58 protein-coding genes and 1 pseudogene (1 of these 59 only partly in view) are annotated in these 55,353 nt (G+C 66.2%); 33 read left to right on the forward strand and 26 right to left on the reverse strand.

All coding sequences use genetic code 11. The annotated features are described in order from the left end of the window. The coding region (locus tag QSJ19_RS15125) for an HNH endonuclease signature motif containing protein (protein ID WP_286321557.1) at window positions 1-651 on the forward strand (651 nt) is incomplete at its 5' end. 173 nt (window positions 652-824) lie between these two features. Here the strand turns inward: QSJ19_RS15125 and QSJ19_RS15130 are convergent. Further along, the gene (locus QSJ19_RS15130) at window positions 825-1,364 is read right to left on the reverse strand and encodes an LppP/LprE family lipoprotein (RefSeq protein ID WP_286321559.1); all 540 of its coding nucleotides are present in this window, start codon (window positions 1,362-1,364) and stop codon (window positions 825-827) included. A gap of 300 nt (window positions 1,365-1,664) precedes the next feature. Between QSJ19_RS15130 and QSJ19_RS15135 the strand changes: the two genes are divergently transcribed. From QSJ19_RS15135 to QSJ19_RS15160, 6 genes are all read left to right on the forward strand, one after another. Continuing rightward, window positions 1,665-2,087 carry a hypothetical protein gene (locus QSJ19_RS15135; protein WP_286321560.1) on the forward strand — a complete coding sequence of 141 codons (423 nt, stop codon included), beginning with the start codon at window positions 1,665-1,667 and terminating at the stop codon, window positions 2,085-2,087. A 34-nt stretch (window positions 2,088-2,121) separates the two neighbouring features. Further along, window positions 2,122-2,541, forward strand: a complete 420-nt coding sequence (locus tag QSJ19_RS15140; RefSeq protein WP_286321562.1) for a hypothetical protein — start codon at window positions 2,122-2,124, stop codon at window positions 2,539-2,541. A 53-nt stretch (window positions 2,542-2,594) separates the two neighbouring features. Beyond that, window positions 2,595-3,203: an LppP/LprE family lipoprotein gene (locus QSJ19_RS15145; protein ID WP_286321564.1), complete on the forward strand. Its 609-nt coding sequence runs from the start codon at window positions 2,595-2,597 to the stop codon at window positions 3,201-3,203. Between the two features lie 82 nt (window positions 3,204-3,285). Beyond that, the gene (locus QSJ19_RS15150) at window positions 3,286-3,771 is read left to right on the forward strand and encodes a hypothetical protein (RefSeq protein ID WP_286321566.1); all 486 of its coding nucleotides are present in this window, start codon (window positions 3,286-3,288) and stop codon (window positions 3,769-3,771) included. Window positions 3,772-3,879: 108 nt separating this feature from the next. Beyond that, window positions 3,880-4,290 (forward strand): hypothetical protein, encoded by a 411-nt coding sequence (locus tag QSJ19_RS15155; protein ID WP_286321567.1) that lies wholly within the window; start codon window positions 3,880-3,882, stop codon window positions 4,288-4,290. A 92-nt stretch (window positions 4,291-4,382) separates the two neighbouring features. Continuing rightward, on the forward strand, window positions 4,383-4,733 hold the full coding sequence (locus QSJ19_RS15160) for a DUF2200 domain-containing protein (RefSeq protein ID WP_286321568.1): 351 nt from the start codon (window positions 4,383-4,385) through the stop codon (window positions 4,731-4,733). Between the two features lie 13 nt (window positions 4,734-4,746). Here QSJ19_RS15160 and QSJ19_RS15165 read toward each other — a convergent pair whose 3' ends face one another. Then, window positions 4,747-6,267 carry an alpha/beta hydrolase gene (locus tag QSJ19_RS15165; RefSeq protein WP_286321570.1) on the reverse strand — a complete coding sequence of 507 codons (1,521 nt, stop codon included), beginning with the start codon at window positions 6,265-6,267 and terminating at the stop codon, window positions 4,747-4,749. Window positions 6,268-6,305: 38 nt separating this feature from the next. Beyond that, window positions 6,306-6,959, reverse strand: a complete 654-nt coding sequence (locus tag QSJ19_RS15170; protein ID WP_286321572.1) for a hypothetical protein — start codon at window positions 6,957-6,959, stop codon at window positions 6,306-6,308. 107 nt (window positions 6,960-7,066) lie between these two features. Between QSJ19_RS15170 and QSJ19_RS15175 the strand changes: the two genes are divergently transcribed. Beyond that, window positions 7,067-7,675, forward strand: a complete 609-nt coding sequence (locus tag QSJ19_RS15175; protein WP_286321574.1) for a TetR/AcrR family transcriptional regulator — start codon at window positions 7,067-7,069, stop codon at window positions 7,673-7,675. A 22-nt stretch (window positions 7,676-7,697) separates the two neighbouring features. On the opposite strand, the gene QSJ19_RS15180 is transcribed toward QSJ19_RS15175, so the two are convergent. The 6 genes from QSJ19_RS15180 to QSJ19_RS15200 form a co-directional block, all read right to left on the reverse strand. Beyond that, window positions 7,698-8,303 (reverse strand): HD domain-containing protein, encoded by a 606-nt coding sequence (locus tag QSJ19_RS15180; protein WP_286321575.1) that lies wholly within the window; start codon window positions 8,301-8,303, stop codon window positions 7,698-7,700. 290 nt (window positions 8,304-8,593) lie between these two features. Further along, window positions 8,594-9,130, reverse strand: coding sequence for an LpqN/LpqT family lipoprotein (locus tag QSJ19_RS15185; protein WP_286321577.1), 537 nt, complete (start codon window positions 9,128-9,130; stop codon window positions 8,594-8,596). After that, window positions 9,127-10,176, reverse strand: a complete 1,050-nt coding sequence (locus tag QSJ19_RS15190) for a phage head morphogenesis protein (protein ID WP_286321578.1) — start codon at window positions 10,174-10,176, stop codon at window positions 9,127-9,129. Before QSJ19_RS15190 ends, QSJ19_RS15185 begins: the two co-directional genes overlap by 4 nt. Window positions 10,177-10,418: 242 nt before the next feature. Further along, window positions 10,419-10,754, reverse strand: a complete 336-nt coding sequence (locus QSJ19_RS26800) for a WXG100 family type VII secretion target (RefSeq protein ID WP_353507147.1) — start codon at window positions 10,752-10,754, stop codon at window positions 10,419-10,421. Window positions 10,755-10,921: 167 nt separating this feature from the next. Then, entirely contained in the window at window positions 10,922-12,397 is a 1,476-nt protein-coding gene (locus QSJ19_RS15195) for an ADP-ribosylglycohydrolase family protein (protein WP_286321579.1), read from the reverse strand. Between the two features lie 89 nt (window positions 12,398-12,486). Further along, complete coding sequence (locus QSJ19_RS15200) at window positions 12,487-13,764, reverse strand: vWA domain-containing protein (protein ID WP_286321580.1); 1,278 nt, start codon at window positions 13,762-13,764, stop codon at window positions 12,487-12,489. A 97-nt stretch (window positions 13,765-13,861) separates the two neighbouring features. Between QSJ19_RS15200 and QSJ19_RS15205 the strand changes: the two genes are divergently transcribed. From QSJ19_RS15205 to QSJ19_RS15240, 8 genes are all read left to right on the forward strand, one after another. Continuing rightward, on the forward strand, window positions 13,862-14,581 hold the full coding sequence (locus QSJ19_RS15205; protein ID WP_286321581.1) for an NUDIX hydrolase: 720 nt from the start codon (window positions 13,862-13,864) through the stop codon (window positions 14,579-14,581). Between the two features lie 422 nt (window positions 14,582-15,003). Continuing rightward, window positions 15,004-16,089: an ATP-binding protein gene (locus tag QSJ19_RS15210; protein WP_286321582.1), complete on the forward strand. Its 1,086-nt coding sequence runs from the start codon at window positions 15,004-15,006 to the stop codon at window positions 16,087-16,089. A 101-nt stretch (window positions 16,090-16,190) separates the two neighbouring features. Further along, on the forward strand, window positions 16,191-17,039 hold the full coding sequence (locus QSJ19_RS15215; RefSeq protein WP_286321583.1) for a nucleotidyl cyclase domain-containing protein: 849 nt from the start codon (window positions 16,191-16,193) through the stop codon (window positions 17,037-17,039). Then, window positions 17,036-18,373: a poly-gamma-glutamate synthase PgsB gene (pgsB, locus tag QSJ19_RS15220; RefSeq protein WP_286321584.1), complete on the forward strand. Its 1,338-nt coding sequence runs from the start codon at window positions 17,036-17,038 to the stop codon at window positions 18,371-18,373. Before QSJ19_RS15215 ends, pgsB begins: the two co-directional genes overlap by 4 nt. Before the next feature lie 4 nt (window positions 18,374-18,377). Beyond that, on the forward strand, window positions 18,378-19,391 hold the full coding sequence (locus QSJ19_RS15225) for a poly-gamma-glutamate biosynthesis protein PgsC/CapC (RefSeq protein ID WP_286321585.1): 1,014 nt from the start codon (window positions 18,378-18,380) through the stop codon (window positions 19,389-19,391). Window positions 19,392-19,413: 22 nt separating this feature from the next. Further along, window positions 19,414-21,552 (forward strand): CapA family protein, encoded by a 2,139-nt coding sequence (locus QSJ19_RS15230; RefSeq protein WP_286321587.1) that lies wholly within the window; start codon window positions 19,414-19,416, stop codon window positions 21,550-21,552. Next, on the forward strand, window positions 21,549-22,478 hold the full coding sequence (locus tag QSJ19_RS15235) for a hypothetical protein (protein WP_286321589.1): 930 nt from the start codon (window positions 21,549-21,551) through the stop codon (window positions 22,476-22,478). The genes QSJ19_RS15230 and QSJ19_RS15235 overlap by 4 nt, the downstream gene beginning before the upstream one ends. Before the next feature lie 22 nt (window positions 22,479-22,500). Beyond that, window positions 22,501-22,926: a hypothetical protein gene (locus tag QSJ19_RS15240; protein ID WP_286321590.1), complete on the forward strand. Its 426-nt coding sequence runs from the start codon at window positions 22,501-22,503 to the stop codon at window positions 22,924-22,926. On the opposite strand, the gene QSJ19_RS15245 is transcribed toward QSJ19_RS15240, so the two are convergent. The 3 genes from QSJ19_RS15245 to QSJ19_RS15255 all read right to left on the reverse strand — a co-directional run bounded on the left by QSJ19_RS15245 (window position 22,919) and on the right by QSJ19_RS15255 (window position 25,360). Next, window positions 22,919-23,449, reverse strand: coding sequence for a hypothetical protein (locus QSJ19_RS15245; protein ID WP_286321591.1), 531 nt, complete (start codon window positions 23,447-23,449; stop codon window positions 22,919-22,921). The genes QSJ19_RS15240 and QSJ19_RS15245 overlap by 8 nt on opposite strands. A 76-nt stretch (window positions 23,450-23,525) precedes the next feature. Beyond that, window positions 23,526-24,713, reverse strand: a complete 1,188-nt coding sequence (locus QSJ19_RS15250) for a Fic family protein (RefSeq protein ID WP_286321592.1) — start codon at window positions 24,711-24,713, stop codon at window positions 23,526-23,528. A gap of 176 nt (window positions 24,714-24,889) precedes the next feature. Further along, the gene (locus QSJ19_RS15255; protein ID WP_286321594.1) at window positions 24,890-25,360 is read right to left on the reverse strand and encodes a hypothetical protein; all 471 of its coding nucleotides are present in this window, start codon (window positions 25,358-25,360) and stop codon (window positions 24,890-24,892) included. A gap of 332 nt (window positions 25,361-25,692) precedes the next feature. Between QSJ19_RS15255 and QSJ19_RS15260 the strand changes: the two genes are divergently transcribed. Further along, window positions 25,693-26,436, forward strand: coding sequence for a dienelactone hydrolase family protein (locus QSJ19_RS15260; protein WP_286321595.1), 744 nt, complete (start codon window positions 25,693-25,695; stop codon window positions 26,434-26,436). A 9-nt stretch (window positions 26,437-26,445) separates the two neighbouring features. Here QSJ19_RS15260 and QSJ19_RS15265 read toward each other — a convergent pair whose 3' ends face one another. Both QSJ19_RS15265 and QSJ19_RS15270 read right to left on the reverse strand, forming a co-directional pair. Next, window positions 26,446-26,832 (reverse strand): hypothetical protein, encoded by a 387-nt coding sequence (locus QSJ19_RS15265; protein ID WP_286321596.1) that lies wholly within the window; start codon window positions 26,830-26,832, stop codon window positions 26,446-26,448. Next, entirely contained in the window at window positions 26,819-27,715 is an 897-nt protein-coding gene (locus QSJ19_RS15270) for a MerR family transcriptional regulator (RefSeq protein WP_286321597.1), read from the reverse strand. Before QSJ19_RS15270 ends, QSJ19_RS15265 begins: the two co-directional genes overlap by 14 nt. A 110-nt stretch (window positions 27,716-27,825) precedes the next feature. On the opposite strand from QSJ19_RS15270, the gene QSJ19_RS15275 reads away from it, so the two are divergent. The 4 genes from QSJ19_RS15275 to QSJ19_RS15290 are packed head-to-tail and all read left to right on the forward strand — an operon-like array spanning window position 27,826 to window position 32,138. Further along, entirely contained in the window at window positions 27,826-28,806 is a 981-nt protein-coding gene (locus QSJ19_RS15275) for an alpha/beta hydrolase (protein ID WP_286321598.1), read from the forward strand. Continuing rightward, window positions 28,803-29,711, forward strand: coding sequence for an SDR family NAD(P)-dependent oxidoreductase (locus QSJ19_RS15280; protein ID WP_286321599.1), 909 nt, complete (start codon window positions 28,803-28,805; stop codon window positions 29,709-29,711). Before QSJ19_RS15275 ends, QSJ19_RS15280 begins: the two co-directional genes overlap by 4 nt. 1 nt (window position 29,712) lies before the next feature. Continuing rightward, entirely contained in the window at window positions 29,713-30,630 is a 918-nt protein-coding gene (locus QSJ19_RS15285) for a ferritin family protein (RefSeq protein ID WP_286321600.1), read from the forward strand. Continuing rightward, on the forward strand, window positions 30,627-32,138 hold the full coding sequence (locus QSJ19_RS15290) for a flavin-containing monooxygenase (protein WP_286321602.1): 1,512 nt from the start codon (window positions 30,627-30,629) through the stop codon (window positions 32,136-32,138). The genes QSJ19_RS15285 and QSJ19_RS15290 overlap by 4 nt, the downstream gene beginning before the upstream one ends. On the opposite strand, the gene QSJ19_RS15295 is transcribed toward QSJ19_RS15290, so the two are convergent. Then, the gene (locus QSJ19_RS15295; RefSeq protein ID WP_286321604.1) at window positions 32,121-32,960 is read right to left on the reverse strand and encodes a DNA-3-methyladenine glycosylase family protein; all 840 of its coding nucleotides are present in this window, start codon (window positions 32,958-32,960) and stop codon (window positions 32,121-32,123) included. The two genes, QSJ19_RS15290 and QSJ19_RS15295, sit on opposite strands and share 18 nt — an antisense overlap. A 139-nt stretch (window positions 32,961-33,099) precedes the next feature. On the opposite strand from QSJ19_RS15295, the gene QSJ19_RS15300 reads away from it, so the two are divergent. From QSJ19_RS15300 to QSJ19_RS15315, 4 genes are all read left to right on the forward strand, one after another. Next, on the forward strand, window positions 33,100-33,624 hold the full coding sequence (locus tag QSJ19_RS15300; RefSeq protein ID WP_286321606.1) for a DUF4234 domain-containing protein: 525 nt from the start codon (window positions 33,100-33,102) through the stop codon (window positions 33,622-33,624). Between the two features lie 87 nt (window positions 33,625-33,711). After that, window positions 33,712-34,125 carry a hypothetical protein gene (locus QSJ19_RS15305; RefSeq protein WP_286321622.1) on the forward strand — a complete coding sequence of 138 codons (414 nt, stop codon included), beginning with the start codon at window positions 33,712-33,714 and terminating at the stop codon, window positions 34,123-34,125. Between the two features lie 197 nt (window positions 34,126-34,322). After that, window positions 34,323-34,718 (forward strand): DUF4189 domain-containing protein, encoded by a 396-nt coding sequence (locus QSJ19_RS15310; RefSeq protein ID WP_286321624.1) that lies wholly within the window; start codon window positions 34,323-34,325, stop codon window positions 34,716-34,718. A gap of 15 nt (window positions 34,719-34,733) precedes the next feature. After that, window positions 34,734-35,255, forward strand: a complete 522-nt coding sequence (locus QSJ19_RS15315; RefSeq protein ID WP_286321625.1) for a nuclear transport factor 2 family protein — start codon at window positions 34,734-34,736, stop codon at window positions 35,253-35,255. Here QSJ19_RS15315 and QSJ19_RS15320 read toward each other — a convergent pair. Continuing rightward, window positions 35,252-36,268 carry a ketopantoate reductase family protein gene (locus QSJ19_RS15320; RefSeq protein ID WP_286321626.1) on the reverse strand — a complete coding sequence of 339 codons (1,017 nt, stop codon included), beginning with the start codon at window positions 36,266-36,268 and terminating at the stop codon, window positions 35,252-35,254. The genes QSJ19_RS15315 and QSJ19_RS15320 overlap by 4 nt on opposite strands. 70 nt (window positions 36,269-36,338) lie before the next feature. Here QSJ19_RS15320 and QSJ19_RS15325 point away from each other — a divergent pair, with 70 nt between their 5' ends. The 3 genes from QSJ19_RS15325 (at window position 36,339) to QSJ19_RS15335 (ending at window position 38,215) form a co-directional block, all read left to right on the forward strand. Further along, window positions 36,339-36,782, forward strand: coding sequence for a MarR family winged helix-turn-helix transcriptional regulator (locus QSJ19_RS15325; RefSeq protein WP_286321628.1), 444 nt, complete (start codon window positions 36,339-36,341; stop codon window positions 36,780-36,782). A 48-nt stretch (window positions 36,783-36,830) separates the two neighbouring features. Beyond that, a complete protein-coding gene (locus QSJ19_RS15330) occupies window positions 36,831-37,136 on the forward strand; it encodes a hypothetical protein (RefSeq protein WP_286321630.1) in 306 nt (101 codons plus the stop codon). 104 nt (window positions 37,137-37,240) lie between these two features. Beyond that, window positions 37,241-38,215, forward strand: coding sequence for a TIGR03564 family F420-dependent LLM class oxidoreductase (locus QSJ19_RS15335; protein WP_286321632.1), 975 nt, complete (start codon window positions 37,241-37,243; stop codon window positions 38,213-38,215). 2 nt (window positions 38,216-38,217) lie between these two features. On the opposite strand, the gene QSJ19_RS15340 is transcribed toward QSJ19_RS15335, so the two are convergent. The 4 genes from QSJ19_RS15340 to QSJ19_RS15355 all read right to left on the reverse strand — a co-directional run bounded on the left by QSJ19_RS15340 (window position 38,218) and on the right by QSJ19_RS15355 (window position 44,801). Then, entirely contained in the window at window positions 38,218-39,774 is a 1,557-nt protein-coding gene (locus QSJ19_RS15340) for an HNH endonuclease signature motif containing protein (RefSeq protein WP_502876192.1), read from the reverse strand. 152 nt (window positions 39,775-39,926) lie between these two features. After that, window positions 39,927-43,211, reverse strand: a complete 3,285-nt coding sequence (locus QSJ19_RS15345; protein ID WP_286321634.1) for an ATP-binding protein — start codon at window positions 43,209-43,211, stop codon at window positions 39,927-39,929. 89 nt (window positions 43,212-43,300) lie between these two features. Further along, complete coding sequence (locus QSJ19_RS15350; RefSeq protein ID WP_286321635.1) at window positions 43,301-43,870, reverse strand: hypothetical protein; 570 nt, start codon at window positions 43,868-43,870, stop codon at window positions 43,301-43,303. 118 nt (window positions 43,871-43,988) lie between these two features. Then, window positions 43,989-44,801 carry a class I SAM-dependent methyltransferase gene (locus tag QSJ19_RS15355; RefSeq protein WP_286321636.1) on the reverse strand — a complete coding sequence of 271 codons (813 nt, stop codon included), beginning with the start codon at window positions 44,799-44,801 and terminating at the stop codon, window positions 43,989-43,991. A 375-nt stretch (window positions 44,802-45,176) separates the two neighbouring features. Here QSJ19_RS15355 and QSJ19_RS15360 point away from each other — a divergent pair, with 375 nt between their 5' ends. After that, window positions 45,177-45,494 carry an NAD(P)-dependent oxidoreductase gene (locus QSJ19_RS15360; protein ID WP_286321637.1) on the forward strand — a complete coding sequence of 106 codons (318 nt, stop codon included), beginning with the start codon at window positions 45,177-45,179 and terminating at the stop codon, window positions 45,492-45,494. Window positions 45,495-45,517: 23 nt separating this feature from the next. On the opposite strand, the gene QSJ19_RS15365 is transcribed toward QSJ19_RS15360, so the two are convergent. Beyond that, window positions 45,518-46,495 (reverse strand): alpha/beta hydrolase family protein, encoded by a 978-nt coding sequence (locus QSJ19_RS15365; RefSeq protein WP_286321638.1) that lies wholly within the window; start codon window positions 46,493-46,495, stop codon window positions 45,518-45,520. A gap of 55 nt (window positions 46,496-46,550) precedes the next feature. Further along, window positions 46,551-47,447, reverse strand: a complete 897-nt coding sequence (locus QSJ19_RS15370) for a phosphatase PAP2 family protein (RefSeq protein WP_286321640.1) — start codon at window positions 47,445-47,447, stop codon at window positions 46,551-46,553. A gap of 152 nt (window positions 47,448-47,599) precedes the next feature. On the opposite strand from QSJ19_RS15370, the gene QSJ19_RS15375 reads away from it, so the two are divergent. Both QSJ19_RS15375 and QSJ19_RS15380 read left to right on the forward strand, forming a co-directional pair. Next, window positions 47,600-48,712 (forward strand): ferredoxin reductase, encoded by a 1,113-nt coding sequence (locus QSJ19_RS15375; protein WP_286321641.1) that lies wholly within the window; start codon window positions 47,600-47,602, stop codon window positions 48,710-48,712. A gap of 8 nt (window positions 48,713-48,720) precedes the next feature. Beyond that, window positions 48,721-49,962 carry a fatty acid desaturase family protein gene (locus tag QSJ19_RS15380; RefSeq protein WP_286321643.1) on the forward strand — a complete coding sequence of 414 codons (1,242 nt, stop codon included), beginning with the start codon at window positions 48,721-48,723 and terminating at the stop codon, window positions 49,960-49,962. A 156-nt stretch (window positions 49,963-50,118) separates the two neighbouring features. Here QSJ19_RS15380 and QSJ19_RS15385 read toward each other — a convergent pair whose 3' ends face one another. The 3 genes and pseudogenes from QSJ19_RS15385 to fmdA all read right to left on the reverse strand — a co-directional run bounded on the left by QSJ19_RS15385 (window position 50,119) and on the right by fmdA (window position 53,846). Beyond that, the gene (locus tag QSJ19_RS15385; protein ID WP_286321644.1) at window positions 50,119-51,369 is read right to left on the reverse strand and encodes an HNH endonuclease; all 1,251 of its coding nucleotides are present in this window, start codon (window positions 51,367-51,369) and stop codon (window positions 50,119-50,121) included. 195 nt (window positions 51,370-51,564) lie between these two features. Beyond that, window positions 51,565-52,499, reverse strand: a pseudogene (locus tag QSJ19_RS26980) (transposase family protein). 93 nt (window positions 52,500-52,592) lie between these two features. Further along, entirely contained in the window at window positions 52,593-53,846 is a 1,254-nt protein-coding gene (fmdA, locus tag QSJ19_RS15395) for a formamidase (protein ID WP_286321645.1), read from the reverse strand. Between the two features lie 132 nt (window positions 53,847-53,978). On the opposite strand from fmdA, the gene QSJ19_RS15400 reads away from it, so the two are divergent. After that, window positions 53,979-54,266, forward strand: a complete 288-nt coding sequence (locus tag QSJ19_RS15400) for an FmdB family zinc ribbon protein (RefSeq protein WP_286321646.1) — start codon at window positions 53,979-53,981, stop codon at window positions 54,264-54,266. On the opposite strand, the gene QSJ19_RS15405 is transcribed toward QSJ19_RS15400, so the two are convergent. Then, window positions 54,267-54,710 carry a hypothetical protein gene (locus QSJ19_RS15405; protein ID WP_286321647.1) on the reverse strand — a complete coding sequence of 148 codons (444 nt, stop codon included), beginning with the start codon at window positions 54,708-54,710 and terminating at the stop codon, window positions 54,267-54,269. 213 nt (window positions 54,711-54,923) lie between these two features. Between QSJ19_RS15405 and QSJ19_RS15410 the strand changes: the two genes are divergently transcribed. Continuing rightward, window positions 54,924-55,353, forward strand: the start of a protein-coding gene (locus tag QSJ19_RS15410) for a hypothetical protein (RefSeq protein ID WP_286321650.1). The gene runs 791 nt beyond the window's last position; only the first 430 of its 1,221 coding nucleotides appear in the window; the start codon lies at window positions 54,924-54,926; its stop codon lies off the right edge, out of view.

The raw sequence follows: 55,353 nt of genomic DNA on the forward strand, positions 1-55,353 counted from the left end.
GATGATCTGAAACGCGAAGCTGGTGTGGCGACCACCGCCACCGGGTCGCTGCTGCCGATCGGCGACGTCATTCGACTGGCTGCCGACGCCCAGCAGTATTTGGCGGTCTTCGCCGAGCACACCGCGGTGCCGTTGTATCTGGGGCGGGCCAAACGGTTGGCCTCCGAAGGGCAACGGTTGGCCTCGTTCGCCCGACCCGACGGCGAGGTGTGCTCAGCGCCTGGCTGTGATCAGCCGGCCACCCAGGTCGAGATGCATCACGCCGCGCTGGACTTCGCCGAGGGCGGCGCGACTGACATCGTCGACCTCACGCCGGCCTGCCCGAAACACAACCGGATGGTCGGGCACCGGGTCGGACAGTTCACCACCGGCGTCTACCGCGACGGCCCCCACACCGGGCGTACCTGGTGGCGGCGCAACAGTTCTCCCGACGCCCCGGCCAATCCCGAACAGATGAATCGACGCCCCGACATCGCCGGGCTCTACGACCACCATCTCGAGCAGACACGCGCCCGCATCCACCCACCACCACAAGCCACGGCCGATCCGCCACCGCAGCGCCCCACGCTGCACCTCACCGAGACGATCCCGCCACCCATCTCGGCAGTAGAAGCACGCCTGGCGCTGCTCCTCGTCACCGGCAGCCACTGACCGCAGCCAGGACCTGACGACAAGTCGCCGACCGTGTCCAAAACTTCACCGAGCGGGCCCACCGCGGGCACACTCGGCGAAAAACCGGGCACAGTCGGCGCATGCTCGGTCGTCGGGGATGTGTGTCGACCGCCGTCGTCGATTGTGTCGGTTTCCTTGGCTGCCAGGGATTCTCACACCCCCGGCGGCAACTCCCCGAATCGGAACACACGGTCGAAGACCTGGACGAACGTCGAGTACACCGGACCGCCCGACGGCGCAGCGTTCGGATCATTCGGGCCCAGCCAGCGGTACTTGACCGTGACGCTGACCGGGGTGGACTGCGTGACCGTCATGTAGGAAGTCGGTCGGTTCGTGGCACCGAGATACTTGCCCGGCCGGAACAGCAGGACCACCACCGGTGACGACGCCGTGCCGCGCGAGGTGTCGAACGCGGCCCAGAGCAGAGGAGGGCAGTTCGGGGTGCGATCTATCGACGTCGAACGAAGCACCCACTGAGCCTTCGCGCCTCGAATCGGCGGGCCGACCGCACGGAGTCCGCGTTTCACCTCCGGCGAGTTCACGTCCAGGCACATCCCACGACCCGCGGTGCCGGCCACTGAATGGTCGGTCGGCGGCGCGGCAGACGTGACCGGAGCTGTGAAACCGACGGTGAATACGGCTGCGACGACGGCAATGAGCACTGATGTGAAGCGCAGGCGACGGGTCGACATGAGTTCTCCTCGTGCATCGAATCCCGACCGTCCGGTACAAGCGGGACGCTACCGCACTTGGACCGGGTCACGGGTCATTCGGCCGGACGAATTTGTTAGCTGAGGTAACGAACGCGCGTCCATTCAGATAGACCTGATGAGTCTCGTGCATTCGGCGATCGGAGAATCATGAACGGTCACAAGCTAGTCACCGGGATACTCGCCATAGTGATCGGCGTGACGATGATCGCGCTGTGCGGCACCGGGCCTGCCCAGGCCGCGCCGTTGGTCGACGCGGCCGCTGCCTTACGGTCAGCTGGCGTGCCAGACGACATCGCCGCGCTTGCGGTCACCACGAAACACTCAGCGGACACCGCCGACACGATCAACATCGCGCACCCCAACGGCGGATTCCCCGGAACACGCGTCGATGCAGTCATCGATCACCGGCGTCAATCCGTGACCGTCATCCAGCGAGATCTCAGCTTTGAAAGGTCACGGCTCCAGGTCGGTTGGGTCAACCTGCGCACCGGAGGTGCAGGCGTGAACGGGTTGCCCAACGCCGTGCCCGGTGTGCTCGACGGACGCTACCCGACAGTGGATCGCACGGGTGTACTGCCGACGGGCGCCGGCCCGGTCGCCCTCATCGTCTACGGCCGACTTCCTGGCTGGACGGGGTTGATTCCCTTGGCACCAGAGTATTTAGGCTACTTCACCCCCGCACCGGCCTTTGTCACCGTCTGATCGGAGCATCGAGATGCGTCACACGTTCCGCGCCATGGCATTCATCGGCACGTCTGCTGCTGTCGTGGCGGCAGGTTTGTCAGCGGCCGAAGCATCAGCCGCGCCCGTCGTGAACTTCCAGGTCGAACAGGTCCTGTTCACGGGTGACCCGTGGCCGGTGAGCTACGAAGCCTTTTCCGCGAGCACTGCGCGTCCGGGCGTGGCCAGAGTGACCGTGACCAAGCTGTGCAACAGCTTCAATCGGTCGCTCTGCCTCGACTACACGCGTGGCGCGACAGTCTCATGGTGGAACACGTCCACCGGACGAACCGGCACGTCCGTCATTCCCGACGGCGCCGCGCCTGGCTCATCCGTAGAACTGACGACTGGTCCCGGAACGGTGGCCGTGCGGACATCGTCTGCCAGTGCCGCGAACACGATCGTCCCTGGTATCGGATGGATGCGTGTCACCTGACCGACACCGGCGAAACACGACAACGACCGACACCACGGGTGCGAGGAGGCCACATGCGTGCCGCGACGATCTCCGTGATGGCATCGTGTGTGATCCTCGGCGCCTGCGTTGCCGCATGCGTCCCAGATGATCAACGGGAGCAATCTGCTTCAGTGGCCACCAGCACGGTGACCGTGACCGCGTCGCAGTCGTCCGCAGCTGGCACGACCACGGCCGAGACCACCACCGACGCAGGCGGTTCCACGTCATGCTCCACCGATGGCCGAGCGGCGATCTCCGCGGCGATGAGACAGATCGCGCCGCCCTTACCTCCGTCAATGACGGAGTCCCACTGGGTCTATGGGGGCAGCACGAACTACAACACGTGCAACGAGCTCAGCTACGCCACTCTCGACACTGCTGGTGCCACGGCCTCATCGCCCATGCAGCTGTTGCTCTTTCACCACGGGCGGTTTGTCGGAACCGGAATCAAGTGCAACGCCGCCTATCAGACGGTGAACGGCGCATCAGAAACCAGTGTCGACGTCACGTACCGGTATCTCAATGACGGCGACATCAGTGCAAACCCGACGGGCAGCGTCGATGTTGCTTTCCTCTGGGACGGAAGCGAAGTCGTCATGAACGGAGATCTTCCGTACGGCGTAACCCAAGGCAGGTGCTAGCCATAGGACGTAACGTACACATCGGTCACAACGAACACATCTGGACAGCAGTGAATCACCCGGCACTCGGAGGTACTGATACATGAAGCGATCACCTGCTCGTCTGCGGTTCGCAACTGCGGTCACCGCGCTCGCACTCGCGGCCGGATCCTTGGTCGGTACAGCGGGTGCGGCGTCGGCGGCACCGGCCTCTGAGCGGTCGTTCCCGATCAACAACTGCTTCGGTGTCAGCCCGAACATCGTCGATACGCCGTTCATGCCGAGGGGTGTCATCGTCGGCCACTATGACGGCTGGACCAATGTGATGGTCACCTATAGCAGCCTGTGGCTCGGTGTCGGCTATGACTCGGTCGCTCGTTTCGACTGGCGCCATCTCGACAACGGCAAGCGGGGCACGTTCATCTCGTCCACCGCGACCCGCCCACCGAACACCGGCACTCACGGATTCACATGGCCCCGTTACCAGCCGGGCAAAGGACGAGTCGAACTCACACTGAGTGCGGTCAACCGGAACGCGCTGTGGTCGATCCCGACGAACACGTGCAAGACGGTCATCGTCGTTCCGTGATCGGAGCGTGTCGGCGCAATTGACCTCTGAGGAAGAACCTGATAAGACCTCGGTGCCTCTGATCAGCCCACCGAGGACCTGCGTGCGCGGCCCGGCGATACTGGCGTCATGACGACGAACGACGGCCGCGGGTCGAACGGTATCGAACGCGACAGCATCTATCGAGTGATGATGATCATCCTCGCGCTGGCAGGAATTGTGCAGACCGTGCTGCTGACAGTGATCCCGTTCGTCGCAGACGTTCCGCAGAACGTCGTGTTCACCACCGCGCTCGGGGCGTTCACCACCCTCGGCTATCTGGTGACGATCGGAGTTGCGGCTCAGCGTCCGCTGCAGCGGGCACTCATCCGTCGAGTGGCGCTGACCATCATCGGCGTATCCGTGGTGACCACCCTCCTGGTGTACGTGTGGTCCGACAGTGCCGACAACGGCAACAACATTCTCATCGCGAGCTCATGCTTCATGGCGCTGATCATCTTCTTCACGACGCTGGCGGGCGTTTCGGCGGCCCGGGAGTAGGTCAGATGAATGCCGCGCCACCCGGCGAGGTCATCGGGGTCGAGCTCATCTGACCTGGCAGAATCGCCCTCACCCGAGGAAGGAGGCCGGCAATGGCAGGGCATCGGATCTTCACGACCAGCTTCGCCAGCATCTACCCGCACTACGTGACGAAAGCGGAGCGGAAAGGCCACACGAAGGAGGAGATCGACCAGGTGATCTCGTGGCTCACCGGGTACGACGACGCCGGCCTCGAGAAGGTGCTCGCCGACGAGACCGACCTCGAGACGTTCTTCGCCGAGGCACCCGACTTCAACCCGAACGCCGAACTCATCACCGGTGTCATCTGCGGCCACCGCATCGAGGACATCGAGGATCCGCTCATGCAGAAGATCCGCTACATGGACAAGCTCGTCGACGAGGTCGCCAGGGGGAAGAAGATGACGTCGATCCTGCGGGGGTGACACGGGAGCCGGCTCATCGCCTCGCCGATCTCTCACAGGCGAGATCACGCTCGGGCATCACCCCGTCGACGAGATACCGGGTGACCGCATCGTCGGCACACAGGTTGGATCCGAGCACGTACCCACCATGACCGCTGCCGTCGATGGTCACCAGTCGGGACCGGTCGCCGAACTTGTCGTTCAGGAGTTGGCCGCCGCGTAGCGGTGTCACCGGGTCGCGCTGGTTCTGCACGATCAGTACGTTCGACGGCCCGCTGCTGTTCACCGGGACAGGCGGTTCCGCGTTCTCCCGCTTCCAGAATGCGCAGGGACTGATGTTCGCGCTCGCTGCCCCGAACAGCGGATACCGCTCGCGATCCTCGGCCACGCCGCGCCGGTAGACGTCGACATCGGTCGGCCACTGGATGTCGTTGCAGGTGACCGCCAGGAAGACGCTCCAGCCGTTGTCGTTCGGTGACAGGTCGGATGTGGTGGGTGGCGGCACATCGGATGTGGGTCGTGGGTTGACGTACGACACCCACGACTCTGCGGCTTTCTCGTAGGAGCCGGAATTGTAGAGCGTGACAAAGGTACTCAGTCGAAACAGAGCGCCGTCGATGCCGTCGACAGGGTTCTGGTCGAGGTGATCCGCCAGGTGCAGGTAGGTACGACGTACATCATCGGGCGTCCTGCCGAGATGATACCGGTCGTGCCGAGCGGACACCCACGCAGCGAAATCGGGGAAGGTCTGCTCCATGCCGATCGCATACCGTCGTAGTCCATCACGGTTGAGGTGGGTGTCGCCCAGGTTGCTGTCGAGCACGATGCGATCTGTGCGGTCGGGGAACAACGATGCATACGCTGCTCCGAGTCCGGAGCCGTACGAGTAGCCGAGGAAACTGGCGGTGTCCTCCCCGAGCGCCGCACGGATACGGTCGAGATCGCGCGCCATGTTCGCGGTCGTCACGTGGGGCATCACTCCGGATCTGTCGTGGTCAGCACAGTGCGCGGCAATGTTTCTCGAGAGATCAGCCTGATCGGTGACCGCTGAATCGTCGACAGCGTATGGCGGAATGTTGCCGCGGTAGTCCTGATCGTTCGTGAAACCGCAACTGATCGGGGACGAATGGCCGACGCCGCGCGTGTCCATGCCGATCAGGTCGTAGGTCTCGCGAACACGCTGCGGGAGCCCGCGGTCGGCGAGGAACGTCGGCTGATCCAGCCCTGCCCCGCCCGGGCCGCCGGGATTCAGCAGCAGGACGCCGCGTCGCGTGTCGGGGTTCGTGCTGGCTAGTCGGGAGACTGTCAGGTCGATCTGAGCGCCGTCAGGTTCGTGATAGTCCAGCGGGACCGTCACCGTCGAGCACTCCAATCGGGTCTGTTCTCCCGAACCCTTCCTGACGTCCTCTGGGCAAGCAGCCCAATGGAGTTCGCGACGGTCTGTCGAGGACTCAGAAGCGTCGGGCGACTGCGGAATCGATGAGCATCCGGCGACGGCGACGATGCTGCACAGCAGAGCTGCCGACGTCGTGAATCGATGCAGTGATGAGGACATGACGTTCCTCCGTGTTCGTCAGAGATGTTGTGGTGCAGTCAGTTCGCCGCAGCGTCGAGGAGCCAGTGGTAGCGCAGTCGAAGGGCGCGCTCCATGCTGGCGATGGCAGCTCCGACGCCGAGTGCGATGTTGAGCCAGACCGGCAACGCGATCGGTGAGACGAAGATGCCGAGGGAGTCGGCGATTGGTGGGATCTGCGAGATCGGTTCCGCGATCTGCAAGGCGAGCAGAGCGACTCCGATCAGTAGCAGCGTGACGGAGAGGGCGCCGATCGACGAGCTCAGCGCGGGATGTCGGTGCTGCAGCCGGGCGCGGCGTCCTTCGGCTGATCGCGGATCCGGGCTGAGTTGATGCTCGGCGCCGGTGGTCGTGACGAAGTGGCACCGCTTGAGTCCGAAACCGCTCATGGCGACCTCGATGGTGCCGCCCTCGACCGGGAACCGAGCAGGGAGCTTCGACGACGCGTGATGTCGACCGTCGAGGTAGAGGTCGGCGGTGACGTCGCCAGAGCTCTGGTTCTGCCAGTGTCGGACGTCGACGGTGTATGTGCGAGAGGGTGCGGTGTCGTCGGGGAGGGGTAGGGACAACAGCGCCCGGCCGGGAAGTTGCCACCACCGGAACGGTTGGAGGCCATATCCGTCGCCGGGTTGCACACGCCGTGCCGCTCGTTGTCGCTGCCATTTGCTCAGCACGATCGTCGTCCTCTCCTGGGTCCGTCAGCGACTAGCACGCTGTATTGTTGGCTACGGAACACACGCTAGCACACTGTGCTAGCACGGCGTGCTAGTGAGAGAGGGAAATGACAAAGGACCAGGTGAAGGCCCTCGACTCACGGGCCAAGGTGATCATCGCGGCGTGCGAGATGATCGACGAGGACCCGTCGAGCACATTGAGCGTGCGGGCCGTTGCGTCGCGTGCCGGGGTGAGTATGGGTTCGCTGCGTCATCACTTTCCGACGCAACGGGCCTTGCGCGATGCCGTGCTGGCGACCATCTACGACGTCGTCGCCGCCAACGATCAGATCATTCATGACACGTCGGTGCCGGCCAGGGATCGACTCGTTCAGTGCTTACGACAGATCTTTGCTCCCGGGGTCGGCGACGAGGCCCGCCGAGCGTGGATCAAAGTGTTCGACGCGTTCATCGTGCCGGATCCGACACCCGACATCCGGCGGTCCTACCTGGCAATGGAGGCCGAAGGGCGACGTCGTGTCGAGCACTGGCTCACCGTTCTGGCGAACGAGGGTGCGCTCCGCGAAGGCGACACGACGGCGCAGGCGCGTTTTCTCTCGACCGTGTGCAACGGGCTGTCGATCGAGCGGGCGCTGCCGGTCGAGGACTCGATTCTGCACGCCGAGACGGAAACGCTGTATGCGGCGGTGGATTCGGTGGTGAAGAGGTCCGGGTGACGCCAGGTTCCGAGTCGGCAGATCATTCGGAGACCGTTTGTTCGAGCTCCTGGATCTCGGTCATCACGTTGCGCCGGGCCTGCGTCTCCCACAGCTCGCGGCCGACGTCGGTGTGGAAGAGCGTGTCGTTCTCGAGCAAGCGCCGCAGAACATCCGCGCGGCCGATGCGGAAGTGGGCATCGGGTACGGACTGGTACTCCGCACGAACCTGCTGGCGATACAGGCCGTACCGGGCGGGTGATTCACCGAGGATCGACAGATCGGCATCACACAGCGCGGCCGCGTTCGCGTCTCCGGGCAGGACGTGGTGTGACGCAGTGACTCTGACCAGACGTGCGACCTCCTTCGCGAACGGCTGCCCGTCGAGCATCGTCTCCGCGAGTTTTGCAGAGCGACTTTCATTGTCCGGACCGGGGATCTCGTAGATGGCGTCGTGAAACCACACGGCCAGTCGCACGGGGACCGCCTCGAACGTAACGCCTGCGCGGCCGAGTTCGCCGAGTGAACTCAGGACCTGCTTCAGGTGATCCACGGTGTGATAACGCCGTTGGGGCTCGCTCCAACGCGCGAGGAGGTCGTCACGCTGGACTTGGGTGAGTGCGGATTCGGTGAGTACTCCGTCACTCATGAAACTGGCCTCTCGGAAGGCGAGGTCTGGCCGTGTCGGGCCATCCGTCCTCAGTGAGCACGATCCACGTGTCTGGCGGAGTTGTGAAGTCCATCCACCGCCCATGGCCCAGGTACAAAGAGTAAAGGTGTTCGTCTGGGAAGTTCCCCATCCGGAGATACAGCACCGCTCCATTCGTCGGGCCGCGAAACCATGACCTGTCCATAGGATCTGGTGTGAACTGAACCGGTGCTGCGAGGGCGGCTTCGAGGTCGGGAACTGACGTTGCGCGTTTAACCATTCGACGTTCCTCAGTCTTCCAGATGTGCGGATTTGACTGTGCGGATAAGCGACGACAGTTCCGCGGCTTGCTCGGAAGCCGTTGTGCCAGTGCATTGGACCAAGTAGACGACGTTCGAACGCTGGTAGAGAACGTACTTGGTCACTGTGAAGAGCCAGCCCACATTGTCGTCGACGAACGAGCCTGCCTGGATGGTGCTTCCATCATTCAGCCCCGAGATCGGGTATCTGTCGGCTTGCTGCTCAGTCCAGCCAGGTAACAGGCGAGCCTCGTGGAACGCCTCGTCGAGGCAATCGTTGACATCAATGCCGCAGTCGACGACAAACCTGGTCACCGCCACGAACACGTTGTCCCTGAACGCCTGTGTCGTTGACGGGTCGGCCAGTGCTAGTCGCAAGTAGCCGGATTCGCGGTGGTCACCGTCCTCATGCCACCCCAGCAGATCCAAGTCGAGCCGTATCCGCCCCGGGATGGTCCGAGGATCAACGACGCGCGCCATCGAAACCGACATCAGGCGCACGCGTTCGTAAATTCCGAACTCGCTCAATCGAGGAGTCCTCCCATCTGCTTGCCGAGGCGGCCACCTAGGAGGCCGCCGGCCAAGCCGCCGATTACTGCACCAGCTGCGACGCCGACGGGTCCCCCGTAGACACCCACCATCGCACCGTACTCTGCACCCGCCCACGCCCCGGCAACGGCGCCAGTGCCGGCTCCGGCCGCTTCAGGAACCGTTTCGGTTCCTTCCTTGACCTGGTGGTAGCCGTCATAGGCCTCGTACGCGATGGCGGCCGGGAGCGCAGCTTTTCCAATAACTCTCAGGGCTCCGCGGCCTGCTTCTGGTACAGCGTCAACGGGGCCGGCGCGGCTGCTCATCCGGGCTTCCACGTCCTTCGGATCGGGAAGCTTCGGGCTCTCCGGATTCACGCCCAGCGCCTCGTTGACGGACCCACGACTTGTGGATGAGGATCGGATGATGTCCTCAAGTGCCTGCTCACGAGTCATCTGATACTTGGTTGCTTTGCGTTCGATCAACTCGTCCATGGTCTTGTTGGGTTCGTCCCTGAATAACTCGGCAGCCAAGACTCTGTTCTCCATCAAGTCACGAGCCTTCGTCCGAATCTCGTTCCGCAGTTCCATCGCTATTCGTGCGCGTTGATCGACTGGCAGATCGGATTTTGCAAGAGTTTCGTTGAGCGCCTTCAGGCGCTTCTCCGCCTCCGTGTAATAGTTCCGAGTCTCTGCCTCGGTCAGCGACCCGTCCGGGTACTCCGGCATGCCCAGTGACGCCATCCCGTACTTGCCGTGGTACGAACCATCGAAAACGCCGATCGGGAGGCCCTCGGGCTTGACCTCTCCATCGGCCGCCCGTATGGCTGCAGCCAGGGCATCGTCTGCCTCCTCCGCGTTGATCAGCAGTTGATTGACGAGCATTTGGAGCGCGGCACGATCCGCCTCTCGCTCCCCGGCGGCCTCGACCGTCAGCACGGTTTGCAGAATCGATCGGACAGTGCCGTCATCCTCGATCGTGAACATCTTGGCTGCCGCCTCGGCGCGTAGGCGTTGGAGGTGATCCTTGATGGCCTGGACCTTCATGGCGGCAGCCTTTGCAGCCCGCCCGATCGCACCAATCGTGCCGCCGTGTTAGCTGAGATCTACTCTCGTTCGACCCACCGATCGCTGTGCGGCGGAGGCAGCATCGCCGTCCCAGGTCGAGAAGGTCGACAAGTTCTTCAGCTGCGTCGCCTGTGACTCGCAGTGATTCTCCTGCGCGGCACATATATTGAATACGGCCTCGATATCGCCGGCATTCCAGCGATCGATGTCGTCGATCCCGATCACAGATTCAGATAATCCGTGGAACCAGACCCGCGAGCAGGAGCCCGGGCGATGCTATTGGCCGACGATGTGTCTTCCGTTTCGTATGTGATGGCGGACGCGGAGAACCTTGCCGAATGGTCTCCCAGTCGGGCTGTGACTGCAGTCGCGGACGTCCGGAGGGAGTCCAACTTCTCGCCCAGAGCCGCAGCGGATGCACCTACCCACCCCGACGCAGCTTCACCGAGTTGCTCGTGGCCGGACTCAAACACCCGGCTCGTATCGTCGTGCCAGCCGTTGAGCTGATGCGCACCGTACCGAAGGTCGGCCGGATCGACCTTTACATGTTCGCCCAATGGGAATCCCCCTGTGACCCGAAGGGCAGGTGCCGTAGACCCTGCTGAATTGCGACGCTAGCATCGGCGGCGCGCTGCCGATTCTCATGATCGGGATGGGCTACGCGCAAAGGCGGCATCTCGGACAGCGAATCATTCGATCAGACGACGATGGACGTATCGCCAGGTTACTCACCCGCCGCATCCCACACCAGCCCGCGCCCTCGAGCACTCGGCATCGCCTCGAGTACGTTTGCTTGCACGTCCTCAACCTCGTGGCCCAGCAGCACACCGTAGGCGACGGCCACGTTCGGCGTGCGTTGATGACCGGCAACACAGTGCAGCAGAACCGTTTTGCCCTCAGCGCGAAGTACGCGGACAGCATCTGCGGTGTCGGCGAGCACGAACGCGAGGTTCGGATTGTCGGCGGGGTCGTTCGAGTCCATGAGGCGCGACTCGACGACCTCGGTTGCACCGGCGAGGCAGGTCTGCTGTCGGCCGACCCGGCACATCGACACCACCGCGTCAGCAAGGTGATCGGCGGTGGCGTGGGTGCCCAGCAGGACGCCGTCGTCGTTCGGATGCGGGATGACTTCGGTGAAGGCGTGCTCGCGGTAGTCGACATTGTCGGTCGTCGGCCATCCCGTGCTGTCGGGTCGTCCGCCCCGGACCGTGAGGGTCGCGAGGGCGACGAGGTCGTGGGCATCGCTGGGCTGCGCTGCGTGTGGCCATCCGTGAACGGCTCGCCGCCACCGCCACGGCTCGGCGCTCGCACCCCAGCGTGCACCGAGCAGGCCACCGGCGATCGCCGCGACGGTGTCCGTGTCGTTGCCGATGCGGATCGCGGTGTCGAGGGAGTGCTGCAGGTGTAGACACTCGATGGACTCCGGGACCGGTGTCTGCTGGATCGCGGCGGCCGCGGCTTGCAGAGCCGTGACGGTGAAGCCGTTGGGTGTGAACGAGTTCGGGGCCCTGTCGTCTGTGTCGTCGAGCCATGCGGACCATCGATCGGCACGGTCGGCCGGGATCAGGTCGAGGCCGGCGCGGATGTCGATGCGTCCGTCGAGCACGGCGATCCGGATCGCCTCGCACCAGAGCACGCACGAGTTGCCGACGAGGTCATCCGCGTGTGTGAGTGAGGCGACGAGCCGTGCGACTGTGGCAAGGCGGTCGCGATCGTGGAGATGGGCCAATGCCACCGGTGCGGTGCGCATCAACGCACCGTTGCCCGCCGAGCGTGGGTGGGCGTCCGCGAAACGCTCCGATTCCTCGCGCATCACTCGGCCGGTGCCGCGCTCACCGACGTCGAGTCGACGGCGGGTGGCGCCCAGCACCGCGCGGGTCTGATTGCCGACATCGGGCGGGTTGCCGTCGTACCAGCGCAGGAAGTTCTCGGCGATCGCGTCGAGCGCGTCGTCGGAGGTGAGGTCGGCGCCTGTCGACGCGACCAGTGCGATGGCCATCGCCATCGAGGTGTCGTCGCTCCACTCGCCCGGCTCGAAGTCGCCGAGACCGCCGCCGAGCATCTGCGGTGACTCGTCGGACGACAATCGGCGGGACTCGAACTCGTCGGGGACGCCGAGTGCGTCGCCCGCGGCGGTGGCGAGCAGAACGCCTGCGGCGCGGTCGAGTTGGGCGGTGGAGAGGTGGGGTGGTTGGGGCAAGCGGGGGCCTTTCGATTGAGGGATGGTTTCGATACGCGTCGGGCTCGATTTCGATACGCGTCGGACTCGCTTCGCTCGCTCGTCGCTACTCAACCAGCGGAGGGGCGGCGACCGCGCTTGCGGTTTCCGAGGTGGTAGGAGTCGCGGGTCGCCTTGGAGGCGTAGCCGGCACCGGCGAGGGGTGCCTGGGAGCCGAGATCCTCGATCATCTGGAGTTCCCGATCGATCATGGCCCGGTCCTCGGGGCTCGCGTACATCGCTGCGCTGCGCAGACGTTCGTGGGATGCGCGCAGTTGCGCCTGCCCGGCCGTCATGTCACCGGTCTCGTAGGCGTGCGATGCCTGCAGCTTCGCGGCCTGGCCCTCCTGATACAACCGTTCCGACTGCACTTTCGGGTCGGGCACACGCTCATCCAACTCGTCGCCGGGGACGACGTTGACCGAGATCGGCAGGGAGACCGTGTGTTCGGTGATGGAGGCGGACTCGACGTAGCGCAGTTCCAGCGTCGCGATCTGGGTCAGCCCCAACGCAGCGAGGCCGTCGACTTCCATCCGCAGCAACAGCTTGCGCTCCTCGAGCGCGTACAGATCGCCGAGCTCGATCATCACCTCACCATCGGCGGTCTGATGTGCCGGCAGGTCGTTGTACAGCGAGAGTTCCTGCACCTGAGGCACATACCGCACGGTCAGCGTCACCGCCTGCGCCGACTTGGACAGCAGACCCTCGACCTCACCGGCGATCGCTGCGCCGGCGGTGTCTGGGTCGTCGGCGAACACGTGATTGCCGTTGCCGGAGCGAGCAATCACCGACAGCAGCGACTCGTCGTACCCGCGGCCATAGCCCAGGGTGGAGGTGATGATGCCGTCGGCCGCGGCCTTTGCAGTGCTGCTCGCGAACTCATCATGATCCTGGATGCCGCCGTTCACATGGCCGTCGCTGATCACCAGGACGGTCCCGCCACGAATCCCGGCGGCCTTGGTGCTGCGTCGCAACTCCTGCAGTCCGCGGAGGTAGCCGGACGACAGGTCGGTGCTGCCGCCGGGCGTCACCGCGCGGATGGCGTCGATGGCGCGCTGCTTGTCGGCGAGCGGACACGCCGGGACGGCCACCTGAGCGTCGTTGTCGAAGGTGACCACCCCGAACATGTCGGACGGGTCGAGCTGGGCGACCACCCCGGCCAGCGCCTTCTGCGCACCTTCGAGTGGGGGCCCGGACATGGAGCCGCTGCGGTCGAGCACGACCTGCAAGGCTGTGGGCGCGCGGTCGGTGTCGGGTCCGGCCGGAGCCTGGAGTTCGAGCAGGACGGTCACCTCATCGGCCGACTCGTGGGCAACGACCTCGACATCGAGAGCGGCGGAGAGCTTCATGGCATTTCCTTCCTCCCACCCGGCATCCGACCGAGGCGGTGACTTTTCGCGTTTTCGAGTTTACTACTTTGCGCAGACATTCGCATAGGGTCGAGTGGTGAGCGGTCGAGCCAACCCTCGTCTCAGTGATTTCCCGCGCCCGAGCGTGGCGGTCGACATCGCGGTGTTGACCGTCGTCGACCGCGAGCTGCAGGTCGTCGTCCAACGCACTCCGAACGGTGGCGCACCGGCGCTGCCAGGACGATTCGTCCGCGACCGCCACACCGTCAACGAGACGGTGCGCGAGGTCCTGGAACTCAAACTGGGGCTCTCGCCCGACCACGTCCGGCCGCATCTGCTCGCGGTCTTCAGTGATCCTGATCGAGATCCCCGTGGATGGACGATCTCGATCGCGCATGCGGTGGCTTTGCCGCCCGACGAGTTGTCGGACGTGGTCGGCGAGCTCGAGCCGGTGTCAGACGACGGGCGCCTGGCCTCTGGCGAGCGGCTGCTCTACGACCATGACGAGATCATTGCAGCGGCCACCGACAATCTGCGCGATCGCTACGAGGACCGTCCCGACCCGGACAATCTGCTGCATCAGCCGTACACACTGTCGGAGCTCCGCGAGCTGCACGAGGCGATCCTCGGCCGACGACTCATGCGCGACTCCTTCAACCGACGGGTGCAACCGCTGCTCGCCGCCGCGATGGATGCCGAGGGCAAACCGGCGACCCGTGTCGGTGGCGGACGCCCCGCGCGGCTGTACTCCAAGGAGGCGCCGGCGACGGCGACGTTCGGGTGGCGGTTGCCGAGCGCGACCGATCCGATGGGCTGACGGCGAACGCGTGTGTCGGGCGACCAGCCGGCGGACATGACCAGCCGACTGTGGGTTTGCCGACCGATAACGACGAGTTCACCGGGACGACACTGCAGGTGACGGCGCCGACGGATGCTCTGTCTCGCCCGATTTCGGCGCGGTGAGAATTGTCACCGCTTCGGATGTGGCAGCAGTGCGTGACCGATACGTCCGATTCTGCGTGTTGCACGATCGAAACATTTCTGTAACCGAAACCATTGTCTGCCAAGTGAAACCGACGTCCATCGGTGAGGGCTCGGCGCGCGCTGTGGCGAACGACATCGCCGCTCAGACGGACCGAGGCTTCGATCCGAGGTCTTTGTCCGTTCACCTTCGGCTGCTTACGGTGTGGCCGCACACGGCTGGGTAAGGCTTCCCACACCTCATCGAGAAAGGGAGTAATGACGACCACGACGGGACGGTTGCAGAGTGCGCAGGACGAGAATCCGAGACGCGGTGTCATCGGTGATGACGACTCCCTGGCGATAGCGCAGATCGCCTCGCCGGTGACGGGCGGGGCTCGGCTCGCCGACCCCGATCCGCTGTGTGAATCAGTTGCGCGAGTGGCTGCTTCGGCTCTCGACGCCCCAGTCGCTTACGTGTCCGTCGCCGGGTCCGGCAGCGAGATCCTTCCCGGAGCCGTCGACCGCGACGGGGCCCGGCCGTCGACGACCAGTGAGATCGATGGCGTCATATCCCGCGCCGAGCAGGAGCTGCGGACGAACGACGGGGTCGTCGTCGGGATGCTCTGTGTGGGTGATCGATGCGAACGTGATTGGGCGGACGAGGATTTCGCGCAACTGGCCGAGCTGTCCGAGCTTCTCGTGCTCCAGCTCGAACAGCAGTTCGCCGGGACCGTCGACATGCCGGCCCAGTCACAGGACGCGTCGCCGACCGATGACCTCACCCTCCTTGCCGAGACCGTGACCTCTTTCGCCGATCTCGCCGAGCGCAGCGACGATCCGACCCTCCAGCGGTATGCGGCGACATCACGCCGACGACTCGCAGCCGCGCTCGACGGCCGGACACCCGAGCGGGACCGCACCCGTGAGCGGCGCACATTCGACGTACACCACGCGGTCGGACGTGCGCTCCGCGAAGCGGCCTTCGTTACCGGTCACGAGAGTGTCGACAGCGACCTCGGAGACACCGCCGTGATGACCGACGGCGACCAGTTCGCCATCGAGCGGGCCGTGACGCACCTCGTCAGCGCGGTACTCAATCACACCGAGACTGGTTCTCCCCATGTGAAATTGACCGCCGACGACGACCACTGCGTGCTGACGGTCACCTCGGCGACATGCGCGATGCCCGCGGCCGAGGTGTCCCGCATCGTCGCCGACCTCGACGACACCACCGCAGGATCGTCGACCGCGACCCTCCGGCTGGCGCGAGGAGCGGTCATCGCATCCACCGACGCGGTCGGGGCGACGTCGGGACCGGCCGGGACCACCGTGACGACCCGGTGGGCGCTTGGCCGTGGGTGAACTGTCGTGGGTCGATCCTGCTGTTCGGGGTGCGATCGCGACAGCGGTCTTCGCTGCGGGGTTCGCCGCCGCACGACTTCGCTGGAAGCGGGGTGAGCGTGATGACGGCCAGGCGGGTGACTCGGGGCTGGACTGACGTCCACGCCGGTGTCGCGCTGTGCGCCACGCTGGCCGCCGTGGCCGGGCTGCTCGGCGGGCTGGAATCAGGTCCGATGCGCCTGATGGTGCTCGGTGTCGCCGTCGTGTGTGTGGTGGTGGGACTCTACTTCGACGCGTTCGCCGGCGTGGTGATCGGCCTGCTGGCAGGCGCCGCTGCCGTCGTGGTCAAACGATATGTGGGCGTGTGGAATCGCGAGCAGTTCCTGCTGGCCACGGCCATCGCCGCGGGAATCCTGGTGCTCGGTTGGTCGGCGGGCCTCGTCGGCACGCGCCTGCGCGAACTGGTGCGTGCATCGGAGATGCCACGCGCAGAGGTGCGGCCGGCGTTCGGATCGCTGGGCCTGCTCGCCGAGGAGCGGGCACGGCCACGTCTGGACGACGAGATCACCCGGGCCCGCGCGCACAAGCGCGCCCTCGGTGTCCTCATCATCCATCTGCGGGTGACGAATCCGGATCTGGACGAGGCGGCGCGCCAGGCCGTGCGACGCGCGCTGGCACGCCTCGTCGAAAGCCTGCTGCGGCATACCGATGTGCCGTTTGCCTTGCAGCCGGACGAATTCGGGGCCATCCTGCCCGAGACCGATCAGGTCCGGGGCTGGGGAGTCGTCGGGCCCCTCGTCGAGGCCGCCGGTCGGTCGACGTTCACCGACCGCGACTCCGGGACCCGTCGCAGTATCTCCGACTGTGCCGAACTGTATGCGGCGCTGACTTTCCTGACCGCCGACATCGCCGACGCCGACGAGATGATCGCGCGCGCGAGGTCGTCGGTGGAAGAGCAGGTGGTGGCATGACGCGAGCAGCTATCGGGCTGCTGATTCTCGTCGTCATCTGCGTTGTGCTGCTGAGCTATTGGCGCATCTCCATCCGGGGGCACCAGCGTCGACTGCGTCAGCTCGACGTGCGGGTACACGTGAACGGCATCCGCGGGAAGTCGACGGTCACCCGACTGGTCGGTGGCGTGCTCCGCGAGGGTGGGTACGTCACGGTGGCGAAGACCACCGGCAGTGCCGCGCGCGTGATCGGACCGCACGGCGAGGAGACCCCGATCTTCCGGCGCGGGGCGGCCAACATCAACGAACAAATCGACGTCGTCGCCGAGCACATCGGTCCGGACGTGGAGGCGCTGATCATCGAGTGCATGGCGGTACGTCCGCTGTATCAACAGTATTCGCAGGACTACATGGTCCGCTCGGACATCACGATCATCACCAACGTGCGTGAGGATCATCAGGAGGAGATGGGGGAGACCCTCGAGGAGATCGCCGACTCGATGGCGGTCACCATCCCGCGCAACGGGATCGTGATCACCGCCGAGGACCGCCCGCACCTTCGGGAACGGCTGCGGAGGCGAGCTGACGAACGCGGAAGCGTGCTCGTCTACGCCGATCCCGAGGCCGTCGACGACGAGGACATGCGCGGCTTCGACTACCTGCAGTTCAAGACCAACGTGGCGGTCGGCCTCGCCGTCGCGCGCCTCACCGGTGTGAGCCGCCAGGCGGCGCTCGACGGTATGTGGAAATCCGTGCCCGATGTAGGCGTCGTCCGATTGCGCTCGTACGACATCCGGGGCAAGTCGGTGTTGTGGGTGCCGATGTTCGCGGCCAACGACCGGGAGAGCGTCGCACTGACGTTCGCGACGTTGCAGGCACAGTTCCCGCCGAACGCCACCGTCGTCGGCATCCTCAACAACCGCCGTGACCGGGGTCGTCGAGCAGAGCTGTTCTCGCACATGGTTCCTGATGACCTGTCGGGCTATCTCGATCATGTGATGACCTTTGGTGCCTACGAGGACACCGTCACGAAGACGATGGTCGAGCGCGGCTACGGGCGAGAACGCATCCATCAGATGGGGGAGACGGTCCAGCCGACTCTCGACGAGATCCTCGACGAGGTCGCCGATCTCATCGACGGTCCGAGCGGCGTCCTGGTGGGCATGATCAACATCCACACCGAGCAGGCCGAACTGCTGATCGACCACTTCCAGGAACTCCGGGGCGCCGACCATCGCAGCGAGATCGACGAGTCCCGCGACCCACGACGGGCCTCGATCGGAGTCGCACGTCTGCGACGCGCCGGTGCCCATCATGTGGGGGCGCCCGTGGGCCGAGAGATCGAGGCGGGGTAGGCGAATGTTCGAGTACGACTTCGCCCCCGAGGTCGTCCGCGTCGCGCTCGTGATGGGTGTCGTGCTGAGCATGCTGTTCTACGAGCGTGTGCAGCTGACGACCGGCGGGGCCATCGTCCCGGCCTACCTCGCGCTGAGCGTCACCTCGCCGCTGGCGATCGTGGCGACCGTGTCGGTCGGCTATCTCACCTACCTGATCGTGAGTGTTGTGCTGGCGAAACGGCTGATCCTCTACGGGCGTCGAAAGTTCGAGTGGGAGATGCTCGTCGGCCTGGCGCTGATCCTCATCTGCACCGTCGTGGCGGGAGCCGTCGGCAAGTACGACCCGATGTTCTTCGCGCTCGCCGGAATCGGATTCCTGGTGCCGGGCATCATCGCGCACGACATGTCGCGGCAGGATCCGATGCGGACGGTGCTGGCGATCGGGGCGACGACGCTCATCCTGATCGTGTTCCTGGTGCTGTTCTCGAACCTGATGTCGATCGCGCCGGGCGACGACAGCAGCGATACCGTCCGGCTCGCCGGAGTGCTGGGATATCCGCGTGAGCTGCTGCTGCTCGCGGTGGCACTCAGCGTGGCGGTGGGCATGCTGGTGTTCACCAAACTCGGTCTGCGCTCGGGTGGTTTCATCACCGGTGCATATCTGGCGCTGATCAGCCCGCGATGGCCCGACATCGTCTTCGTGGTGGTCGTCGCGGTCATCACGTGGTTCGTGGTGGTGAAGCTGCTGATGCCGCGCCTGCTCATCTTCGGGCGTCGCAAACTGTCGACGATGGTCTTGGTCGGCGCGATCATCAGCTGGAGTGCCGAGCTGATCGTCACCTGGCTGACCGACGGCGACTACATCCCCTGGCGCGGACTCACCGTCGCGACGCTGATGGTTCCCGCCCTGCTCGCCAATGATGCCCAGCGACAGGGATGGGAGCGGACGGTCTGGGGAGCCACGCTGACTGCAGTCGGGGTCTACGCCGGCACCAACTTCCTGGCGGCCGCAGGCATCGCCCTCGGGCTGCTGTGACGGCGACGAGAGAGAGGTCTCAGTGACGAAAGACGAACGGCGCGGCCGGCGAGTGTGGCGATGGGTGCTGCCGACCGTCGCGACGGCGGCCGTCCTGGCGACGGCCGCAACCGTCGCGGTACACCTGCCGGACCACTCGGTGCAAGCCGATGTCGATCGGGCGACCACGGCCCGCGGTACCGTCGTCGACGAGACCGGGACGCCCGTCGCTGGAGCCTCGATCCGGGTGGGCAGCACCGTCGTACACAGCGGCGACGACGGTGGCTTCACACTGCCGGTTCCGATCGCGGCACTGGCGTCGGCCGAGGCGGCGGGCCACCTGCCACGCACGCAGGCGGTGGCGCCGGGAGACCAGGTCCGGATGGAGTTGACCTCGCGCGCCGCCGAGTCGACGGCGCTGAGGTTCGGCGGTGATGTGATGTTCGGGCGTGGCTTCTACGAGAGGTCGGGTGCCCATCCGCCGCGGCTCGGACCGAGAGCCGACGCCGCCGCACATGCCGATCTGCTGTCCGGAGTCGCTCCGCTGCTGCAGGATTCGGACCTCACCGTCGTGAACCTCGAATCACCTCTGATCGATCGCCCGTACTTCCCGGAGAACCGGCCGCGGCCCAAGCGGTTCCATCCGACGAAGAAGACCGCCGTCGCGTCGGCCACGGAGGCCGCCGAGGCGATGCGCATGTCGGGCGTGAAGGTCGCGTCGCTGGCGAACGACCACATGCTCGACGCACTGCGCCCCGGACTCGACAGCACCCTGTCGGCGCTGGACAAGGCTGGCATTGCCCACTTCGGTGCGGGCCGTGACGAGGACGAGGCGTGGGCGCCGAAGATCGTCCCGCAACGGCGGGGTGGCGCGGTGGCGTTCGTCGGCTGCACCACCGTCGACGGAGAGAAGAACCCGATCCCCTACGTCGCCGACGACGACCGCGCCGGTGCCGCCGAGTGCACCACGAAGCGGATCAGACGTGCTGTCGCACAGGCGAAACAGCGTGCGGAGACCGTGGTCGTCATGATCCACGGCGGCCACCAGGATCAACGAGAACAGTCGCCGACGGTCCGTCGCATGTCGGATGCCGCGGCCCGCGCGGGAGCGTCGGTCGTCGTCGGCAGCCACCCCCGGGTGGTGGGCGGAGTGCGGACCGTCAACGGTTCGGTGATCGCCGAATCCACCGGAGATCTGCTCTACGACCGGCCACGCTGGACGTCGGCGCCCACGCAGCTGCTGCGTGTCGACATCCGACGCGGACAACCCGTGTACACCGGATCCGATCCGGTGATGCTGGAGGAATCGCGTCCGGTCCCGGTGACGGCGGCCCTGGCCGACTCCGTCTCCCGGATCACGGCGGGAACCGTTGAGGGCTCGGCGCATCTGAGCGCGACCGGGGTCGAGATGGGCGCGCGGTCCGGCCCGCCGGTACGTCAGACCGGCGTCGCACTCCCGGCCGGTGCGGTGCGACGACTCTCGACCGGATGGTTCCTCGGCACAGCACCGACGGGTGTACGCGTGGGCAACGATCTCCTCTGGGGCTCCGGCAGATTCGAGGACCAGGACACCGATCCGATGGCGAAGGGGGTGAACCTCTGGGAGCTCGGCCGCGCCGCGCGCACGACGGTCACCGCGGCGTGCACCGACTCCCGGGACCGCGACATCGAGAACGACGGCTCCCCGGAGGGCAAGGGACTGGAACTGGTGCGCGGACCGAAGAGCACGATGGACGTGTTCGCGACCCCAGGTCGTCGGATCGGAGTCGCACCGGGACAACGCGTCTCGCTGCTGGCCGACGTCCGATCGGCCTCGCCGGGGTCCACCCTGGAGATCCGGTGGTACTCGGGCTTCCGCGGCCGCAGCATGGCGACCACCACGACGGCGGTGCCCGAGGGCGACCGGTCTCGAAACGGGTGCCTGCCGGTGCGGCTGGACGCGACCGCACCGCCCGGGGCCGTCGCCGCGCAGCCCTACGTGCGGCTTCGACCGCCCGACGACTCGCTGAGCGGTCCGCGCCTGGCCGTCGACGACGTCCGACTCGTCGATTGGGCGCCTGAGCGCGCTGCGGGCCGACGTTTCGATACGGTGGAGGCGACCCGCCCGGTCACGGTCCGGGTCAGCAGTGACCGGGCGGACGACTCGGGACCGTTCGTCGGAAACGGAGCCGGTGACCGATGACGCGTGTCGACCGGGCCTTTCGGTACTGGGCAGCGGCGGCAGGAGTGATCATCATGACGGTCGCGACCGCGTGTGGCCAGCAGTCGGGTGAGATGCAGCCCGAGGTGCAGCCTGAGAAGCTCAGCTCGGTGGTGTCCCGGGTGATCAAGGCGTCGCCCGACCGCGAATCGTCGAGCTACGCGCCACCCACACCCGCTGTCGCGCAGGCGATCGCCGCCGGGGTCTCCGAACTGATGAACACCGGCCGGGCGAGTCTGGAGTCATACGATCAGGTGCCGGTGGAACTGCCGAACACCGGGCAGGGTGACGAACGTTCGGACTCGGTGGTCGCACTCGTGGAACGCGGCCATCCGACCGCAGGCAACGGCCTGTACATCGTGCGTCGCGCACCGATGTCGCAGCTCGTCGTGCAGATCCCGCACCCGGTCGCCGACCGGTACTCCGAGTACATGGGCACACAGCTGTTCGCGCAGTCCGGTGCCCGGCTGTTCATGATGGCCGGCGCTCATCGCAACGCCGGAGACGACAGCGCCGACGTCGCGCACCGCAGCGACTCCACCTTCGCGGCGGTGAACGACGCCGTGGTGCAGAAGGGGATGACCGTCGTACAGATCCACGGGTTCTCCTCGGACAACCACGACGACTTCGGCGACGTCGTCCTCTCGAACTCGGTGGCGGAACCGTCGCCGACCCTGCGCCGCCTGGCGTCCGACCTCGAGGACGGGGGATTCGACACCTGCACCTACGACGGGAAGAAGTGCAAGGCGCTCGCCGCGACCGCCAACGTGCAGGCCGTCGCCGCCCGCGCCCGGGGGGCGGAGTTCATCCACATCGAGGTGAATCAGAAGGTGCGCAAGGACAGATCCGAACGTCGTCAGCTCATGCGGACGATCGCCGCCTCGCTTCGGGCGTCCGGAGTCGGCTGAGCATGCGACCGCTGCGTCCGCTGTGGGTGGCCGTCGCGGTGGTGGCTGTCGTGGTCGTCGGATTTCTTGTCCTACATGGGCGGTCGACCAGGAGCGTGGCGAACGGAAGACGGAGGCGACCGGGCTCTGTGAGGGCGCCGCGCGCGACGATCTGCGTGAGCGACTGACGACGAGCGGATCGGCCGACGCCGAGTCACAGGCAGCATCGGCGCAGTTCACCGATGTGCGGACACGCACCACCAGCGTCGGCGACGAGGATGACGCTGCACTGCGTCAGGCGGGCCGATCGCGGTCGGCGGTGGCGACCGAGTGGGCGGTGGTCGGGTCGGTGTCGGTGTCGGGGGAGATCCCCAGCGGTGCACGGCTCGGGCCGAACAACACATTCAGCTGCAGTGCAGTCGTTTTCACCGATGGCGAAGTCATGGTCACCGAGCAGCGGATCAACTGACGTCCATCGCCGCGTAGAAGGCGGTCGATTCGCGATGGTGGAGCAGCGCGACAATCCCGGCGGCCAAGACGGCGATGGCGATGTCGAGCACCGCTGTGCCCCCGCCGTCGGCGCCGATCGCGGAGAAGGCGCAGCCGATGATGCCGAGCACGCCGAGGACGGTTGCCGTCGTCCGCGCCCACCGCAACCCGCGATAGTTGCTGCGGGCCATCCAGATCCACAGTGCGATCGCGGCCAAGCTGACGACGATGATGACAACCGCGCCGATCGTGGCGCCGGACTGCAGGGCGCCGGAGAACTCGTCGTCGGAGAGCCCGCCGGCCCTCGCACGCGCGTCGGCGGTTCGTGCCTTGAGGCGTGCCGTGTTCAGGCCGCCCAGCACCACGATCAGTCCTGCGAGTTGCAGGACGGCACCGCAATACATGAGAGCGACGGCGGCCAGGATCGTTCCGGGTCGCTCGACCGTGGGCTCGTACGCGTGCGCATCCGAGCGGGCGGGGGAGTCACGCGAGCCAGTGTGCATGGTGACGAGTATATGGTCGGCCCAGTCGGGAGCCGAGCTCTGTCATTCACGTGGGTGGGCCGCGGCTCCGGGTCGGTCACCCCGACAGGGTTCGCCGGCCGATTGCTGCCGACAGCGCATCGAGTTCGCCGAGGACATCCGGGGCCGCCCAAACCTGATTGCGTTTGCTCGTCGAGATCATTTCGAGGACACCACTGTTGGTCAGTCGGGACAGCGCGCGATATGTACTCGCATCAGACGTTCCGGTGATGCGTTGTGCGGTGTCCGCGTCCATCACCGGCGTACCGAGGAGGGCGTCGATGAGGCATGCGTCGGCTGAGTTGGCCCGAGGTCTGGCTCGGTCGCGCCACTCAGCCGGCAGGCCGGCCAGCACCTGCGCCGACTCTTCCGCGGATGCGACGGCGTGGAGCGTGCCGACGGCGACATACTCAACGAAACCGTCGACGTCTCCGGATCGGTAGCGGCCGAGTTCGGCGAAGTATCTTCCCGTGTCGGCGAGCATGGCGGACGCGAGGGGAACGGTCACTCGATTGGTGAGGCCGCGTCGTCGGAGAATCGCGCTGATCAATGCTCGACCGATTCGGCCGTTGCCGTCGACGAACGGGTGGATCGACTCGAACTGCGCGTGCGCGATCGCTGCCTGCGCCAGGATCGGGAGGTCGGTTCTGTTGGAGAACTCGATCACATCGCTCATCAGAGTCGTGACCAGATCTGGTGGGGGCGGAACGAACAGGGCGTTACGGGGTGAGTAGTCGCTGCCGCCGATCCAGTTCTGCACTTCACGAAGGCGCCCGACGTCGTCCGGCTCGTGTCGGCCGACGGACATGAGAGTGTCGTGCGCCCGCAGTAAGAGACTCAGGGATATCGCCTCCGATCCCGCGGCGTCGACCATCGTGATCAGTGCGTGGACGGCGGCCAGCTGAGCCCGCGCCTCGGCACTGGACCTGCCGCCTGCGAGAGCTTTTCCGAATGATCGGAGATCAGCGTCGACGTGCTCGATCTTCGATGACGCGATCGATTCGGTCCGTAGGAGGAAGTCGGCGAGAGGGGCGAGATGAGCGCCGTGGCCGGCCTCCAAGCGAGCGACCGCTATCACCGCGGCCTCATGCGCGCGGGCAGCCGTACCGGTCACCTCGTAGGGAAGGCCGGCGATGAAGGGTGGGATCGCCACCTCGATCGATCGGAGTAATCGATCGGCGCGCGACGGGGCGCGTCCGCTGGACACCCACGGACGCTCTTCCACACGGCACGACGGCCAGCCCATGCGACGCCTCCTAGGGAAAGTGCAACTGAAACCGCCACTATTATACTTTTCTAGGGACAAACGTAGTTATGAGTCGTTTGAATTGTGGATGGGAGCGCGTCCGCAGACAACCGTGATCCCCACCTCCGGGGGAAGGTGGGGATCACGGCGCTACCGGTTGTCGATCTGTGGCCCGCTCACCACTGATCGAAACCGACGTTCACCATCGGGTAACGGCTGCTGATGTTGTGGCTCATCCAGTAGTTCTGGGCGTGCGGTCCCCAGATGCCGCTCATCGCAGTGTTGGTGTTGCCCTTCATGTTCTCGATCTCGTAATTGGCGGTCGGACCGAAAAACCCGATGCGGTACTGCGCGTTGGCGGTCAGCGAGTTCGCGAACGGCGCGACGGCGGTGACCGTCTCGCTGGCCCCCGGGTAGAGGACGCGCTGCGGGGCGTTGACCCATTGGCCGCCCTGGCCGGTGGTGGAACCGATCAGGTATTCCGGCTTGTCGGTGTGGTTCGTGATCGTCATCGCGATCGTCGGCTCACCGGGGCGGGTCACGGGCATGGTGCCGGCGTTGGCGGCCCCGGCGACTGCGAAACCGATGCCTGCGGTCGCGGCGACGGCGGCGATTCCGGCGGTGATGCGGCGGGTCTTGGTGTTCATGAGCGGGTCTCCTCGGTGTGGGGCCGGGTGGGTTGTTCCGGCGACACCAATGACGTTGCCCTGGTCAGGACGTTGTCGGAGTCCGTCGACTGGCTGATTGACCGGTGGATGGCGGCGTCCACCGATCGGGGGACAGGGGTGCGGGCATCAATTCAGGTGACCGCTGTGCAGGGCTGCTGCTACCCTTCCCTCCGACCGCCGAGACGGCGCGAAGGGAGGTGGTACCCGTGATCGATACATCCGAGTGGGTGCTCCCTTCGCAGTGCGGACTGTCCTGACATCAGGTGTCGCGGGAGTGCCCCCACAGCACGGCATTCGCGAAAGGCACCACCATGAGCTCTCTCATTCTGCACTCCGAGGCGTCGTCCGACGGCGTCCTCGAACGTGACTTCTCCGTCGGCGACATCCCCGGCACCCTGTGGGCGCCGGCCGATCCGACAGCCCCGACCACGCTCATCCTGATGGGCCACGGCGGCGGACTGCACCGTCGTCTGCCCGCCCAGATCCGTCGTGCCGAGCACTCGGTGCGAGCGCACGGCTTCACCGTCGCGAGCATCGACGCGCCCGGGCACGGTGACCGACCCCGCTCGGCCGACGACGAGAAATCGGTCGCCGCGATCGGGCATGCCCGACGCCACGGCGAACCGCTCGCACCGATCATCGCCGACCTCAACCACTCCCTGGCCGAACGCGCGGTACCGGAGTGGCGGCACGTGCTCGACGAACTGCAGCAGCTGCCCGATATCGGCACCGAGGCGCCGGTCGGCTACGCGGGGATGACGCTGGGTACGGCCATCGGAATCCCGTTGACGGCGAATGACTCTCGCATCTCCGCTGCTATGTTCGGCGGGTACTTCGACTACGGCAGCCTCATCGAGGCGGCTCGCCGCATCACCGTGCCGGTCGACCTCATCGTGTCGTGGGACGACCCGGAGATCCCGAAAGAGACCGCGCTGCGGTTGTTCGACGCCATCGGCTCCGATGACAAGATGCTGCGGGCGCATGTCGGAACGCACGAGCGGATTCCGGCACACGAAGGCGAGCACACGGCTCTGTTCTTCCGGCAGCACCTGTGAGGCACCGTGTCACGTGCCGCAATCGGTCTGGGTATCTCCGACGGCGATGAGGTAGGCGAACCCGGCGATCGCGATCAGACACACGACGACTGCCGCGGACAACCGTAGGAGGCGAAGGCGTTCGATAGCTCGGCGGCGTCGGATTGCCTGCGCCGCCACGAGCGTACCGAGGCCGATCATCACCACGCCGGTGCCGGTCAGGGTCCACTGCCAGCGAGCAGCATCGGAGTGGCGTTCGTCGACGCTCGAGTAGGAGGGATCGCAGAAGTCGCCGCCGCCCTTGAGCGTGGCGAGCGTTGCCAGGACGACCACACCGGCGACGAACGGTGACGCGACGGCGAAGAGCCATGGCCAGATGTCAGGCGCAACGCGACGACGCCCGTTACCCGACGACATCGTCACCATCGGAATCCGAGTCGGGTGTCAGTTCCGCAAGCGATTGCGCCAGAAGCGTGTTCGTCGTCTCGGTGAGGGTGACCCGGGTGGCGGCGTCGGCCAGTGCGCGCAGCTGGATCAGCGTCAGCGTCGCCTCGGTGAGCCGACGGTCCCCGGCGTCGTCCGATGACGCAGTGCCGGTGAGTGTGTCGGCGGCGTCGACCATCGCCTGGCCGAGCGACTCGAAGGCGGGCGCGACCTTCTCGATGACGTCGATGACCAGCGATGCGGGCCGCTGTTCGGTGACGAGCGGGAGGATCGCGTCGAGAAGCGCGGGCTCACTGACGATCACGTCGTCGGGAGTGGTGATCCGGAGGATCTTGAGGTATTGGAGTCGTTCGGCGTCGTCGGCGAGGACGCCGACGTCGGCGAGGTCGGCCAGGGTGGTCGACCGTGTCGTCGGCGACTGCTCGATGTCGGCGAGCTCCGTCTCCAGACCGAGGATGTCGCCGAGCTGCCGGCCCTCCTGCCACGCGGTCATGAGTTCGTCGATGTGGGCGATCGTGTATCCCCGCGACAGCATCGAACTGATCAGGGCGAGTCGTCGGACATGGGACTCGGAGTACAAAGCGATCCGTCCGACGCGATGGGGCGGCGCCAACAGGCCGCGCTCGCGGTACACGCGGATGTTGCGGGTCGTGACCCCGGAGACGCGCGCGAGGTCGTCGATGCGGTATTGCGCGACGGGCGGTTGTCCGCGGGCCTGCCGCGTTGCATTGGCGAGGAGTTTGGTCACCGAGATCTCGAGGTCGCGAGACTGCCTGCCCACGTACGACGGTGTGGCCGACATGTGCTCGATCAGCGCGGCCACTTGCGCCAGGCGCGTCGACGATGCTCGGGCCACCCGGTCTTCTCCTTGCTCGGGGATCGTGTTGTCCCAGCGTACCGTCTGGATTCTGTTTCACCAGTAAATGTGCCATTGACAGATGGCGCAATTGGTGTTGCGATCGAGATGTGACTCAGAACTCACGAGCTTCCCGCCGGGCGGCCTGGCTGGCGCGGCGAACGCTGCGCCCGTTCGCCGAGATCCTCCCGGCCGGACCGCTGCAGATCCACACGTCTCGGGCGCTTGTCGCCGCGGGAATGCTGATCGGCTGTCCGCCACCGCATCACGTCCGGATCGACAAACTCGGCACCGGGACCTTCCGCGGGGAGTGGGTCTATCCGCCCGAGACAAGCGAGTCGCGGCAGGTGATCCTGTATGTGCACGGCAGCGGATATGCGATCTGTTCGGCGCGGACCCATCGCGGCATCGTCGCCCGGCTCGCCCATCTGACCGGCATGCCCGCCTTCACCGTCGACTATCGGCTCGCCCCCGAGCATCCCTTCCCGGCGGCCGCCGACGATGTGGAAGCGGCCTACGCCTGGTTGCAGGACATCGGCTACCGCGCCGGGAACATCACCCTCGTCGGAGACTCCGCCGGCGGCCATCTGATCCTGGACCTGTTGGCGGAGAACGTTCGTCGCAGTCGTCCGCAACCACGGTCGGTGGTGATGATGTCGCCGCTCGTCGACCTGACCCTGGAACTGGCCCGACGACGCGAACGTGAGGTCGCGCCGGATCCGCTCATCTCGGCCCGTGCGGCACGACGCCTCGTCCGTCACTACACGGCCGATCATCCCGACGATCTGCCGCGGCTGAAGCTGACACTCGACCGCGCCGATGACCTGCCGCGCACCCTGATCCAGGCCGGCGGCGCAGAGATGCTCGTCGCCGACGCCGAGGAGGCACGACGGATGCTGGTCGACGCCGGCGCCGACTGCACGCTCGAGATCTGGCCGGGACAACTCCATGTGTTCCAAGCACTTCCGGCGTTGATCCCGGAGGCGATACCTGCCCTGCGCACCGTGGCGGCCTTCATCACCGAACCATTCGCGACAACCGTGACGGCCGAGAAGGTTTCGGCTCAGCAGAAGGGATACGCCACCGCATGACAACCAGGAGATCTCACGACGCACGAGCCGTGGTGACCGGCGCCGGCAGTGGCATCGGACGAGCCTTCGCCCTCGAACTCGCCCGCCGCGGCAGCCGCGTGCTGTGCGCCGACATCGACATCGACCGGGCATCCGAGACGGTCCGGATGATCGACGACGCCGGCCATGGTGAGGCCACTGCGATCTTCTGCGACGTCGCCGACGTCGAGGATCTGCGGACGCTCGCCGACCGGGCCCCCGACCTCCTCGGCGGCCCGACCAGCATGATGATCAACAACGCCGGCGTCGGAATCGGTGGTAAAGCGGTAGGGGCCATCGGGCTCGACGACTGGCAGTGGGCGCTCGACATCAACCTCCGCGGCATGGTCTACGGCTCCGAACTGTTCCTGCCGCAACTGCGTGAGTCGCGTCGTGGCGGGCTGATCAACGTGGCATCGGCGGCGGCGTTCTCCGCGGCCCCCGGCATGGCCGCCTACAACGTCGGCAAGGCGGGTGTGCTAGCGCTGTCGGAGACGATCGCGGCCGAACTGTCCGGAACGGATCTGGCCGTCACCGTGTTGTGCCCGACCTTTGTGCAGACCAACGTCGCCGCCGACGGCCGGATCACCGGCGAGGCGATGAAGGTGGCCGAGGCGCTCATGCGACGCACCGGACGATCCGCGGAGCAGGTGGCGCGGCAGACGCTCGACGCCAACGACCGCGGGCGACTGTACGTGGTCCCGCAGTTCGACGCCAAGGCGATCTGGCTTGCCAAGCGACTCATGCCGCGTACCTACGCCTTCGGGGCCGGGCTTCTCCATCGCATTCAGCCGCAGCTGGCCGTCACCCGCTCGGTCACCGCAACCACCACCGGTGCCGAGACGCCGACAACCACAGCGCGCAAGCGCATCCCGGAAGGAGTGTGACATGCCGATCATCCTCGAGGACATGCTGCAGACCATCAAGGACCGCCAGTGGGCGCTCGCCGACATCGACTGGGATGCACCCGGGGCCGAGCTGATCACCGACGAGCAGAAGCCGAAACTCAAGGCGTTCATGGCCGACCTCGTATGGATCGAGAACGTCGGCGCCCGTGGATTCGCCGCGCTGGCGAAGAAGGCGCCCGACGACACCCTCGCCGAGATCTACCGCTACTTCCACGCCGAAGAGCAGAAGCACGCCAACGCCGAACTCGCGCTGATGCGCCGGTGGGGGATGCTCGAGGACGACGAGGTACCCGAGCCGAATGTCAACATCCGGCTTGCCATCGAATGGCTCGACACCTTCTCCGATCGGATGTCGTTGTCGGTGCTGGGCACGGTGATCCCGATGCTGGAGGTCGCGCTCGACGGCGCCCTGCTCAAGTTCCTCCTCGAGGAGGTCAAGGATCCCGTCTGCCATGAGGCGTTCCGCAAGATCAACGCCGACGAATCACGCCACCTCGCCGTCGATTTCCATGCACTCGACATGATCGGCAACTCGCGGCTGCGCAAACTCATCGTCGAGGCGGTCGGCACGGTCGCGTCGCCGGGCGTCATCATCGGCGCGCTGATGTACGTGCCGTTGCTGAACAAGATGCGCGACAACATCGTCGACATGGGTCTCAGTGAGGACAGACTCTACGAGGCGATGAAGCGCTTCAAGAAGAACGGTGAACGCGGCAACGGGACGAGGTTGCTCACCTACCAGGTGCTCAAGTATCACGCCGGGTGGGTCATCAACCGGGACAGTCCCTATCATTACTTCGCCGATGCGATGGTCAAGCTGACGGATCACTATCCGCGATCGCTGCTGCGTTCGCAGCCCACATGGTCGAAGGAACTGACGTACGAGCCGGTCGCATGAGCGCCCCCGCCGTCGATACGACGACCCTCATCATCGGTGCCGGATTCGCCGGCATCGGGACCGCCATCCGGTTGCTCCAGCAGGGCCACGATGATTTCGTCATCCTCGAGCGCGATGTCCGGCCCGGCGGAACATGGCGCGACGATGTCTATCCGGGCGCTGCCTGCGACATCCCGTCCCGGCTGTACTCGTACTCGTTCGCACCGAATCCCGAGTGGTCACATACCTATTCGGGCAGCAACGAGATCCTTGCGTACATCGATCGGATGGTGGCCGACCACGACCTCGAACGCTTCATCCGGTACTCGCACCTCGCGACCGGGATGGAGTTCGACGAGGCGACCGGTACGTGGCGCGTCGACGTCGCCGGCCGCGAGCCGATCGTCGCGCGGACCGTGGTGGTGGCGTCCGGGCCGCTGTCGACGCCGGGCTACCCCGACATCACCGGTCTCGACGACTACACCGGGCATCGGATGCACTCCGCGGCATGGGATCACAGCTACGACTTCGCCGGCAAGAAGGTCGGTGTGATCGGTACCGGGGCGAGTGCGGTACAGATCATCCCGGAGCTCGTGGACGCCGGCGCCCAGGTGACGGTCTATCAGCGCACCCCCGGGTGGGTGCTGCCGCGTCTCGATCGGCGCATCACATCTGCCACCCGCCAGATCTATCGGACGATGCCCGGCACACAGACCGCGGCCCGGCGGCTGTGGTTCTGGGGACACGAGTCCGTCGCCCTCGGCGCGGTGTGGAACTCGCCGTTCACCCGGGTCATCGAGGGTGTCGCAAAGCTGAATCTGCGCGCCCAGGTGAGCGATCCGTGGATGCGGCGGCAGCTGACACCGGATTTCCGCGCAGGCTGCAAGCGGCTGTTGATGACCAGCGACTACTACCCGGCACTGCAGGCCGACAACTGCACGCTGATCACGTGGCCCATCGCCCGCATCTGCGAGCAGGGCGTGCGGACCGTCGAGGGGATCGAGCGGCACTTCGATTGCTTGGTGTTCGCGACCGGGTTCGAGATCGCCAAACAGGGCACACCCATTCCCATCCGTGGGCGGAACGGACGTGTGCTGGCCGATGAATGGTCCCGTGGCGCATACGCATACAAGAGTTTTGCGGTGTCGGGGTACCCGAACCTGTACTTCACGTTCGGTCCGAACTCCGGTCCCGGTCACAACTCCGCACTGGTCTACATGGAAGCGCAGATCGACGTGATCGTCACCGCCATCTCCCTCGTTCGCGACCGCGGCCTGAAGCTGCTCGACGTCCACCGGCCGGCGCAGAACGCCTACAACCGTGCGATCCAGAAGCGCCTGGAGCGGACGACCTGGAACTCCGGCTGTCGCAGTTGGTATCTCACCGACGACGGCTTCAACGCCACCATGTTCCCCGGGTTCGCGACCCAGTTCATCGCGCAGATGCGATCGGTCGACTTCACCCGTGATTTCCGGGCGGTGGCGGGTGACGAGGTCAGTCTCGAGGTGTGCTCACCGTCGCTCGCGTAACGCGCGCAGGTACACCGACGCCCACGTGCGGAAGGGCCGCCACAACCCGGACACCTCGGCGACGGTCCGATCGGCGCCGTAGAGGTCGGCGATCTCGGCGTCGAGTCGTCGTTCGTGGGACGGGACCGCGTCCGGGGCATTGGCTCCGCGCAGCACGATGAGTTCGGCGGCGAATGGGCCGATCCCCGTGATCGATTGCACCGACTCGATCGCATCGTCCGGTGACAGCGACCGCAGATGGGCCGTGTCGAGGTGGCCGTCGAGCGCGGCGTCGGCGACGGCGTGCAGGTAGTCGGCCTTGCGGCCGGGCAGGTCGAGGTCGAGGCTGCGCAGCCGGTCAGGTGCGGGAAACGCGCCGTCGTCGCCGTGCTCGGTGATGAGTCGTCGGCGGAGCGTGGCTGCCTGTTCCATCCGGACGCGCTGGGAGAGCACCGCCCACGCGGCAGCCTCATAGGCGGAGTGGAAACCGCACGGCCGCAGTCCCGGAAGCTGCTGCTGCGCACGGCCGATCACCGGATCGCGATCGCCGACGGCCGGCCAGTCGCGCGCGTCGACGTCGAGAGCGAGGAACCAGGCGGTCTGCTCGGACGCGGCGGCGAGGTCGCCGTCGCCGGTGACGGTGAGCTCGGCGACCTGTCCGCGCTGGCCGACGGTCACCTGGGCGGACGACCAGTCGGCGTCGACCCGGAACACCGTCGACAACGTTCCCGATCTCTGGTCCGAGTCCAGCGCTGCCGGGGTGAAGCCCTCCCAGAATTGGCGGCTCGTGTCGAGCGACCACGGCCCGAGGACCTCGCGCCGCACGGTGTGGGTGCTGCTCATGGTGGTCCGATCTGTCGTCGATCAGACCCGTCATCCGATCGTGTGAATCGCCGGTGTTCCTCATTGATGCTGACACGCGCGGTCGCATCCTGCCGATAGGACGTACGACCATCCCATCGGCCCGAATCGAGTCTCCGTCATGTCTGATGCGACCACCCCTCCAAACCCCGCAGACTCGATGCCGGAGAATGCACGGCAGCCGGTCGACCATGCGCCCGAACCGTTCGATCAGTCGATCCGCCGGCCGATCGCACCGATCCCACCGATGCGGCCTGAGCCGATGGCGGTGTCGTCGGGTCTGGCGATGAAGCGCCGCAACCCGTTTGCCGTCTGGCTCGGACTTCCCCTGATCACCCTCGGCATCTACTACTTCGTCTGGTACTACAAGATCCACAAGGAGATGGCCGAGTTCGATCGGCGCCGGCAGATCCCCGTCGTCGGACCGATGCTGGTGCTGGTCCTGCTGAGTTGGACCGTCATCGCGCCGCTGATCAGTTACGAACCTGCTCTACATGCAGTTCGAACTCAACAAGGTCGTCGACCGCTATCCCGGCGCGGAACCGCATACGACCGTGCCGCTGTTCGTCTGACGGCGTCCGGTTCGTCGGGGCCATCGAGTAGACCGACGATTCGCAAGTATCAGTTGTTCGACCAACCTGCGTAGTCACCTACGCGTTACCCCGGCGCCGCCCGTGGACACGATCGACTGGTGCACAGATCCCCGCCGCACAGTCACCTATCAGGAGTCATCATGTCCACCACCACCTCTACTCCAGGGCGTCGTTCCCGCACGACGGCAGCAGTGGCGACGTTCGCCGCGGCGGCAGGAGCCGCCACCCTCGTCCTTGCCGCGCCCGCATCGGCGCAGACCACCAGTGTCTCGGTGACGCCGGGACCCGGCGGCAGGATCGGGACGAGCTGTACCTACGACGTCGTCGCCCCGGTCACCGGACCCAACACGGTGCGATTCTGGGACAACGGCGCACTCATCGCCGGAAGTCCCGTCCCCGTGTCCGGAGGCGTCGCCACCATCAAGTGGACGCCCACCACCCGCGGCACGCACACCATCAGTGCACAGCAGGGTACCGGCAACGGACCGATCCGCTACACCACCGTCCAGGTCCGCCGGGGCATCAATACCGGGTTCGTCTGCATCGTGTTGTGAGCGCGATGCTCTGACATCGCGTCCTGACCTGCCCGTTCGACCACCGTTGCGAGGGTGGGGCCGGCGTCCCCCGGTCGGCCCCACCCGTCCCGGTCCCCGCATCCGACATTCGCGGGAACTTTTCGCACACCCGGGTGCGACCAATTCATGACAGCGCGAGACACCCCGCCGCGCGCCCACATGAAGGAGTACCCGACATGGTCACCACCACCCTCAAGCGCACCGCCGCCGCCGGACTGCTCGCCGCCGCTGCCGGCGCCACGTTGCTCACCGTCCCGGCCGAGGCCAACGCCGACACCGGGCACATCTACGGCGCCATCGCCATCTCGCCGCGCACCGGCAACACCGCCTACGCCATCAACTACTCGACCTCGACCGCCGCCAAGCGTGCCGCCGAGGCCAAGTGCGGCGCCTCCGACTGCCAGTGGGTGGTCCAGATGGACCGCAACTGCGGCGCCGTCACCCAGCAGTCGTCCACCCGTCGGTGGGGCTGGGCCTACGCACCGACCCGTCGGGCCGCCGAGGTCACCGCTGCGAGCAAGTCGGGTCCGGGATCGCGGACCGTCATCTGGGCGTGCACGGCGGGGGCATAGTCCTAGGGTGGTCCCATGTCTGCTCTCGACAGCCCCGATCACGACCTCGCCCGCCGCCTCGACGACCTCGACCGCATCGAGGCGATCAAGCAACTGAAGCATCGCTACTGGCGGGCGTGCGATGGCAAGGACCCCAAAGGTTTTCGTGACTGCTTCATCGCCTCGGGGGCGCGGATCGACTATGGTCCGCTCGGCGCATTCGACGACGCCGAACCGATGGCGGCGATCTTCGCCCAGGTCGCGTTGCATCGGGTCGACGGCGAGTACGTCATCTTCGACATGCACCACGGATTGCACCCGGAGATCACGCTGACGTCGGACACGACAGCGACCGGTCGGTGGACGCTGAAGTTCCGACAGGTCAACCTCCTCGACCGCACCGAGACGGTGATGACCGGAGAGTACGACGACGAGTACGTCGTCGAGGGCGGGACATGGAAGATGGCGGCCAGCACTCTCACCGAGAGATGGTCGGTGACACGCCCGTTGGGCGACAATGGGGTGATCCGGCCGGGGACCTTCGTAACAGGGGCCTAGTCTGCGAGGCGGCCGTTCAGCCGTTCGAGCGCGTCAGCCGGATCCAGGCTCCCGGGCTCGCGGCCCTCGATCACCAATCTGGCCGTGTCGTCCTGGATCAGTTCGTTGACCGGGGTCGGGACGCCATGGAGTCGGCCCTGTAGGACGATTTCTCCTGTCAGATAGTCGATCTCACTGTCACGGGCACCGCGGGTGACGCTCTGCCAGGTGGAACTGCCGTTGCTGTCCTCGCCGGTGTCGCGGCGGACGATGTGATTGCCGCGTCGCTCCTTGTCGACGGCGTCGCTGACCACGTCGATACCGGCGGCCTCGAGGACGGTCTCGCCTTCGGCGCGAGCGCGACGCATCAGCTCGCCGATCGCGTCGCCGTCTCGGCGGTAGCTGGCATCGATGCCGTTGCCGAGATTGAGGACGAGCTTGCGGTACTTCCAGGCCATGATGTCGGCGCGGGGCTGTGACTGGAAGCCGGCGGCGCGAAGGTTACGGGAGATCTCCTCGGCAGTGTCGTCCATGCCATCGTCGATGCCGCCGCTGATGCCGCCGTCGGTACCGCCGGGAAATCGACCGACGTCGAGGATGCCCGGTGCCGCCGACGATCCCTGCACCACGACCCCGGGCTCGAGATGCAGCGCGGGGAGCATCACGCAGATGGAATAGGTGCGCGGGAAGCGGCGCAGGATGGCCGTCTCGTTGGCGACGCCGTTCTGCGCGGACACGATCGGCGTGTTTCGTGGGGCGTGCGCTTGGAGGTCGTTCAGGACTGCTGCCGTCTGCTGCGACTTCACACATATGAAGACCACGGTGTCGTCGGTCCACTCGACCTCGGATGCATTCGCTGCCGCCGGAACTGCGAGTGTCTCGGCACCCTCGGCCAGGTCGAGCGTGAGTCCGCGTTCTCTGATGGCGGCGAGGTGGTCGCCGCGGGCGATCACGGTTGTGGGGATGCCGGCTCGGAACAGATGACCGCCGACGACACCACCGATGGCGCCGGCCCCGTAGATCACGAAATGCATGGCCTCCAGAGTAGGGACACCGGCCCACATGCTTGACCTCAAGTGAACATGAGGTTCTACTGTCGGGCGCATGACCAGAGAAATGCAGCCGCCGATCCGGCAACCCATCGGATTCTGGACGGTCCGTGCAGGTGAGGCGATTGGTCGACGAACTCGCGCTCGCCTCGCCGACGTCGGTGTGGCGCAGCCCGAATGGTGGGTCCTGCATCAGCTGTCGCTGCATCCCGCGGGCCTCGACGACGACACGATGATCGCGACAGTCGGACCCAATGCGGGCGACGACGCGATCGTCGCGGCCATCGCCAGTGTCATCGCCAATGGGTGGGTCGAACGCCGGGGCGATCGATTGTGGTCGACATCCGCGGGGCACGACCGGTTCGAGGTAGCCGCACAGGTGCAGCGGGAACTGGAAGCCGAGCGTCGGCACGGGATCTCCGACGACGACTACGAGACGACCATCCGTGTCCTGCAACGAACCATCGCCAACGTCGGTGGGGACGCCTGGCACTGGTGAACGGTCGGCGCTGGTGAACCGCGGGCGGGCGGTGGCACGCTGGTGGGCATGGCTGAGGACGACGCCGGGGAGGTCGAGCGCACCCTCGATGGACACCACATCGTCGTCGACGGCCGGAAGTGGCGGGCGACCGATCCGCTGATCCCCGACGACCGGCAGGCCGAGTTGGTATCGATCCTGATGGCGTGGCGTCGTGAGGTCCGGCGAACGAACGGAGGTCGTGCGGCACGCGACGGAGTCCAGGCAGCGAAAGTGGCACTCGGCGAACGCGGGACACCGTGGTGGGAGCAGTCAGAGGACGAGCGGCGGGCGCGGTGGGAGACCGCGGTGGAACGGCCGGCGTCGGAGAACTGAGACGCCGCGGCGACGATGCGCACGGGTTACGCGCACGGTGATCGTTTCGGCCGTCGGGTGTCCCGGTCGGGAAGTGCGGCCGTTGCCGTCGCGTTGGCACAGACATGACCACCGGAGTTGCCCAGACCGGAGTTGCCCAGACCGGAGTTGCCCTGTCCACCTTCGCCACCGACCCGACGACGACCGACGTCGTCGGCCGAGCCATCGATCTCGCCGACGAAGCTGCGCGGGCCGGGATCGACGGTGTCTGGTTCGGCCAACTGTTCAGCTATGACGCGGTGACCCTCGCGGCCCTGGTGGGCCGCGCCGTCGAGTCGGTCACGGTCGGGACGTCGGTGATCCCGCTCTATCCGCGACATCCGATCCACCTCGCCGCCGCAGCGAAGACCGCTCAGGCCGCGACCGGCGGACGCTTTCAGCTCGGCGTCGGGCTGGGAGCGCGTGATCTCACTGAGCCGACATTCGGTATCGAATTGCCACCGCCGATCCGCGGGCTGCGCGATCATCTGACGGCGCTGCGTCCGCTGCTCGACGGCAGACAGGATGCGGTGCGCACCGAGACGATCACCGCGGCGCCGCCACTCCCGACGGCGGTGGCCGGTGCGGAGGAACAGATACCGCTGATCGTCGCAGCGATGGGACCGCAGGCTCTGCGTGCTGCCGGCGAACTGGCCGACGGGACACTGCCGTTCCTCGCCGGACCGAAGGTCATCCGGGAGCACATCGCTCCGGTGATTCGGAAGGCGGCGGCCGACGCCGGGCGACCCGAGCCACGCATCATCGCGGCAGTACCCGCGGTCGTCACCGACGACGTGGACCGTGCCCGCGCTGCGGCTGCCGAGTCGGCTGCGTTCTACGACCGGATCCCCTCGTATCAGCGGGTGATCGAACTGAACGGGTCGTCGAAGGCCGCTGATCTGTTCGTGATCGGTGACGAGGTCGTGGTCGCCGATGGTCTCCAGGAGTACCTGGACGCCGGGGCGACGGAAGTCGTTGTCACGCAGGCAGATCTGATCGGCGACGATACCCGCGCCCGGACTTGGGAAGTGGTCGGGCGATGGGCGTCGGGGAGTCGGTGACATCAGAATCCGGGAGGTGGTCCGCCATTGTTCCGCTTTCGGTTTCGTGATCGCTCCGCACGGCGGCGGGCGTGTTTGTCCGCCACCCGGTTGCCGGCTCGGGTGGGGCGTTCGTCGGTCGGATGCTTCGGAGACGCTCGGTGCGGGACGTCGAATCGGATTCGGCGTAGCCCTGGGAAGAGATCTTCGTTGGACTCGGCCTCACCGGGTATCACGTACCCCTCCGGCGTGATGAACTCGGTGACCAGTCGTCCGTCGTCGTCGCGGTACTGATCGTCGAGCCAGTCACCGAACGTCTTCAGCAGATGCCCGGGCCGGCACTTCGCGTTCAGGTTCTCCGCCGACGTCCGACCGCCACGGCCAGGGTCCTCGTGGTCATACTCGTGGACGTGGTCGAGGTCGCACTCGAAAGCACTCTTCGCGCAGCCGGGTTCGACGCAGATGCCGTCCCGAACTCGGATGAACGTGTCCAGCGCGGACGACGGTCTATACGAGTCGACGCCGTGCGCGGACAGGGTGAACGTGCCATCCGGGTTCTGCGGTGTGCCCGGTGGTACCAGGTAGGACAGCTTGGTATCTGGACGGGCAGCGATGTCGCGCACGTGTTCGTCCGAGATCACCCCATGACCGTCGAGGTATCCGGGGTTGTCGGCTGTGCCGGTGATCGTCGACTCATCGGCGATGACGTGGATGATGATCTTCGCGTCGGCCGGCGGCATGGTCCCCGGCTCGGGGACGATGGCGATGCAGTCCTCGCGCCCGCACTGACATTCGAATGCGGTGCCCGACAGGAGTGCGAATGCCGCGTCCGACATGCGCTGAGACTTCGTCCGATCGTCATGCTCGCACGCGCACTCCGCCAGCGCGGCGATGCTCGCGTGGGCGATGCGAATGTTCTCGGCGGACATCGTCGCGGTGATCTCACCGATGCCGTCGCCGCGTGACTCGGTCCACACGCCGCGGTCGCCGAGCGCCGCCTTGCGTCGGTCGCGGACGCCGTTCGGGTCGCGGCGGAAAATGATGCGATCGGCCATGTTCCGCAGCGCGCGCTTGGACCAGGTGCCCCTGCGAGTACGCAACCGTTCGGCGATCTCGGCGTCGACGAACGGGGCGTAGGACTGGTCGTCGATGAGATCGGTGCTGACGATGAGCACCTGAGCCTGCCAGGGCGCGATCAGTCCGTCACGCAGACAGGCGAACACAGCCGGCAGACGATCCCGTAGGGCGACCGCCTCGGTGAGGAGATTCTCGGCGCGGTGACGAGAGATGCAGCGTAGCTTCGCGATCCGTGCCGCGCAGTCGGCGAACCCGTCGACGACGAATCCGTCGGTGTCGGTGCGGGCCGTGACCAAGCGGTCGTGCATGACCGCGGCCGACTGATAATCGCAGTAGGCAAGGTAGGAGCGGCCGGCATCGATCGAGCGCAGACCGTCGAGGAGGTCGTTGATCGGCTGCTCGGAGGCCGCGTCCGGATCGATGCCGCCGACGAACTCGGCCGGCAGATCGCGCCACGACACCGACGACGGCGACGGAGCGGGCGATGCAGGTGAGGACACCACGAACCTTCCAGAGCATGCGGACACGGTCGCAGGACCACCATCGTCGTCAGCATTTCTCTGGTCGACTCGCCGAAGCGGGGCCGGCAAACTCGTCATCTCGTCCTGGTGCCCACCAAGCTACAACACCCGACCGACAAGATTGTTCGCGCAGCTCACAGGGGTGAATCGCCGTCGATGACCGCCAGTCCGCGATGGATGGTCTGGTCCACGTCGAGGGCGATCTGCCGGTGTCTCTCGGCGGCCGCGCGGTTGCCGATGAGGTCGGCCATCTCGGCGAGGACGACATCCATCGGACCGAACGCCACACTCGCCGAATTGAGCCCGGCCACCGTGCCCGACCACGGCACCAGGATCTCGTACAACTCGGTGGCGGCGTCGGACATGCCCAACCGCACGAGGGCCCGGGCGTGGAACACCTCGAGTGCGGTCCAGTAGTAGTCGCGGCTGACGTACGGGCGCGACTCGGCGATCGCGCGGGCCTCCTCGTCTCGCCCGGCGTCCAGGAGCGCGACGACGTGCACCCACGCGATGGAGTGCGGAGCCTGGGTGAAGAGTGCCTCGGTGAGCTCGACCAGTTCGCCGATCGAGCCGCGGACCCATCCCACCGACAGCTGCCCGATCAACACGAACTCACCGCCCGACGGCAACCCGGAGGCGGTGAGTTGTTGTCCGAGATGGGTGTACGCGTGTTCGGCGCGGGCCAGGTTGCCTCGCATCAATTCCAGGACGGCGTTGAACGACGAGAGCACGACGACCAGCTCGCCCAGCCGGCCGCCGGACGCGCACTCCATCGCCCGGTTCATCTCGTCGACCGCACCCGGCAGGTCGTTGAGTCCGGCGCGGAGCATGAACTGATAGAAGCGGGCGGCGGCCTCGTACTCCAGACTGTTCGCGGCCTGCGCCGCCGCGAGGAACTCCCCGGCAATGCTCGGGTGCTCCTCGCGCAGATCAGGTCCCAGCGAGGTGAAGGCACGTGCGTTCATTGCCGCGCACCGCAACTCCGGATCGTCGTACTGCGCAGCGATCTCGACTGCCTCGCGTGCACACTCGAGGGCGAACTGATCCTGGTTGCCCTCGAACTCGAAGACGGCCGTCAGCAGCAGCCGTGCCCGGTCGGCCCCGGTGGTGTCGGGAAGCGCCTCGAGGAGCGCGGTGGTCATCACCTCGTCGGCGACACCCTTCTGCCGGGTGGTCCAGATCGTCGGGGTCCGCCAGCACGTGAGAGCGGCCAGGATGACCGGACGATCATCCGTGGTCTCCGCCAACCGCAGGGCCTGCGCCCGACGAGTGCGCGCCGCCGTGATGTCGCCGCGATGGGCCAGCGCGGTGACGAGCTCGCACAGGGACAACACCATCGCGACCCTGTCCTCCCGCGGCGCGCTCGGTCGATCGTGGCCCGCGAGATCGTGAAGATCGACGGCGTGCTGCCACAGCGCGGCGGAGTCCGCGGCGAGTTCGGATTCCGACCGCAGGCGAGCCGCATCGGTGACGATCGAGACAGCCTGGGAAGCAGTGGAACCGGATGCTCCCAGCGCGGCGTGGACCGCCAGTACGTCGCCCGGCACCTGACCACCCGACTGCAGGTATTCGAGTGTGCACCAATGAGTCCGACGTCGCCTCAGCGTCGGGATGCTGTCATACACCGCGTCGCGCATCAGCACGTGGTTGAACCACACGCGGTCGCCCTCCGTGCTGAGCAACCCGGCGACGGTCGCGGTGTCGATGGCGTCGAGGACGGTATCCTCGGCGCCGGACGGATCGGGCCACAGCGACACCACGGTGTCCACGTCGGCGCTGCGCCCGGAGACCGCGATCAGCCGCAACACGGCCACCGTCTCGTCCGGAAGCCTCTCGACGCGGCGCAGCAGGACCTCCCGGACACCGTTCGGCACCGCCGTCTCGGCGTCGCGCGGCCCGCGGGAAGCCACCAGCTTCGCCAGCTCCCGCACGAACAGCGGATTGCCGTCGGTGCGCGACCGCAACAACTCGAGTGTGGGATCGTCGACGGGGTCGAGTCCGACCTCGGCTCCCAGGGCGCGGATACCGTCGTCGGAAAGCCCTGCAAGCGCGAGGATGTCGGCCGTGGAGGAGATCAACGATGCGCCCGTCGCCATCAGTTCGGTGCCCGCCTCCGACGGGCGGTAGGTGGCGACCACCAGAACCGGACGGTCGGCGAGCCATGCCACCATCTGACGCAGGACCTGCAGTGTGGCGCTGTCGGCGCGGTGCACGTCGTCGAGGGCGACGACGGTCCCGACGCCGCCGGTCAGGCCGGATGCGCAGGCGGAGCGGACCTGACGTGCGATGAGGAACGGGTCGTCGAGTTCGTTGTCGCCACCGAGCTCGCCGACGATCTCGCGCCACGCCCAGGCAGTGGGCGCACCCTCGACCTCGGGACAGTGACCGACCGCGGCGGCCCACCCGGCGGCACGGAGACGGCTGACGAGGAGTTGCGTGATCGTCGACTTCCCACCGCCGGCCTCGGCGGTGATCCATACGACGCGAAGTCCGGTGCGCACCACTGTGTCCGCGTGTTCGAGGAGCTTCTCGATCTCGAGTTCGCGACCGGCGTGCTCCCGATCGGTCGCCGGTTGGGATCGAGGCGGAGACACCGCTGCTGCCGGTGATAGCGCGGGCCGCGTTGTCGTCGGGGTGTCGAGTTGCAGCGCCGGATCCTGCTGCAGGATGGCGGCTTCCAACTCCCGCACCGGTGGTGACGGATCGACGCCGAGCTCGTCGGCGAGATACTCGCGCACGGTACGCAGGGTGTGCAGCGCGTCGGCTTGCCGCCCGAGCCGATACTGTGCCAGCGCGACGAGCCGGAACAGCTCCTCGCGCGCAGGATGCCGCTCGCACGGTCCGGTGAGCGCCGACACCACCTCGGCGGGCCGTCCCAGTGCCAGCGCCGCCGCGGCACGCTGCTCGACGGCGGTCAGAGAGAGCTCATTGCAGCGCGCCACCTCCGCGCGAGCCCAGTCGTCGGTGGCGTGCGGCCCGAACGGCTCACCGTGCCACAGCGCGAGTGCCTCGCCCAGCTGGGCGTATCGATCCTCGGGGGCGCCGTCGGACCCGGACACCAGATCCTCGAAGCGCCACAGGTCGACGGCCTCGCGCGGTAGCCGCAGGGCATACCCGGGCGCCTCGCTGACGAGGATGCGGGCGGGAGTCCGGGGAGGGCGATTCGGTTCGAGGATGCGACGCAGGTTGGAGATGTGGACCTGTAGGCCGCCCAGCGCCTTTGGCGGCGGCTCACTGTTCCACAGGTCGTCGATGAGGCGGTCCGTCGAGACGACATGACCGTCGGCCGCGACGAGCCGTGCCAGCACGGCACGCTCACGGCGTGATTTGATCTCCGCGAGACGGCCGTCGACCTCGGCCCTGGCCGTTCCCGACATCGTCACCGTGACAGAGGGCGTCGTCGGGACGTCAGACGACATCTCTCACGCTCCTCGATCCGGCCACATCGGGTCCCGCCTCCGTTCTCTGACGTGAGGATAGCGGTTGGCCGCCTGACCTCGCGCGTCGTTCAGTCGGCGGATGGAGGCATCTCCGCGGCGTCGACGACGAACTGCACGAACATCGGGTCCGTCACCGCCTGCGCGGGCAGACCCGGCGCGACGTCGGCGTAGGCCTGCAGCCCGTGCATGGCGGGCCGGAGGACACTGATCAGCCCGGCCTCCCCTCGCACGACCCGCCGGGGGACCTCGTCACTGCCGGCGATGGTGAGGCCCGGAGCGGACAGATCGAGGATCAGCTGATCGCCGGACGCCGGCGTGGTCGAGCCGAACAGTTCGGCAGGCCCCGTGAGATGCACAGTGCGTGCCGCACGTTGCCGTGCGGCACGGTGCTCGGCCACCTCCGGTGGCCCGGGTCGGGTGATGGCGCTGATGGCGACGCCGATCACCGCGCCTATCACCGTACGGATCTCGTCGGCGCCGGAGGACTCTGCGGACGAGTCTGGAAAGCGGTCGACCGCCTCCACGGCGCGATACTTCTGGCAGCCCGGAACTTCATTCCATCGATGGCCGTCGCGCCGGAAACTGCAACTGGATTCGTGCACCGACGTGACGGTCGCGACGATGTCCGGCGCAATCATCGAGGTGTCATGCCACGTCAGGACCAGGCGAACTCGGCGGGAGTTGTTCCGCAGCAACCGTATTCCCAGCCGGACACGTGGGCGGGGACAGGCTCGTGCGCGCCCACGGGACCGACCGTCACGCCGCCACCGTCCGGAACAGGTTGAGCTTGTAGGTACGCACGGGCGGGAACCACCGCAGCGCGCGCATGCCATAGCGGTGTTTGCGGGGCCAGGTGCGTGCCACGGCCCGCTGTGGGGTGGCGAACGTGTGGGACGCGACGAACTCGAGGCCGAATTGTTCGAGGGCGGTCGGGTCGTCGCAGATCCACTTCATCCGCGCCGGCACCTGCTTGAACACCGGATTACGATCCTGGCTGTTCATCATCAGCGCGCCACCGGTGTCGAAGGCGATCGCCGTCGACGGAAACGCCTGCGCCAGTTGACGCAAGGCGCCGTGGACCTCCGCCTCGGGGAAGTAGAGCAGGACCGCCTCGCTCACCAGGAAGATCGGTCCCGAACGCTCCCGGACGCGGTCGTGCCACGCCGACGAGAAGAGCGAGTCGGCGATCATGGTGTAGCGGCTGGTTTCCTCGAAGAACCGTCCGCGCAACGCCATCGTGTCGTCGACGTCGAGGTCGAACCACCGCACGCGCCCGTTGTCGAGACGATCGAACCGGGTGGACAGCCCGCAGCCGAGATCGACGACGGTGCCGGCGGGATGCTGTCGAAGGAAGTCGCGGATGAACCCGTCGATGATGGACGCCCGCAACACCGCGCCGCCGAGCGACGGCCCGGTGAACTTCGTGAAGTCGTAGTCGATGTCCTTCACCAACTGCACCGCCATGTCGTCGCGCAGGATGCTGTGCGAGGACTGCGCGTCGCGGGCCCGCCCGTACAGCGGGATGAGTAGCGTTTCCTGGACCTCGCCCAACGACACCTCTTCGACCATGGGCCCACCGTAGTCGGGCAGGCGGAGGATGGGTAGGACAGCGTCGGCACAGATGCGGCATCGATGTCGACCCAATTTGACTTGGACATGTATGGGCGCGGTCCTACGGTCAGAACATGGCTCAGGTCACGTCGAGTGATTCCCGACGTGACCCGAGCCGCTCCACCACACACGCCGATTCGAGGGGTGGACGCCGACGACCACCGCGCAGCGTACCGAAGCACTGACCGGGCAGATGATCATCGCCGGTGACCACGTCATGGGTACCGGCACCGCCCATGCGATCAACCCGGTCACCGACCGGCGGCTGCAGCCGGCGTATGCGCACGGCACCGCCGACGACGTGGGCCTGCGCGACCGCTGCCGCCCGCCGAGTTGGAACAGCTCGGGGCGCACGGGATTCTCGTCGACGTCCGGCGCGGGCCGCTGGTCGACGAACGCTCTCTGCACGAGGCGTTGCGCGACAACGTGATCGGGGGAGCAGTCATCGACGTGTGGTATCGGTATCCGACCGGTGGGGACAGCACTCGCCCCGCCTACCTCCCGTTCGCGCAGCTGCCGAATCTCCTGATGACGCCGCACACCTCCGGGGTCACCCGCGACGCCTTCGTCGGGCGCATCCACGACATCGCCGACAACGTCGCGCGTCTCGCCGCCGGCCGTGAGGTGGAGCGGGTGGTCTGGCCGCGCTGATCGTCAGGCCGGGTGTGCCGAGATCACTTGCTGTACAGATCGTCCAGTTGGTCGATCGTCTTGCCGGAGGTGACGGTGATGATGTCGAGGATCGTGCCGTACACGCGGGAGTCGGCGCTGACGATCGATACGTGATCCTCGCCGCGGGCGATCACCAGGTCCCCGATGCCGTCCTGTTGTTCGACCGCGTCGATGTAGCGTTCGGACAGGATCGGCGGCACCAGGGTGTCCTTGTCGCCGTGCACCGCGATGACCGGCATCGTCGGATCGATGTTCTGCACCGGGTCGACCGACGCGTATCGGTCGGGCACCTGCTCGGGTGTCCCGCCCAGCGCCGTCACGATGCGGTCGTTGCCGTGGTGCGCGGCGTACACCATGTCCAACGGGCCGGCCAGGGACACGACCCGGGTCGGACGGAACTTCGGATCGGCGCCGAGTTCGTTGGGGTTCAGCTTGTTGCGTGTGCCCGACCAAGCAGCGAGCTGTGCGCCCGCGCTGTGCCCGACGACGAGCTCGTCGTCGGTGGTGATCTCGGGATGACGACGGTCGATCGCCGGCACGTGATCGAGGGCGTCGGCGACGTCGGAGAACGTGGTCGGCCAGCCGCCACCCGAGCCGACCCGCCGGTACTCGACGTTGTAGACGGCCATCCCACGTTTGACGAGGTCGAGTGCGTACGGCCGCATCGTCTGGGCATCGAGCTTCGACTTCCACGAACCGCCGTGGATCAGCACGACCAGAGGGACGGTGTCGACGGCGTGCTTGCCGGCGGGTAGGTAGAAGTCGCCCCAGTTCTGGTCGGTGTCGGCGTCGCCGCGCGTCGGATACGCGATCCGCTCGACGCGAACGCCGTCCTCGATGGTCGACATCGTGACCGGTTCGGCGCCGGTGGTCGACGGGCCGTTGGCCTGCCGGTCATCGTCAGGCGAACACGACGTCAGAACCAACCCGACCGCGACCGTCGCCATCAACCACAGCGGAGTTCGTCGTGTCCTCGGCATCGTGAGAAGCATCGTCGGCGCAACTCCGATCGGGCGGTCGGTGGGATTCTGTCAGTCAGATCCTGTCAGCGTAGTCGAGGGACGGGGCTGATTCGGCCGCAACGGTTTCGGACATGCGGGCCCGCCGCGCGGAGCGGAGCGGGTTGACCGACAGCGCGATGACGGCGACGGCCATGATCGCCGCGATGGCGCCGGCGGCCGCGATCTGCGTGATCGTCGGGTAGTGCAGCGCGACGATGGTCGGTACGGCGACCACGATCGCGAGTGCCGCGATGGTGGAGCAGAAACGCGGAGCCCGGCGCGACGCGAACTGCCAGGGGTCGGGCAACAGCACACCCAGTCCGATCACCAGCAGTGTCGAGATGACCACGTCGCTGGGTCGATGCCAGCCCGATGCGACCAGCTGGAACTCGATGACCGCAGCCCAGGTACCCACGAGCGCCAGCGTGATCGGCCGGACGATCGGTGGGGTCGCGAGTGCGAGCACGACGACGATCGCGGTGGCCGCCGCGGCGTGCCCGCTGGGCGCGGAGTTCGCGGTCTCCGAGATCCACGCGTGCAGCTGCGGGCGGGTCAGGACGTGGTCGCGAAGGAATCGGGCGCCGAGGACGGCCAAGGGTGCGAACGCCAGCAGAGTGAGGGTGCTCGCGACGCCGCGGCGCGCAGCCTTGCGGCTGCCGAACCGCCGGCATTGACTGAGCACGATGACGGCGATGGCCACACCGACCCACAGCAGCGGACTGGTGACAGCTTCGACGTCGAGGGCGAGGGGCAGTTCGGTGACCGGTGGCAGTGACCGGCAGACCTCGAGGAACCACTGGTCGATGCGCTGACCAGCGGGTGTCCATACCGACAGGCCGAAGACTCCGGCGGCCGCCCCGATGAGTGTGACCGCAACCAGCGCTGCGCGTGAGAGGGACTTGGGTCGCGGCGCAGCGACAGTTGCGGTCATGCTGACGACGCTACGAGACGAATCTGGGAACTCCATGCGCGACACCTGAGGACAGCTGAGACTTTATGGAGAGGGGTTCAGCCCGAAGCCTTCCTGTGACCGCGGACATAGTTTCTGTGTACAGTCGTACACAAGGACTGGGAGGAGTCCCGATGGATCTATTGAAGTGGAGCACGCGTCCCGCGGCCGACGTCGAGGCTCGGAAACCCGAGGTCAACATCGTGCGCGGACTGATCGCACGTGCCACGACCCCGTTGCTTCCCGACGACTACCTCCACCTGATCAACCCGCTTTGGACCGCTCGTGAGCTGCGTGGTCGCGTGATCGAGGTGGTTCGGGAGACCGAGGACTCGGCGACTGTCACGATTCGCACCGGGTGGGGATTTCCGGCGTCGTACAAGCCGGGTCAGTACGTGGGGATCGGTTTGCAGGTCGGCGGTCGGTGGCACTGGCGGTCCTATTCGCTGACGTCCATCGGCACGTCGGACGACAAGACCATCGCCATCACCGTCAAGGCGAACCCTGACGGGTTCCTCTCGACACACCTCGTTGACGGCGTGAGTCGGGGCACGATCATCAGGCTGGCTGCGCCGAAGGGTGACTTCCACCTTCCGGAGCCTCTACCGGACGGCGTGCTGTTCCTGACCGCCGGCAGTGGCATCACGCCGGTCATGTCGATGCTGAGGTCGTTGCGGTCGCGCGAGACGATTCCCGACATAGTGCACGTCCACTCGGCGCCGACGCGCGACGAGGTCATCTTTCTCGACGAGATCGAGACGATGGATGCCGACGTCCTGTCCTACGACCTGCAGTTGCGACTGACGCGCGAGCAGGGCAAGTTCGACATCGACCAACTCGACGCGGAGGTCCCGGACTGGCGTGACCGGCAATGTTGGGCGTGTGGTCCCGTCGCCATGCTCGACACCGTCGAGGAACGCTTCACCGAGGAGGGGCTCCGCGACCAGCTCCACATCGAACGTTTCGCCATCGCCCGGACCGATCACGGCGGCGAGGGCGGGACGGTGACCTTCTCCACATCGGGGAAGACCGCCGAGATAGACGGTGCCACCACACTCCTTGAAGCAGGCGAGGAGCAAGGCATCCAGATGCCATTCGGTTGCCGGATGGGCATCTGTCAGACCTGCGTGGTTCCTCTCGCTGGGGGATATGTGCGCGACCTGCGCAGCGGCGAGGAACACCGTGAGGGCGAACGAATCCAGACGTGCATCAGCAGCGTGTCCGGAGAATGCACAATCGACCTCTAGGGGGCCCGATGGCGATCACCGACATCGATCTCTATGCACACTTGACCGACGCCGACGTCGACGCGCTGGGCGCCGAACTCGACACCATCCGACGCGACATCGAAGAATCCCGCGGCGAGCACGACGCCCGCTACATCAGACGGGCAATCACCATCCAGCGCAGCCTGGCCGCCGGCGGGCGACTGGCGTTGATGTTCAGCAACCGCAAGCCGGCCTGGGTGGCGGGCACCGCCATGCTCGGATTGGCCAAGATCATCGAGAACATGGAACTCGGGCACAACGTGATGCACGGGCAGTGGGACTGGATGAACGATCCGGAGATCCACTCCTCGTCGTGGGAGTGGGACACCACCTGTCCGAGCGTCCAGTGGAAGCATTCGCACAACTTCGTCCATCACAAGTACACGAACATCGTCGGGATGGACGACGACGTGGGCTATGGCATCCTGCGCGTCACCCGCGATCAGCCGTGGGAGTGGTGGAATGTCGGCAATCCGATCTACAACATCACGCTCGGGACCTTCTTCGAATACGGTGTCGCACTCCATCATCTGGAGACGGAGAAGCTGCGGAACAAGGAGAAGACCTACCGCCAGGCGTTCAAGGATCTGCGCATCATCGGCCGGAAGGTCGGTAAGCAAGCCGCCAAGGACTATCTCATCTTCCCGGCGCTCGCCGGCAAGAACTGGAAGTACACCATCGCGGCGAACTTCACGTCCAACATCATCCGCAACTACTGGGCGTACGGCGTCATCTTCTGCGGCCACTTCCCGGACGGAGCCGAGAAGTTCACCGTCGAAGAGTACGAGAACGAGGATCAGCCACGCTGGTATCTCCGACAGATGTTGGGATCGGCCAACTTCCGTGCCGGACCGCTGATGCGGTTCATGAGCGGGAACCTGAGTCATCAGATCGAGCACCACTTGTTCCCCGACCTGCCGAGTAATCGCTACGAAGAGATCGGCGTTCGGGTCCGAGAGTTGTGCGACAAGTACGATCTCCCGTACACCACGGGCTCGCTGGCGAATCAGTACTACCAGTCGTTCAGAACCATCGCGAAGCTCGCGCTGCCCAATGCTCTGCTGAAGGCGACGTCCGACGATGCACCGGAGACGGCCTCGGAACTCCGATTCGCCGTGCGCGAGGGCATGCAGAACCATTTCGGCGTCGATCCGACGACGGGGCGGCGTCGAGGATTGCGAACCGCCTTGCGCGAGCTGAAGAACGCACCGGTGCAGCCGGCGGCGTAGCGTCGCTCCCGCTGATCGAGCAGCCGGTCGTGCCGGCTGCTCGATCAGCGAGTGCTCGTCCGTTTCACACTGTTGAGTTGTCAAGGTACGGATGCGGTCCCGGCGGTGACCGGGTGCGGTCGTTGAGTGGTCAGTGGGTGGTGTGTCAGCAACCGGTCAAGCGGCGGTGGGCATGTTGTCGAGGGTCAGGGTGCGTCGGCTATGGCTTGGTACGGGTCTTCGTTGGGGGTCGACGGCAACTGGTGGGATGAGCCAGGCGTGGTTGTCGGCGCCGATGAATACGTCCCATCCGTTGTGGTGGATGTCGGCGTGACAGGACGGGCACAGTAGGCACCCATTTTCGAGGCAGGTATCGCCGCCGTCGGCCCAGTGCACGATGTGGTGGGCCTGGGTGCGGCTGGCCGGTGCCCCGCATTTGATGCAGCACTTATCCCGGATCAGGAGGGCCTTTCGTTGTGCGGGTGTGAACAGGCGTTTGTCTCTGCCGACGTCGAGGGGGACGGTTTCGCCGTCGATGATGATGGTGGTGATGGTCGGGTCGCAGGCGAGGGCTTTCATGGTGGCGGGGGTGACTGATCCCATGAACGGCAGCTCAGCGAGTGTCGGGGTGTCGGCGGGAATGGTCAGCAGGACGTGTGTTCTCGGGGCGGAGGTGGCGAGGTTGTCACCGCGCGTGGCGATGTCGAGGACAGCTTCGAGGGCGTCGGCGAAGCGGCGTTCGGTCGATCGCGCGTCGGGGGAGCCGTCGGGTTCGGGCCGGGGTGCACCGTAGTGTTCCATGGCGGCGTGGAACTTTTCGCCGACTTCGGTGTCGAGGTCGGCTTCGACGTGCAGGCGCCCGTCGGTGGTCTTGTGTTTGGTGAGGGTGTTGATGGTGCGGTCTTCGGCGGCGGGCAACCCGCCGGTGTCGTCGGCGAGGACGTTGCCCAGGGTGCGGGCACGGTCGACGATCTCGGCGGGGGTGGCGCCGGAGAAGTGTTGGGCAATAAGATCTGTCACATAACTTAGACGTTGGGCATCGTCGATCGGTTCCGGTGATCTCTTCCCGATGTGCTCGATACCGCGGACGATGGCGTCAGCGTGCTCACCGGAGATCACCCCATCGGCAGCATGGGCGGTCAATGTGGGCAGGGTGGTGAGCGATCCGGCGACACGGATGAGTCGTTGGGCGACGGCGGGTGCTACTCCCATGACGATCAACAACTCTCGCGCGCTGCGTCCGTGATCTTTCGCGACCCGCAACCGTTCCAGCGCGGCGGTCAGCACCGCGGCGTGGTGATCGATGAGGTTACGCAGAGTAAGGAGTGCCCGCATGGCGTCGAACGCTTGCGGGCCGGACATGTCGTCGTCGACGGAGAGATCGTGCACGGCGTCAGAGATGTCCGAGATGTCGTCGATGATGCTCACAGCAGTCCCCCAAGAGTCGACAGATCAGGTCAGCAGGAGACTCATCGGATTCTTGGGACGACACCCGAGGGTGTCGCGGTAACTCACATCAACTCGAACCTGCTAAAATCAATCTATCGAACACACGTACGAAGCGCAAGGGAATCCGGAAACTTTCTCGGTGTGGTGTACCGGGACATCGGTGACAGCTCTGTATCAGGAGTTTGGTGACCGAGTGGTCTTCGTGGGGCGTGGGCCGCGTGGCCGTCGGTTGCCGACGTAGGTAGCTCTTGGAGCGGGTCGTGTGTGCTCGGCAAGGACCACTCCGTCAGCGTCGGAGATGATGATTACGTCTTTGTCGCTGACGACAGGGACCTGTTCGAAGGCGTGCTGCACGTCGACCATGTAGCTGGCCGAGTCCAGGCTGATGGTGCTGGCGGTGCTGACAGTTCTGGCGCGGCCGCCGTCGGGCAGGTCGGCTGTTGGTCGCGGCGTAGGCCGCGGGCGTGGCGCGGGCCGATCAAACAGTGGCCGAACCGGTTTGGGACGTGGCGCGTCGGCTTTCGGCGTTGTTTGCCATTCGGTTTGGTGTGAGACTCGCCCCGGGAGTCCTTGGTGTTCTGCCAGCGTGTCAGCAAAATGACGCATCTACGTCCACCGGTCAGCACATACTCTGTGCTATCGAGCTGCCAGCACGCGTTTGGCGCCGGATAGACGAACCGCCGCCACGCCGAGCGCGGCTTCTTCTTCGGCTCATGACGAGCCACCCCGGCCTCACGGAAGATGCGGGCCAGCGCCGCCGTCGAGGGGACCCGCGCCAGGCCCATCGACCGCATCTTGTCATGCACGCTGGTCGGTCCGTGATCCAGACCGGAGGCCTCCAACCCCGCGCGTACTGCCACCGCCCGCGCCTTGACCTCATCGCCCAACGCCGACGGGCTCGACCGCGGGCGGCGGGTCCGGGGTTCGAGCACCGTCGAGGGGCCGTCAGTCCTCACACGTTTACGCAACTCGTAGAACGACTTCTGGGATATTCCATCGTCAGTGCAGAACGTCGAGACCGCCCCGGGGGGCATCTCGAGGCCACTGCGAGATCGCTGGACGCACTACAGGTCAATGGGTCCATTAACAGCCACCGACCGAGCATCGATGCAGAAGTGTCACCACCAAGACCACCCATACTGTCACCGATGTCTTGATACAGAACCGTCCCCGATGTCCTGAGAGATAACAGATGCCGACCCTCAGAAGCTCGCTCTCGGCGCACCCATCCCCGGATCGATGGTCACCGGCCCGTCCTTCGACGGCCCGATCGGGAAGTCGAAGATGGCCGTCGGAATGTAGACCGTCGCACAGGAATTCGGTATGTCGACAACCCCGGACAGTCGGCCTTCGATCGGCGCCGAACCAAGCAGAAGGTACGCCTGCTCCGGGCTGTAGCCGAACTTGGTGAGGTAGTCGATGGCGTGTAGGCACGCTCGCTGATAGGAGAGATCCGAGTCCAGGTAGCGCTGTTCGCCGTCGAGGGTGACCGAGGTACCCGAGAACGCAATCCATTCCGAGTACTGGGGATCGGTGTTGCCGGGCATGAAGATCGCGTTCTCGCTGACGCCGTAGGTCTCCATGCCGCCCTTGATCAGGTCGACGTGCAGGTCCATGAACCCGCCCATCTCGATCGCGCCGCAGAATGTGATCTCGCCGTCACCCTGGGAGAAATGGAGGTCGCCGAACGACAGCTTCGCCCCGGGCACGAACACCGGATAGAACACGCGCGTGCCCTTGGTGAGGTTCTTGATGTCCTGGTTGCCGCCGTTCTCCCGCGGCGGTGCGGTGCGGGCGGCCTCGCCGGCCACCCTGTCGTAGTCGGCCCCGGTGAGCGTCCCGAGGATCGCGTCCTTGGGCTGGGGTGGCAGCGCCAGAGGCGGCACGCGGTCGGGATCGGTGGCGATGAGTGCCGCCTCACGCGCGTTCCACCTGCCGAGCAACTCTGGCGAGGGTGCGGTGCCCATGAGGCCCGGATGGACGATTCCCGTGTATTTCACGTGGGGCACATGGCGCGACGTTGCGCTCTGGCCACTGAAGTCCCAGATCGCCTTGTAGGCGTCGGGGAACTGATCGGTCAGGAATCCGCCGCCATTCTCCTTGGCGAAGATTCCGGTGTATCCCCAGCCCTGCCCGGCGAGCGGGCCGGAATCCTCTTGGGGGATCGACCCCACATCGAGAATGTCGACGATGAGCAGGTCGCCGGGTTCGGCTCCCTCGATCGCGAATGGACCGGACAACACGTGTACGCCGTCCAACGGCGCGTTGAGGATGTCGTCCGCCGAGTCGTCATTGTGGATCGCCCCGTCGAACCACTCTCGGCAGTGCGCGCGGAAAGAGTCACCGGGTTTCACGGTCACCGCTGCCGGGATGTCGGGGTGCCATCGGTTGTGTCCGATGATCTTCTGCTCGGTGAAGCTCTTCGACGAATCCAACGGGAACAGTAACTCTGGCACGGGGGACTCCCTCATCTGATCGCTACCGACACCCATGAGCTTAATGACGACCCACGACATCGGCAGGCCGACGACGAAGGACGTCTCCGGTTCATCCGACGATCGGTGCGCGACAACGATTACTCTGAACCCATGCCGACCTATGTCTACCGGTGCGACGACGCGTGCGGTGATTTCACACAACGGCATCCCATGGCCGACATCCCGGACGCAGCGTCATGCCCGGAGTGCGGGCACGACGCCCGACGTGTCATCGGCTCACCCGCGCTCGGTGTCGGCGACTCGCCGGCGATGCGACTCCACGACGCGACGAGGTCCACTGCGGATTCGCCGACTGTCGTGACGAGCGTGCCTGGGCAGCGTCGGAAGATCACCCGGGTCTCATCGAATCCGTTGCACCGCAAACTCCCTCGGCCCTGATCAGCTCACTCTCGTGTACACCAGGTCGAAATCGGTGGAGTACTCGCCGGCTTCTGCCGCCTCCCACCGCGCGGTGATAGTCCGGCCATCCGAGCTGAAGCGCCCAGAGAAGCGCTGAGCGAACGGCTCGCCCTCGCGCCATAATCTCCACTCGCCGTCGCTGATCGACATCTGGTAGATGCGGCAGACACCTCGACTGTCGGAGTACAGCTGCGAGTAGGTGCCGTTGGCGGCGTCGCATCCGATGACTGCGACGGTGTCCGGGGCCTCGGGCAGATCCATCGCGGTCCGTTGGATCAGCAGGCGTCGCGTCGGGATCCATTCGACCGTCATCGAACCGCCGCCGGGCCACGGTTCCCCATCCGGCCAGTGGGCGGTGATCGTCCACTCGCCGACAAGCGGTTCCAGCGCGCGGAGTGCCTCCTGCGCAGTGGGCTGATCCATCGCTGTCCTCCTCGGTATCGGTCCGTCTGATACAGGCAGACCCGTCGTGCGCGACGAAGTCATCGGTCGCCGCGACGCACTCGGACCCCACCGATGTTCCCGAGCCTGCACGAATTCCATCGGTTGATGCATTTTCGGTTCTGCCACTTCGATTATCGAGGGCACTTCCCTAACGTCAGGCACGTCCCACACCTCGAGCAATCGGATGCGAACATGCGAACTCCACTGCGCGGAACTCCCGTGATCGCGGCGTTGATCACTGCGATCGCTGCGATCTTGATCGTCGTTCTCCCGGCGGCCAATGCCGTAGCCGCCTCGCCCAAGAGCAGCGGCACATCCAGCCAGTCCCACGCGGGGCCGGGCAAGAGCCAGAAGGCCAAACCTCCATCCGCGGGAAACCGCGGGCCTGACGCGAAAACGCTCAACCCGCGGCCTCAAGCGCCGTCGGCGCCGCGGAACACTGCGCCGTCCCCACCGGCGCCCAGGGCCGGCAACCCTGGTGGCAATCAGCAGCAGAAGCCCCCGACGAAGCCGCGCAAACCGATCCCGAAGCCCGATCGCGATCCGCACAAGTTCTCGCCGAAGACCAAGGCGCCGGGCAACTCGTCGAATTACGACAAGCCGGGCAGCAACCGCAAGAAGT

Source organism: Gordonia sp. ABSL11-1, assembly GCF_030315685.1.
Taxonomy (GTDB): Bacteria; Actinomycetota; Actinomycetes; order Mycobacteriales; family Mycobacteriaceae; genus Gordonia.

Bases quoted from the DNA above. Each gene is read 5' to 3' on its own strand.
- QSJ19_RS15325 (WP_286321628.1), top strand. From the start codon at position 36,339: ATGACCAGAGAAATGCAGCCGCCGATCCGGCAACCCATCGGATTCTGG.
- QSJ19_RS15305 (WP_286321622.1), top strand. From the start codon at position 33,712: ATGTCCACCACCACCTCTACTCCAGGGCGTCGTTCCCGCACGACGGCA.
- QSJ19_RS15285 (WP_286321600.1), top strand. From the start codon at position 29,713: ATGCCGATCATCCTCGAGGACATGCTGCAGACCATCAAGGACCGCCAG.
- QSJ19_RS15145 (WP_286321564.1), top strand. From the start codon at position 2,595: ATGCGTGCCGCGACGATCTCCGTGATGGCATCGTGTGTGATCCTCGGC.
- QSJ19_RS15310 (WP_286321624.1), top strand. From the start codon at position 34,323: ATGGTCACCACCACCCTCAAGCGCACCGCCGCCGCCGGACTGCTCGCC.
- QSJ19_RS15215 (WP_286321583.1), top strand. From the start codon at position 16,191: ATGACGGCCAGGCGGGTGACTCGGGGCTGGACTGACGTCCACGCCGGT.
- QSJ19_RS15130 (WP_286321559.1), bottom strand. From the start codon at position 1,364: ATGTCGACCCGTCGCCTGCGCTTCACATCAGTGCTCATTGCCGTCGTC.
- QSJ19_RS15200 (WP_286321580.1), bottom strand. From the start codon at position 13,764: ATGAAGCTCTCCGCCGCTCTCGATGTCGAGGTCGTTGCCCACGAGTCG.
- QSJ19_RS15235 (WP_286321589.1), top strand. From the start codon at position 21,549: ATGACGCGTGTCGACCGGGCCTTTCGGTACTGGGCAGCGGCGGCAGGA.
- QSJ19_RS15300 (WP_286321606.1), top strand. From the start codon at position 33,100: ATGTCTGATGCGACCACCCCTCCAAACCCCGCAGACTCGATGCCGGAG.
- QSJ19_RS15380 (WP_286321643.1), top strand. From the start codon at position 48,721: ATGGCGATCACCGACATCGATCTCTATGCACACTTGACCGACGCCGAC.
- QSJ19_RS15255 (WP_286321594.1), bottom strand. From the start codon at position 25,360: ATGAACACCAAGACCCGCCGCATCACCGCCGGAATCGCCGCCGTCGCC.
- QSJ19_RS15330 (WP_286321630.1), top strand. From the start codon at position 36,831: ATGGCTGAGGACGACGCCGGGGAGGTCGAGCGCACCCTCGATGGACAC.
- QSJ19_RS15345 (WP_286321634.1), bottom strand. From the start codon at position 43,211: ATGTCGTCTGACGTCCCGACGACGCCCTCTGTCACGGTGACGATGTCG.
- QSJ19_RS15365 (WP_286321638.1), bottom strand. From the start codon at position 46,495: ATGCCGAGGACACGACGAACTCCGCTGTGGTTGATGGCGACGGTCGCG.
- QSJ19_RS15280 (WP_286321599.1), top strand. From the start codon at position 28,803: ATGACAACCAGGAGATCTCACGACGCACGAGCCGTGGTGACCGGCGCC.
- QSJ19_RS15320 (WP_286321626.1), bottom strand. From the start codon at position 36,268: ATGCATTTCGTGATCTACGGGGCCGGCGCCATCGGTGGTGTCGTCGGC.
- QSJ19_RS15140 (WP_286321562.1), top strand. From the start codon at position 2,122: ATGGCATTCATCGGCACGTCTGCTGCTGTCGTGGCGGCAGGTTTGTCA.
- QSJ19_RS15155 (WP_286321567.1), top strand. From the start codon at position 3,880: ATGACGACGAACGACGGCCGCGGGTCGAACGGTATCGAACGCGACAGC.
- QSJ19_RS15190 (WP_286321578.1), bottom strand. From the start codon at position 10,176: ATGAAGGTCCAGGCCATCAAGGATCACCTCCAACGCCTACGCGCCGAG.
- QSJ19_RS15265 (WP_286321596.1), bottom strand. From the start codon at position 26,832: ATGTCGTCGGGTAACGGGCGTCGTCGCGTTGCGCCTGACATCTGGCCA.
- QSJ19_RS15375 (WP_286321641.1), top strand. From the start codon at position 47,600: ATGGATCTATTGAAGTGGAGCACGCGTCCCGCGGCCGACGTCGAGGCT.
- QSJ19_RS15350 (WP_286321635.1), bottom strand. From the start codon at position 43,870: ATGATTGCGCCGGACATCGTCGCGACCGTCACGTCGGTGCACGAATCC.
- QSJ19_RS15210 (WP_286321582.1), top strand. From the start codon at position 15,004: ATGACGACCACGACGGGACGGTTGCAGAGTGCGCAGGACGAGAATCCG.
- QSJ19_RS15295 (WP_286321604.1), bottom strand. From the start codon at position 32,960: ATGAGCAGCACCCACACCGTGCGGCGCGAGGTCCTCGGGCCGTGGTCG.
- QSJ19_RS15150 (WP_286321566.1), top strand. From the start codon at position 3,286: ATGAAGCGATCACCTGCTCGTCTGCGGTTCGCAACTGCGGTCACCGCG.
- pgsB (WP_286321584.1), top strand. From the start codon at position 17,036: ATGACGCGAGCAGCTATCGGGCTGCTGATTCTCGTCGTCATCTGCGTT.
- QSJ19_RS15250 (WP_286321592.1), bottom strand. From the start codon at position 24,713: ATGGGCTGGCCGTCGTGCCGTGTGGAAGAGCGTCCGTGGGTGTCCAGC.
- QSJ19_RS15335 (WP_286321632.1), top strand. From the start codon at position 37,241: ATGACCACCGGAGTTGCCCAGACCGGAGTTGCCCAGACCGGAGTTGCC.
- QSJ19_RS15225 (WP_286321585.1), top strand. From the start codon at position 18,378: ATGTTCGAGTACGACTTCGCCCCCGAGGTCGTCCGCGTCGCGCTCGTG.
- QSJ19_RS15315 (WP_286321625.1), top strand. From the start codon at position 34,734: ATGTCTGCTCTCGACAGCCCCGATCACGACCTCGCCCGCCGCCTCGAC.
- QSJ19_RS15165 (WP_286321570.1), bottom strand. From the start codon at position 6,267: ATGTCCTCATCACTGCATCGATTCACGACGTCGGCAGCTCTGCTGTGC.
- QSJ19_RS15290 (WP_286321602.1), top strand. From the start codon at position 30,627: ATGAGCGCCCCCGCCGTCGATACGACGACCCTCATCATCGGTGCCGGA.
- QSJ19_RS15260 (WP_286321595.1), top strand. From the start codon at position 25,693: ATGAGCTCTCTCATTCTGCACTCCGAGGCGTCGTCCGACGGCGTCCTC.
- QSJ19_RS15405 (WP_286321647.1), bottom strand. From the start codon at position 54,710: ATGGATCAGCCCACTGCGCAGGAGGCACTCCGCGCGCTGGAACCGCTT.
- QSJ19_RS15400 (WP_286321646.1), top strand. From the start codon at position 53,979: ATGCCGACCTATGTCTACCGGTGCGACGACGCGTGCGGTGATTTCACA.
- QSJ19_RS15245 (WP_286321591.1), bottom strand. From the start codon at position 23,449: ATGCACACTGGCTCGCGTGACTCCCCCGCCCGCTCGGATGCGCACGCG.
- QSJ19_RS15370 (WP_286321640.1), bottom strand. From the start codon at position 47,447: ATGACCGCAACTGTCGCTGCGCCGCGACCCAAGTCCCTCTCACGCGCA.
- QSJ19_RS15175 (WP_286321574.1), top strand. From the start codon at position 7,067: ATGACAAAGGACCAGGTGAAGGCCCTCGACTCACGGGCCAAGGTGATC.
- QSJ19_RS15180 (WP_286321575.1), bottom strand. From the start codon at position 8,303: ATGAGTGACGGAGTACTCACCGAATCCGCACTCACCCAAGTCCAGCGT.
- QSJ19_RS15160 (WP_286321568.1), top strand. From the start codon at position 4,383: ATGGCAGGGCATCGGATCTTCACGACCAGCTTCGCCAGCATCTACCCG.
- QSJ19_RS15355 (WP_286321636.1), bottom strand. From the start codon at position 44,801: ATGGTCGAAGAGGTGTCGTTGGGCGAGGTCCAGGAAACGCTACTCATC.